At 62.9% G+C, this 56,891-nt stretch carries 53 protein-coding genes, 1 other RNA gene and 3 pseudogenes (1 of these 57 running past the window's edge); 36 read left to right on the top strand and 21 right to left on the bottom strand.

Annotated features, from left to right (window positions below):
* The 3 genes from QP994_RS08090 to QP994_RS08080 form a co-directional block, all read left to right on the top strand.
* On the top strand, nt 1–2,664 hold the 3' portion of the coding sequence (locus QP994_RS08090; protein WP_284866088.1) for an ABC transporter ATP-binding protein/permease. Its footprint begins 42 nt before the window's first position; only the last 2,664 of its 2,706 coding nucleotides appear in the window; its start codon lies off the left edge, out of view; it ends in the stop codon at nt 2,662–2,664.
* Complete coding sequence (locus QP994_RS08085) at nt 2,664–4,385, top strand: ABC transporter ATP-binding protein (protein WP_284866086.1); 1,722 nt, start codon at nt 2,664–2,666, stop codon at nt 4,383–4,385. The genes QP994_RS08090 and QP994_RS08085 overlap by 1 nt, the downstream gene beginning before the upstream one ends.
* A 777-nt stretch (nt 4,386–5,162) precedes the next feature.
* The gene (locus tag QP994_RS08080; protein ID WP_224784025.1) at nt 5,163–5,549 is read left to right on the top strand and encodes a YtoQ family protein; all 387 of its coding nucleotides are present in this window, start codon (nt 5,163–5,165) and stop codon (nt 5,547–5,549) included.
* 44 nt (nt 5,550–5,593) lie between these two features.
* Here the strand turns inward: QP994_RS08080 and QP994_RS08075 are convergent, their stop codons facing one another.
* Nucleotides 5,594–6,442 carry an SMI1/KNR4 family protein gene (locus tag QP994_RS08075; protein ID WP_284866084.1) on the bottom strand — a complete coding sequence of 283 codons (849 nt, stop codon included), beginning with the start codon at nt 6,440–6,442 and terminating at the stop codon, nt 5,594–5,596.
* Here QP994_RS08075 and QP994_RS08070 point away from each other — a divergent pair.
* Nucleotides 6,386–6,874: a DpnI domain-containing protein gene (locus tag QP994_RS08070; protein ID WP_284866082.1), complete on the top strand. Its 489-nt coding sequence runs from the start codon at nt 6,386–6,388 to the stop codon at nt 6,872–6,874. The genes QP994_RS08075 and QP994_RS08070 overlap by 57 nt on opposite strands.
* A 74-nt stretch (nt 6,875–6,948) precedes the next feature.
* On the opposite strand, the gene QP994_RS08065 is transcribed toward QP994_RS08070, so the two are convergent.
* On the bottom strand, nt 6,949–7,851 hold the full coding sequence (locus QP994_RS08065; RefSeq protein WP_256887039.1) for an alpha/beta hydrolase: 903 nt from the start codon (nt 7,849–7,851) through the stop codon (nt 6,949–6,951).
* Nucleotides 7,852–7,988: 137 nt separating this feature from the next.
* Nucleotides 7,989–9,198, bottom strand: a pseudogene (locus QP994_RS08060) (IS110 family RNA-guided transposase).
* 480 nt (nt 9,199–9,678) lie between these two features.
* Between QP994_RS08060 and QP994_RS08055 the strand changes: the two are divergent.
* The 9 genes from QP994_RS08055 to QP994_RS08015 all read left to right on the top strand — a co-directional run bounded on the left by QP994_RS08055 (nt 9,679) and on the right by QP994_RS08015 (nt 20,531).
* On the top strand, nt 9,679–10,182 hold the full coding sequence (locus tag QP994_RS08055) for an ECF transporter S component (RefSeq protein ID WP_224370287.1): 504 nt from the start codon (nt 9,679–9,681) through the stop codon (nt 10,180–10,182).
* 107 nt (nt 10,183–10,289) lie between these two features.
* Nucleotides 10,290–12,491: an ATP-binding cassette domain-containing protein gene (locus QP994_RS08050; protein WP_284866080.1), complete on the top strand. Its 2,202-nt coding sequence runs from the start codon at nt 10,290–10,292 to the stop codon at nt 12,489–12,491.
* 155 nt (nt 12,492–12,646) lie between these two features.
* Nucleotides 12,647–13,528: an AMP-binding protein gene (locus tag QP994_RS08045; protein ID WP_284866077.1), complete on the top strand. Its 882-nt coding sequence runs from the start codon at nt 12,647–12,649 to the stop codon at nt 13,526–13,528.
* Nucleotides 13,529–13,739: 211 nt separating this feature from the next.
* Nucleotides 13,740–14,783, top strand: a complete 1,044-nt coding sequence (locus QP994_RS08040) for an ABC transporter ATP-binding protein (protein WP_034666007.1) — start codon at nt 13,740–13,742, stop codon at nt 14,781–14,783.
* On the top strand, nt 14,780–15,532 hold the full coding sequence (locus QP994_RS08035; RefSeq protein ID WP_034666004.1) for an ABC transporter permease: 753 nt from the start codon (nt 14,780–14,782) through the stop codon (nt 15,530–15,532). The genes QP994_RS08040 and QP994_RS08035 overlap by 4 nt, the downstream gene beginning before the upstream one ends.
* Nucleotides 15,529–16,266: an ABC transporter permease gene (locus tag QP994_RS08030; protein WP_034666002.1), complete on the top strand. Its 738-nt coding sequence runs from the start codon at nt 15,529–15,531 to the stop codon at nt 16,264–16,266. Before QP994_RS08035 ends, QP994_RS08030 begins: the two co-directional genes overlap by 4 nt.
* Nucleotides 16,267–16,339: 73 nt before the next feature.
* Nucleotides 16,340–17,023, top strand: a complete 684-nt coding sequence (locus QP994_RS08025) for a class I SAM-dependent methyltransferase (RefSeq protein WP_034668635.1) — start codon at nt 16,340–16,342, stop codon at nt 17,021–17,023.
* Nucleotides 17,020–18,798, top strand: coding sequence for an ABC transporter ATP-binding protein (locus QP994_RS08020; protein ID WP_284866074.1), 1,779 nt, complete (start codon nt 17,020–17,022; stop codon nt 18,796–18,798). Before QP994_RS08025 ends, QP994_RS08020 begins: the two co-directional genes overlap by 4 nt.
* Complete coding sequence (locus tag QP994_RS08015; RefSeq protein WP_034665995.1) at nt 18,795–20,531, top strand: ABC transporter ATP-binding protein; 1,737 nt, start codon at nt 18,795–18,797, stop codon at nt 20,529–20,531. The genes QP994_RS08020 and QP994_RS08015 overlap by 4 nt, the downstream gene beginning before the upstream one ends.
* Before the next feature lie 5 nt (nt 20,532–20,536).
* Here QP994_RS08015 and QP994_RS08010 read toward each other — a convergent pair whose 3' ends face one another.
* Together QP994_RS08010 and QP994_RS08005 are read right to left on the bottom strand one after the other, a co-directional pair.
* Nucleotides 20,537–21,421 (bottom strand): SLAC1 family transporter, encoded by an 885-nt coding sequence (locus QP994_RS08010; protein ID WP_284866071.1) that lies wholly within the window; start codon nt 21,419–21,421, stop codon nt 20,537–20,539.
* A gap of 60 nt (nt 21,422–21,481) precedes the next feature.
* Nucleotides 21,482–22,849 carry a fibronectin type III domain-containing protein gene (locus tag QP994_RS08005; protein WP_284866070.1) on the bottom strand — a complete coding sequence of 456 codons (1,368 nt, stop codon included), beginning with the start codon at nt 22,847–22,849 and terminating at the stop codon, nt 21,482–21,484.
* Nucleotides 22,850–22,986: 137 nt separating this feature from the next.
* Here QP994_RS08005 and chrA point away from each other — a divergent pair, with 137 nt between their 5' ends.
* The 3 genes from chrA to QP994_RS07990 all read left to right on the top strand — a co-directional run bounded on the left by chrA (nt 22,987) and on the right by QP994_RS07990 (nt 25,446).
* Nucleotides 22,987–24,177, top strand: coding sequence for a chromate efflux transporter (gene chrA, locus QP994_RS08000; protein WP_284866068.1), 1,191 nt, complete (start codon nt 22,987–22,989; stop codon nt 24,175–24,177).
* Nucleotides 24,178–24,270: 93 nt separating this feature from the next.
* Nucleotides 24,271–24,480 (top strand): hypothetical protein, encoded by a 210-nt coding sequence (locus QP994_RS07995; protein WP_284866066.1) that lies wholly within the window; start codon nt 24,271–24,273, stop codon nt 24,478–24,480.
* Nucleotides 24,481–24,489: 9 nt separating this feature from the next.
* Nucleotides 24,490–25,446, top strand: a complete 957-nt coding sequence (locus tag QP994_RS07990; protein WP_284856058.1) for an LLM class oxidoreductase — start codon at nt 24,490–24,492, stop codon at nt 25,444–25,446.
* A 93-nt stretch (nt 25,447–25,539) separates the two neighbouring features.
* Here the strand turns inward: QP994_RS07990 and QP994_RS07985 are convergent, their stop codons facing one another.
* Genes QP994_RS07985 through QP994_RS07975 form a run of 3 tightly spaced genes read right to left on the bottom strand, consistent with a single transcriptional unit; the run spans nt 25,540 to nt 26,885 of the window.
* Nucleotides 25,540–26,127: an anti-sigma factor gene (locus tag QP994_RS07985; RefSeq protein ID WP_284866064.1), complete on the bottom strand. Its 588-nt coding sequence runs from the start codon at nt 26,125–26,127 to the stop codon at nt 25,540–25,542.
* Nucleotides 26,127–26,675: a sigma-70 family RNA polymerase sigma factor gene (locus tag QP994_RS07980; RefSeq protein ID WP_284866062.1), complete on the bottom strand. Its 549-nt coding sequence runs from the start codon at nt 26,673–26,675 to the stop codon at nt 26,127–26,129. Before QP994_RS07980 ends, QP994_RS07985 begins: the two co-directional genes overlap by 1 nt.
* A gap of 30 nt (nt 26,676–26,705) precedes the next feature.
* Complete coding sequence (locus QP994_RS07975; protein ID WP_284866061.1) at nt 26,706–26,885, bottom strand: hypothetical protein; 180 nt, start codon at nt 26,883–26,885, stop codon at nt 26,706–26,708.
* A gap of 159 nt (nt 26,886–27,044) precedes the next feature.
* Here QP994_RS07975 and QP994_RS07970 point away from each other — a divergent pair, with 159 nt between their 5' ends.
* A complete protein-coding gene (locus QP994_RS07970) occupies nt 27,045–28,670 on the top strand; it encodes a cytochrome c biogenesis protein CcdA (RefSeq protein ID WP_284866059.1) in 1,626 nt (541 codons plus the stop codon).
* Here QP994_RS07970 and QP994_RS07965 read toward each other — a convergent pair.
* Both QP994_RS07965 and QP994_RS07960 read right to left on the bottom strand, forming a co-directional pair.
* Nucleotides 28,667–29,797 carry an aminotransferase class V-fold PLP-dependent enzyme gene (locus QP994_RS07965; RefSeq protein ID WP_284866057.1) on the bottom strand — a complete coding sequence of 377 codons (1,131 nt, stop codon included), beginning with the start codon at nt 29,795–29,797 and terminating at the stop codon, nt 28,667–28,669. The genes QP994_RS07970 and QP994_RS07965 overlap by 4 nt on opposite strands.
* Nucleotides 29,798–29,801: 4 nt before the next feature.
* On the bottom strand, nt 29,802–30,920 hold the full coding sequence (locus QP994_RS07960) for a ThiF family adenylyltransferase (protein ID WP_284866055.1): 1,119 nt from the start codon (nt 30,918–30,920) through the stop codon (nt 29,802–29,804).
* Nucleotides 30,921–30,944: 24 nt separating this feature from the next.
* Between QP994_RS07960 and QP994_RS07955 the strand changes: the two genes are divergently transcribed.
* Nucleotides 30,945–32,666, top strand: a complete 1,722-nt coding sequence (locus tag QP994_RS07955; RefSeq protein ID WP_284866053.1) for a BCCT family transporter — start codon at nt 30,945–30,947, stop codon at nt 32,664–32,666.
* On the opposite strand, the gene QP994_RS07950 is transcribed toward QP994_RS07955, so the two are convergent.
* The 5 genes from QP994_RS07950 to QP994_RS07930 form a co-directional block, all read right to left on the bottom strand.
* Complete coding sequence (locus QP994_RS07950) at nt 32,663–33,076, bottom strand: hypothetical protein (RefSeq protein WP_284856049.1); 414 nt, start codon at nt 33,074–33,076, stop codon at nt 32,663–32,665. The genes QP994_RS07955 and QP994_RS07950 overlap by 4 nt on opposite strands.
* A 69-nt stretch (nt 33,077–33,145) precedes the next feature.
* A complete protein-coding gene (locus QP994_RS07945) occupies nt 33,146–33,928 on the bottom strand; it encodes a thiazole synthase (protein ID WP_284866051.1) in 783 nt (260 codons plus the stop codon).
* 2 nt (nt 33,929–33,930) lie between these two features.
* Nucleotides 33,931–34,131 carry a sulfur carrier protein ThiS gene (gene thiS / locus QP994_RS07940; RefSeq protein ID WP_284856047.1) on the bottom strand — a complete coding sequence of 67 codons (201 nt, stop codon included), beginning with the start codon at nt 34,129–34,131 and terminating at the stop codon, nt 33,931–33,933.
* Nucleotides 34,112–35,209: a glycine oxidase ThiO gene (thiO, locus tag QP994_RS07935; protein ID WP_284866050.1), complete on the bottom strand. Its 1,098-nt coding sequence runs from the start codon at nt 35,207–35,209 to the stop codon at nt 34,112–34,114. The genes thiS and thiO overlap by 20 nt, the downstream gene beginning before the upstream one ends.
* Nucleotides 35,206–35,697 carry a hypothetical protein gene (locus QP994_RS07930; protein WP_284856045.1) on the bottom strand — a complete coding sequence of 164 codons (492 nt, stop codon included), beginning with the start codon at nt 35,695–35,697 and terminating at the stop codon, nt 35,206–35,208. The genes thiO and QP994_RS07930 overlap by 4 nt, the downstream gene beginning before the upstream one ends.
* Nucleotides 35,698–35,745: 48 nt before the next feature.
* On the opposite strand from QP994_RS07930, the gene QP994_RS07925 reads away from it, so the two are divergent.
* From QP994_RS07925 to QP994_RS07915, 3 genes are read left to right on the top strand one after another with little or no spacing between them, the layout of a single operon-like run.
* On the top strand, nt 35,746–36,120 hold the full coding sequence (locus QP994_RS07925; protein ID WP_284866048.1) for an ectoine synthase: 375 nt from the start codon (nt 35,746–35,748) through the stop codon (nt 36,118–36,120).
* Nucleotides 36,121–36,122: 2 nt separating this feature from the next.
* Complete coding sequence (locus QP994_RS07920) at nt 36,123–36,257, top strand: hypothetical protein (protein WP_284866046.1); 135 nt, start codon at nt 36,123–36,125, stop codon at nt 36,255–36,257.
* A 15-nt stretch (nt 36,258–36,272) separates the two neighbouring features.
* Entirely contained in the window at nt 36,273–36,728 is a 456-nt protein-coding gene (locus QP994_RS07915; protein WP_284866044.1) for a cation efflux transmembrane domain-containing protein, read from the top strand.
* On the opposite strand, the gene QP994_RS07910 is transcribed toward QP994_RS07915, so the two are convergent.
* Both QP994_RS07910 and QP994_RS07905 read right to left on the bottom strand, forming a co-directional pair.
* On the bottom strand, nt 36,725–38,191 hold the full coding sequence (locus tag QP994_RS07910) for a 3-oxoacid CoA-transferase subunit B (RefSeq protein WP_284866042.1): 1,467 nt from the start codon (nt 38,189–38,191) through the stop codon (nt 36,725–36,727). The two genes, QP994_RS07915 and QP994_RS07910, sit on opposite strands and share 4 nt — an antisense overlap.
* A gap of 32 nt (nt 38,192–38,223) precedes the next feature.
* On the bottom strand, nt 38,224–39,624 hold the full coding sequence (locus QP994_RS07905; protein ID WP_284866040.1) for a short-chain fatty acid transporter: 1,401 nt from the start codon (nt 39,622–39,624) through the stop codon (nt 38,224–38,226).
* Between the two features lie 402 nt (nt 39,625–40,026).
* On the opposite strand from QP994_RS07905, the gene QP994_RS07900 reads away from it, so the two are divergent.
* Nucleotides 40,027–41,286: an HNH endonuclease signature motif containing protein gene (locus QP994_RS07900; protein ID WP_284866039.1), complete on the top strand. Its 1,260-nt coding sequence runs from the start codon at nt 40,027–40,029 to the stop codon at nt 41,284–41,286.
* On the opposite strand, the gene QP994_RS07895 is transcribed toward QP994_RS07900, so the two are convergent.
* Nucleotides 41,283–41,924: a thiamine phosphate synthase gene (locus QP994_RS07895; RefSeq protein ID WP_284866103.1), complete on the bottom strand. Its 642-nt coding sequence runs from the start codon at nt 41,922–41,924 to the stop codon at nt 41,283–41,285. The two genes, QP994_RS07900 and QP994_RS07895, sit on opposite strands and share 4 nt — an antisense overlap.
* Nucleotides 41,908–43,095 carry a DUF418 domain-containing protein gene (locus tag QP994_RS07890; RefSeq protein ID WP_284866038.1) on the bottom strand — a complete coding sequence of 396 codons (1,188 nt, stop codon included), beginning with the start codon at nt 43,093–43,095 and terminating at the stop codon, nt 41,908–41,910. Before QP994_RS07890 ends, QP994_RS07895 begins: the two co-directional genes overlap by 17 nt.
* A gap of 97 nt (nt 43,096–43,192) precedes the next feature.
* Between QP994_RS07890 and QP994_RS07885 the strand changes: the two genes are divergently transcribed.
* Nucleotides 43,193–44,014, top strand: a complete 822-nt coding sequence (locus QP994_RS07885) for a S1 family peptidase (RefSeq protein ID WP_284856039.1) — start codon at nt 43,193–43,195, stop codon at nt 44,012–44,014.
* On the opposite strand, the gene hisN is transcribed toward QP994_RS07885, so the two are convergent.
* Nucleotides 44,001–44,789 carry a histidinol-phosphatase gene (gene hisN, locus QP994_RS07880; protein ID WP_284856038.1) on the bottom strand — a complete coding sequence of 263 codons (789 nt, stop codon included), beginning with the start codon at nt 44,787–44,789 and terminating at the stop codon, nt 44,001–44,003. The genes QP994_RS07885 and hisN overlap by 14 nt on opposite strands.
* Nucleotides 44,782–45,582 carry an inositol monophosphatase family protein gene (locus tag QP994_RS07875; protein WP_284866036.1) on the bottom strand — a complete coding sequence of 267 codons (801 nt, stop codon included), beginning with the start codon at nt 45,580–45,582 and terminating at the stop codon, nt 44,782–44,784. The genes hisN and QP994_RS07875 overlap by 8 nt, the downstream gene beginning before the upstream one ends.
* Before the next feature lie 38 nt (nt 45,583–45,620).
* Here QP994_RS07875 and prfB point away from each other — a divergent pair, with 38 nt between their 5' ends.
* The 13 genes and pseudogenes from prfB (at nt 45,621) to QP994_RS07810 (ending at nt 56,584) form a co-directional block, all read left to right on the top strand.
* On the top strand, nt 45,621–46,718 hold the full coding sequence (gene prfB / locus QP994_RS07870) for a peptide chain release factor 2 (RefSeq protein WP_284866034.1): 1,098 nt from the start codon (nt 45,621–45,623) through the stop codon (nt 46,716–46,718).
* A 23-nt stretch (nt 46,719–46,741) separates the two neighbouring features.
* Nucleotides 46,742–47,434: a cell division ATP-binding protein FtsE gene (gene ftsE, locus QP994_RS07865; protein ID WP_284866033.1), complete on the top strand. Its 693-nt coding sequence runs from the start codon at nt 46,742–46,744 to the stop codon at nt 47,432–47,434.
* 13 nt (nt 47,435–47,447) lie between these two features.
* Nucleotides 47,448–48,350, top strand: coding sequence for a permease-like cell division protein FtsX (gene ftsX / locus QP994_RS07860; RefSeq protein ID WP_269965113.1), 903 nt, complete (start codon nt 47,448–47,450; stop codon nt 48,348–48,350).
* Between the two features lie 3 nt (nt 48,351–48,353).
* On the top strand, nt 48,354–48,842 hold the full coding sequence (gene smpB, locus QP994_RS07855) for an SsrA-binding protein SmpB (protein ID WP_269965114.1): 489 nt from the start codon (nt 48,354–48,356) through the stop codon (nt 48,840–48,842).
* Nucleotides 48,839–49,495 (top strand): SDR family oxidoreductase, encoded by a 657-nt coding sequence (locus QP994_RS07850; RefSeq protein ID WP_284866029.1) that lies wholly within the window; start codon nt 48,839–48,841, stop codon nt 49,493–49,495. The genes smpB and QP994_RS07850 overlap by 4 nt, the downstream gene beginning before the upstream one ends.
* A gap of 51 nt (nt 49,496–49,546) precedes the next feature.
* Nucleotides 49,547–49,929, top strand: a transfer-messenger RNA (tmRNA) gene (ssrA, locus tag QP994_RS07845).
* A gap of 112 nt (nt 49,930–50,041) precedes the next feature.
* A pseudogene (locus QP994_RS11205) lies at nt 50,042–50,491 on the top strand (hypothetical protein); the annotation flags it as partial.
* Between the two features lie 120 nt (nt 50,492–50,611).
* Nucleotides 50,612–51,745 (top strand): annotated as a pseudogene (locus QP994_RS07835) (IS30 family transposase); the annotation flags it as partial.
* A 222-nt stretch (nt 51,746–51,967) separates the two neighbouring features.
* Nucleotides 51,968–52,759, top strand: coding sequence for an ABC transporter substrate-binding protein (locus QP994_RS07830; RefSeq protein WP_284866027.1), 792 nt, complete (start codon nt 51,968–51,970; stop codon nt 52,757–52,759).
* Between the two features lie 75 nt (nt 52,760–52,834).
* Nucleotides 52,835–53,848 (top strand): siderophore ABC transporter substrate-binding protein, encoded by a 1,014-nt coding sequence (locus QP994_RS07825; protein WP_284866025.1) that lies wholly within the window; start codon nt 52,835–52,837, stop codon nt 53,846–53,848.
* Nucleotides 53,848–54,819 carry an ABC transporter permease gene (locus QP994_RS07820; RefSeq protein WP_284866024.1) on the top strand — a complete coding sequence of 324 codons (972 nt, stop codon included), beginning with the start codon at nt 53,848–53,850 and terminating at the stop codon, nt 54,817–54,819. The genes QP994_RS07825 and QP994_RS07820 overlap by 1 nt, the downstream gene beginning before the upstream one ends.
* A complete protein-coding gene (locus tag QP994_RS07815) occupies nt 54,816–55,832 on the top strand; it encodes an iron chelate uptake ABC transporter family permease subunit (protein WP_034665402.1) in 1,017 nt (338 codons plus the stop codon). The genes QP994_RS07820 and QP994_RS07815 overlap by 4 nt, the downstream gene beginning before the upstream one ends.
* Nucleotides 55,829–56,584 carry an iron ABC transporter ATP-binding protein gene (locus QP994_RS07810; protein WP_284866022.1) on the top strand — a complete coding sequence of 252 codons (756 nt, stop codon included), beginning with the start codon at nt 55,829–55,831 and terminating at the stop codon, nt 56,582–56,584. The genes QP994_RS07815 and QP994_RS07810 overlap by 4 nt, the downstream gene beginning before the upstream one ends.
* The last annotated feature ends 307 nt before the right edge of the window (nt 56,585–56,891 follow it).

Genomic DNA, 56,891 nt, shown 5'->3' with positions numbered 1-56,891 from the left:
GCCAAGGAACATGCGGTGACCGTGATCGGGAAACGCCGGCTCGCGCCGCACTTCATCCGGGTCACGTGCCGCTCGGAAGAGCTGCTCGATCCGAAGGGGGAAGCGCCGGCGAACTGGCTGCGCCTCTGGTTCCCCGACCCCGACGGCGGCCCGAAGGAGTTCCAGCGCGGCTACACGCTCGTCGATCCCGATCCGGCGACCGGCGAGTTCTCCATCGATTTCGTCATACACGAGCCCGCCGGGCCCGCCTCGCACTGGGCGGTGAACTGCGAGGAAGGCGACCGGATCGTCGCCATGCGCTACGGCGAGCAACCCTTCGCCCTGCCCGAGCCGCCCCCGGCGGGGTACCTGCTGCTCGGGGACCTCGCCGGCTATCCGGCGATCCGCGCCCTGGTCGCCGCCATCCCCGAGGACAGCCCCGTGGTCGTCTACCTGGAGCGGCACAGCCCCGACGACGACCACATCGCCCTGCCCGAGGGCCCGAACATCACCGCGTCCTGGGTCGACGAGCTTCCCGACGGGCAGGCGCTGGTCCAGGCGATCAGCGACGGGGACTGGGCCGGCTGGTACGCCTGGGTGACCGCGGAAACCGCGTCGACCCGGCACGCGAAGACACTGCTGCAGAAGAAATTCGGACTCAACCGAGCGACCTTGCACGCGCATGCCTACTGGGTCCGCGGACGCCAGATGGGCAAGACGCAGACCATCGATTCGGCGGGTCCGGAGGCAACCGAGGCGAAGGGCGCGTCGGCTGCGCCTGCCGCCGCCGACGCGGACGCCGCCTCCGATGTCAACGTCATGGCGGCTGCCTCCGCTGCCTCCGGCGCCTCGGCCACCGCCGGCACCACCGGCGCTTCGTCCAGCGCCTCCACGTCCGCAAGTGCCGGCGCCGTCGGCTCCACCGACGCTCCCGAACCCCGGCAAACCCCCGGCGCCGACGCCGGCAAGGGGGGTGTGCTCCGGCCGCTCAAGCGTCCGCTCATCGCCGCAGGCATCGTCGAGGGAGCGCTGTCCCTGCTGCAGCTGATCCCCTTCATCCTGTTCGCGGAACTGGCCCGGCTGTTCGTCGAAGGGGCACCTGCGGAGGCTTTCGCCAAACCGGCGATCTGGGCGGTGGTCGCGATGGCCGTCTCGGCGGCGGGGACGACGCTGCTGGTGCTGTGGCTTCACTTCCTGGACGCCAACTTCGCCACGGCGCTGCGGCATCGCCTCTTGGCGAAATTCTCCCGGCTGCCGTTGGGCTGGTTCATGCGCGGCCGGGCGGCCGACGTCAAAAAGATTGCCGGCGATGACGTCAGGGCACTGCATTACCTGGTCACCCACGCGGTGCCCGACATCGTCGGCGCCGTCGTCGCGGCGCTGGGCAGCCTGATCTACCTGTTCGCCGTCCAATGGCGATTGGGCCTGGTACTGCTGCTGCCGATCGTCGCCTATATCTACGTCATCAAGGGAATCCAGCGTCGCGACAAGGACAAGGTGCTGCAGAACCAGCGGTACGAGGTGCTGGCGGCGGGCCAGACCCAGGCCTTCATCGGCTCGCGCGGGACCTCCGCGGTCTTCGGGCCGAAAGCGGTCGTCGACCTCGAGGGCACGCTGCGGGAATCCGGTGATTTCATGGCCGATTGGCAGCAAGACACCGGCCCCCGCAAGATCATCGCGGTGATGACGAACCGCCCCACCACGGTGCTGGGCGTGCTTCTAGTGGCGGGATTCGCGATGGTCGTGGCGGGCTGGATGCCGGCGACGGATCTGATCCCCTTCCTCATCCTGGGCACGTCCTTCGGCGGCCGGCTGCTGAACCTCGGGTTGGGCGTGGCCAGTTTGTCGGGCGGACTTGACGCCAAAGCCAGCGTCGAGCTTTTACTGGCGACGCCGGAGCTCGCGCCCCCGGTGGATCGTCCCGCGCCCCCGGGCCACGTGCGTTTCGACCACGTCGATTTCACCTACGGCGGCGGCCGGAAGGTCATCGACGATCTTTCCCTCACGCTGGAGCCCGGCAGCGTCACCGCGCTGGTGGGCCCCTCGGGGGCGGGCAAGTCGACGGTGGCGGCGTTGCTGGCCCGGCTGTGGGACGTCACCGGCGGTTCCGTGAGCATCGACGGGGTCGACGTGCGCGATCTCACCCAGGAGCAGCTGTATTCCTCGGTGTCGGTGCTGTTGCAGGATGCCCAGCTGGTGCATGCGAGCATCCGCGACAACATCGCGCTGAACCGTCCCGAGGCGACCGACGCCCAGATCCGCGAGGCTGCGGAGGCCGCGGACGTGCACCGGGTCATCGAAGCGCTTCCCGACGGCTACGACACCGTGGTCGAACCGAACCGTCTTTCCGGCGGCGAACGCCAGAGGGTGGCCATCGCCCGCGCGCTGCTGGCGAACACCCCGATCGTCGTGTTGGACGAGGCCACTGCCGCGGCCGACCCGGACTCCGAGGCCGCGATCCACCGTGGGCTCGAACGCCTGCTGGCGGGCAAGACGGTGCTGATGATCGCGCACCGGCTGCACACGATCAAGAATGCCTCGCGGATCCTCGTCCTGGACGAGGGGAAAGTGGTGGAAGAGGGCACGCATTCCCGGCTCGTCGCGGCGGGTGGGGCTTATCGGCGGATGTGGGATGCGCATTGCGGCGCACCCGTGTCCGTCGCCGTTGAATCGGAGGAGAACTGATGTTGCGGGATCTGCACTTCGTCGTCGGGGGAGGTCGTCCCCTGTGGTCCTTCTTCGGCGCGGTTGCCGTGTCGGCACTGCTCCAGGTGGCGGCCGTCGTTACCCTCTACCCGCTGTTGGGCGCGCTGTTCTCGGCGGAACCCGGGGCGGCGTTGCCGTGGCTGGCGCTGTTGCTGCTGTTCGTGGCCTGCAGTTGGGGTGTCGACATCTTCGCCGCCCACAGGGGGCTCGATCTGGGCATCGCCGTCATGCGCGAGATCCACAGCAACGCCCCGGGTGCCGTGCTTTCGTGGCCGGATGCTCGGCTGACTTCCGAAAAGGAAGGTGCCATCCGCGATTTGGTCACCAAGGCCAGCACGGTCACCTCGGCGGTGATCCTGCTGATCGGGCCCGTGATCACCTCGATTGTGTTCATCTTCGGGTTGGGCATCGGGCTGCTGCTCGTCTCTCCCGCGCTTGGCGCGGTGACGTTCCTCGGCGGCATCGCTTGCCTGGGGTCGCTGTGGGCGTCGGCGAAGCTGGAGGACAGGTCCACGGCGGAGTTTGCGGCGGCCAATGCCGGTCTCGATGACAGGCTTTTCGAGTTCGCGCTCGTGCAGCCGACCTTGCGCACCGCGCGCCGGGTGGACGCGAGCACCCGATTGGTTGACCGGGCCATCGCCGAGGCGCGGCGGAAGACCCGCAGGGTCCTGCTTTGGCAGATCCCCGGGCAGCAGGTGTTCACGGTCGTGGTTCAGCTGGTGCTGTTGGCGTTTGGGTTCACGGTGTGGTGGTCCTACGACCGTTCGGCGTTGACCGGAGCCGCGGCTGCCGCGTCGATTGTGGTGTTGCTCCGGGTCGTCGAGCAGGCCAACGTTCAGGCGGGATCGGTGGGGGCCGTCGTCGAGCTGCGGCGCTCCCTGTCCGAAGTGCGCGAGCTGATGGAAGTCGAGCGGGTCCGCGCCGGCGGCCCGGGCGAGGGCCTCGCCACGGTGGAGGTCCGGGGCGTCGATGTCACGTTCCCCGACGGCACGACGGGGCTCGACGGCATCGACGTGGACTTCGCGCCGGGCACGATCACGGCCGTCGTCGGCCCGTCCGGCAGCGGCAAGTCGACGCTGGTGTCGCTGCTGGCCGGGCTGACGGTTCCCGGCGTGGGCACGGTCGACGTTGACGGGAAACCGGCTTCCCCCGGTGACCTGCGCGGCCGCGCCGCGATGGTGTTCCAGCGCACCGTCCTGCACACGGGGTCGATTCGCAACAGCCTGCTCGCCGTGAACCCGGATCTGACGCAGCCGGAATTGGATGCGATCGCCGTCAATTGCGGCCTGGCCGAGGCGATCGAGCGCTTGCCCGATGGCTGGGACACTCCCGTCGGCGAGCTGGGCAATCGGCTGTCCGGGGGCGAGCGGCAGCGGCTGGGCCTGGCCCGCGCCCTCGCCAAGCCGGCATCGATCCTGCTTGTCGACGAAGGCACCTCGGCCCTGGACGGGCGCAATGAGCGGACGGTGACCGATGCCCTGTCTGGGCTGCGCGGCTCGTACACGACCGTGGTCGTCGCCCACCGCCCCGCGATGGTGGAGATCGCCGATCGCGTCATCGTCATGGAATCGGGGCGGGTGGTGGAAGCTGGCCCCATCGATGAGTTGGAGAAGGCCGATGGGCCCTTCGCCCGCATCGCGGAGCAGTGGCGGGAAGCGGCGACGTGGGGGATCGGCGAGGCGCAGAGCGTCAGCGGATAGCGGTCCCGGGCCCCGCCGGTGGCGGTCCAGGGCGCCGGCATGAGCCGGCGGGTGGTGGGCCGGGCCCCGGGGCCGGTGGCCGACCCGGGTGTCGGCCGTTTGCGTGGCGACGGGACGTCGTAAAGCGTCGGGGATGGCACGCCCCCGCATGGCCTGTGCGCGTCGACGATTGCCACCGTCAGCTTCGGCGTACTTGGGCATCGTGCGCGGGAACCGGCGGGCGCACGCGGGCAACATGATCAGCTCGTACGTCGACAAGTTGATCGGATTCGGGTTCGCCGCGCCGAGAAACACCTCCGCCCTCAGTTGCGCGGCAAACGGCGAAGCCGCGATCGGCCCTGATGCCAGTTGCTTCGATCCCAAAGCTGGATGGGCTCGTTGCGCGCCGGGTACCGGAGCGCCGGGTCGACGACTTCGTCGACGTCGTCGAACTCGGCGGCCGACTCGATCATCTCGGCGAAAACGAAGCCCGCCAGATCCGGGGCCAGGCGCAGGTCTTCGGAATCGCCGTCGGACGAAGATCCCGAACTCGGCGAAACGGTCGGCAGCCTCGGAGAGGACCAGATACTCCTCGGGCCACGGCGCGAGTCTCCTCGGCGCTCTCACGTCCCGACTGCGCAACCGCCGCTGAACGCGATCAATGAGGGCCACTCGGGTATGGTGCGCCGATGAACGGGGGAGGTGCGGGGGCACATCCAAGTTTCAGTGAAGGAGTAATCGGCCATGAGCTTCAACGTGTACCTTTCCGGCGAGATCCACACCGATTGACGTGAGGAAATCCAGCGCGGCGCCGAGGCCGCCGGACTGGACGTGGTCTTCACGGCGCCGGTCACCGATCACGACGCCAGCGATGCCGCCGGCGACCACTTGGGAGAGGCGCCCGCCGGGTTCTGGCGCGACCACCAGTCGTCGAAGGTCAACTCCATCCGGACCCGCACGTTGATCGAGAAGGCCGACATGGTCGTCGTGCGCTTCGGCGACCAGTACAAGCAGTGGAACGCCGCCTTCGACGCCGGCTACTGCGCGGCCCTGGACAAGCCGTACGTCACGCTTCACGGCGAGGACATCGTCCACCCGCTCAAGGAAGTCGACGCCGCCGCCCAGGCGTGGTGCACGACCACCGACCAGGTCGTGGAGATCCTGCGCTACGTGCTCGAGGCGTAACGCCACCGTCGGGGAGTCGCACGCACCGGCCGGTGGAGGTGGAGCTACCCGCGCTCCCAGAGCTGAATCGGCTCGTGGCGCTCCGGATACCGCAGAACCGGGTCCACCAGCTCATCCACCTCCGAGAATTCGAGGAACCCCATCGAGTCGTCGTCACGCACGATCAGCGGACGCGCGAAGAGTTCGCGGAGCGCCGCGGCCTGCTCCTGCCCCAGGTAGGGCTCGTGCGACTGGAGCCAGGCTTCCGCGTTACGACGGGGCTCGCCCTCACCCAGGTAATCGTCGTCGTAGAACTCGGCGGAAGCGACGACTATCTCCGCGAAAATGAACCCGGCGAGATCCGGCGCGAGACGCTCATCCTCCTGCTCATCGTTCTGCAGCAGAACCACGGGGACCGGACCCGCGCCGGCGGCCCCGGTGCGGAAGCAATAGAGGTTGCCGCCGGGCTCCATCCCGAAGGGCAACAGGCCCTCGGCGGGATCGATGTTCCGGAAATCGTCCGGCTCCGCAAACATCTCCAATCGGCGGGCGATGTCCTTGGCCCCGAGCAGCTCGAAGTTCGTGCTGAAGTGCAGCAGCGGGACTTCGTCGCCGGTGGGGGACATGTCCACCATGCCGTCGTCGGCGAGCGTCAAGTACTCCTCGGGCCATGTGAGCCCATGTGCGGCCGAGATCTCGCGCAATTCCGCCGAGGTGGTCATGGCACCGTTCCTTCGTTCAAGTGGTCTTGACCCAGAATCTAGCAAGATGGGGGCAGGATGTCCCGGCATCGGAGGCTGGGCCACGGGCCGACGCACGCGCGCAGAAGAGCGCGCACCGTTGAGGAGGAACATGACATGGCCACGACGAAGCAGAAACTCGGCACGGCGGGAGAAGAACTCGTCGCCAAGCATGCCCGTTGCCCGGGGTGCAAGCGCACCGACAAGTCGTTCAAACTCCTGCCCCCGAACTTCAAATGTGCCGATCTCGTCTGCGACTTTTGCGGCTACCTGGCTCAGGTGAAGTCGAAGCGGATCAAGGGGGAACTGCCGGACACCATCACCGGCACGATCCTCGGTGCCGCATGGGGCCCGCAGCGTGAACGCATGGAAGCGGGCATCTACTTCAGCCTCTACGTCGTCCTGGTCAATGAGGTCGGGCAGGCCAGCATCTACTTCCTGCCCCGCGACCTGCAAACCGCGGAAATGTTCGTCCCCCGGAAGTCTCTCGGCCCGGAGGCTCGGCGCGCCGGGTGGCAGGGCTTTATGATCGACATGGACAAGGCCTTGGCCGACGTCGTCCGCATCTCCGACGGCGACGTCGAGGAGTTCGTTCTCCGCGCATGACCCGGGAGTGCGGAGTACACATATTCGTAGATCAGGGGCGTCTGATCCTTGGGGAAGCCAGCCTGCGGTGCGGCTCACCGCTCGTTGACGGCAGTCGGGACGTGCCGTGCGAGAAAGGCCAGCTGTTCGGCGACGTTGTGCTCGAAGGCATCGCCGACGTAGATGTCGAAGTGCCCGCCGGGCTGCATTCGCACTTCGCCCTTTGGGGCCTTCCGCACATGCCGCAGGGTGGGGCCCGGCGGGGCCAGCGTGTCGTTCTCGCAGACCGCGAAGTGCGCCGGGGACTGGATCTTGCGGGCGTGTCGTCCCGGGAAATAGCGCAGAATATCCAACCCGAATCGTGCCGTGATGTCCGAGCGGATGTCATCTCCGGCGGGCACAATTGCTTCGATGCCCGCCACGCAGTCGGGCGCCGTCATCAGGGCGGTCGACCCCGGGTCCCCGTAAGCGGGAACCATCACAGGTTCCTTGCTGCGCCACGCGGCGAGCAGATCGCGCACGGCCAGTAGGCCGATCTTGACCGTGGTCGCAGGCGGCAGCGCCAACGTCGAGGCCAATCCATCGGTGAATGGGCACTGCGCGATGACCGCGGCAAGCCTGGGGTCCCGCGCCGCGGTCCGAACCACGTGGCCGCCACCAAAGGACGTGCCCCAGATGACCACACGGTCAGGGTCGACCCCGTCGAGGCCCCGCGCATGGGTGATCGCGGAGTTCCAGTCCTCGAGCTGACGCCGCACCGACAGGAGCTGACGGGGCTCCCCGGCGCTCGCACCGAAGTGCCTGTAGTCGAACACCAGGCAGCGGTAGCCGGCGGCGCTGAAACGCTCGGCGAAGGCATCGAGGCGCATCTGGCGTACCCCGCCGAGACCGTGGGCCATCACGATGATCGGCCCCGGGGCAGGGGCGTCGTCGGGGACGTACAGCCACGCGGCGCAGGATCCATCTCCAGAGGGGAAGGTCACGTCAGATCTAGTCATGGCGTTAACCCCAGGGGGGGTGTCCCTATGTGGATTGTCAACAGTCAGGCGGGACTTTCACGTACATTGTATGGGGGTGTAGCCATGACTAATCGCCGGGCCGCATCGTGCGGGCCGGCGGTGATCAGCGCAGCGGCCTACGCAGCCGTGGCGATGGTTCTAGCAGGGATTTCTCGGAAGAACTCACGCCGAGTCAACAGGGCATAGATGACGTTGCAGCGGCTCCGGGCAAGCCACATCACCGCGGCATTGTGCTTCTGTCCTTCAGCCCGTTTACGCGGGTAGTAGTCGCGCGATGCGGGATGGCAGTTCGACGCGATCCACGCCGATCGAAACATCGCGTTTTCAACTGTTTATTGCCGGCCCTGGTGGGAAACTCGCCGCGGATCGACGTACCCGACTGCCGGGTGGTCGGCGCGATGCCGGCGTAAGCGGCCAAGTGCGCGGCGTCGGCGAAGTCCTGGCAATCGCCGATGGACAACAAGATGTTAGAGGCGGTCTTGATGCCTACGCCGGGCATCGACATCAAGACCTGGGCAAGAGGGAACGATTCGAGCATCTCCGAGCCATGTCCGGCGATCGTGTCGCGCTGTGCTTGAAGCGCTTCGATGTTCGCCGCCAGCTGGGGAATGACCAATTCTGCTGCCGCAGTGCCGGGTACCGTGACAGTTTGCTCGGCAAGGGCGGCGAAAATTGCGAGGGCAACAGGGTCCTTCTTGGCGCGGTTGCGCATCCACTTCAGGACCCGGCCTCGACCTGCGGCGGCCAGTTTTGTCGGACCTTCGTAGTGGATTAGCGAGTCCAGCACCAGCGTGCGCGAGAGAATCTCGCCTGCAAAGACGCGCTCGAGTGCGGGGTGAATCTGTGTGAGCACGCTGCGAAGGCGGTTTTTCGTTCGGGTGGCGTCTTAGGCGATGTCGTCGTGGAATCCGGCGAGCATCTTCAGCGCTACTAGTGTCTCGTCGTCGCGGTCGACTGCCCGCAGTGTGTGCGGCATGGTGCGGGCGGTGTCGGCGATGATGAATGCATCCCGGCGGCGGTTTTTGATCGTCCAGGGTAGAAATCGGCTGCTTGTCGCATGGCTAGGTCGGGGAGGTCTCCGACCGTGCAACCGCAGTCGCGGGCCACGGCGATGGGCAGGGCGCCGATCGTGTTGGGTTGATTGACGACCATGAGAACGCTGCCGTGGGCTTGCATGGACGCGAAGATTTCGCGCCGTGCGGCTTCGTCTTGGGGCAGTGGTTTGTCGTAAATTCTCTCGCCGGTGTTGGTCAGCGCGCAGGCATGGTGGCCGGTTTTGCCGACGTCGAGGCCGATGATGATTTCGGGTGTTCTGGACGGTTCCATGGTGGTGTCCTTCTGTTGCGGCTGGTCGCCGGTGTCTTGGACATCCGTTGCAGGCACCCACGTTACGACGAGACCTCTGTTTGGTCCGTGTCCCTATTAGCTGTCAGCGGTTATCCCCGGTGCCCGGTGGCAACACCCCCGGATTATGGAAATGTTCACGCAGATAAGCCATGCCGGGCCCGGTGACCGCGCCCCGTGAGGGGGCACCATCACGGTAACGGGGGGGGCGGGGGTAAGGTCAGTAAATTGAGCCTGGCGTAAGTCGATAAGCATTGCCTAACCTAATACTGTTTCAGGTGGTGTTCCCGATTGGGAATCGGCAACGGAAGCGAGGCGGCGACGATGAACGGAAAACGTGGATCGACCGGAGAACCCCTCTCCGGAGGGGAAGCCGGGAACGCGGGCCCAGACGGGACGGGTGACGGGCGGTTGGTGCACGTCGCACCGGTCGCAGCGGGTGGCCGACCATCCACCCGCGACATGCTCGTCGCCGCCGCGATCGGCGTCGCGGGGTCTCTCATCGTCGTGCCCCTGACTTACCTGCAGGTGTTCGCTGGCATCGCCCACGTTTATCTCGTCGCGGCGACGCTCGGGTTGTGGTTCCTGCCGTGCGTTGTTCCCCTCATCGTCGTCCGCAAGCCTGGCGCGAGCCTTATCGCGTGCCTTGCCATGGGCGTCGTGTCCGCAGCGACCACCCCGTTCGGCGTCGCCGCAATCGGGGCGCTGATTATGGAAGGATTACTCATCGAGCTTCCGTTCATGATCACCCTGTACCGGCGGTGGACGCGTCCCCAGTTCGTAGCATCGGCGATATTGTTCTCCGCGCTGATGGGAACGATGGCCCCGCGCGCAGTCGGCGTCGACTCGCCGACCACGCCCATGACCCTGATCAGCTTCGCCGTAGCCTTGGCATCGAGCCTGGTGTTTTTGGTCCTGGGCTTTGCCGTCGCAAAGGGGCTTCGCAGCCGCGGGGTCACCCGGTGACCGGCGGAGCACCCGCGTGTGCCGGTGCGACACGCGGGACGGCCCCGGCCCGGTTACGGGTTAGTGGTGCGGGCGTGCGGCACGCCGATGGGCGATGGGCACCCGACATGGTGGATCTCTCCTTCGATTTCGGCACGATTAACGCCATCACGGGACCCGTGGGATGCGGAAAGACGAGCCTGGCCCACCTTATCGCTGGACTGATCCCCTCGCACATCCCCATCGACTATGCCGGATTCGTGCACATCGTCGATGCCGACGGCACCGAACGCCCCGTGGACGGGGACCGGGTCACCTTCGTCGGGCAAGATCCGGCGACGCAGGTGCTCACGCTCCGAGTCGTCGATGACGTGTCCATGGCCCTCGAGTTTTCCCTCGTGGAAGCCGGCATCGTCGCCAAGCGATCAGCCGAGGCCCTATCGGAGCTCGGGCTGTCAGAGCTCGCGGAGAAGGATCCGTGGGCTTTGTCGGGCGGGCAACGCCAGCGGATGGCCATCGCCGGTGCGGTGGCCAGGGCGCCGGAGGTCATGATCTTCGACGAGCCCGCGGCCCACGTCGACGAGGACGGTCGCCGGGCGCTGTTCGCCGCCATCCGTGATTTGCGGGCCCCGGGGCGCGTCATCCTGCTCATCGAGCACGACCTCCGCCCGTTCGACGGGTGGGTCGACACGGTGACGATTCTCGATGCGGACGGGAGCGTCGCCGCCCACGGAGCGCCGGATGGCATCGCGGTGAAGGGCATTGCGACGTCTGCCGCGACCGCCGGAACGCCGGACGCCAGTACGCCGGGCACGGGGGCGCCGGACCGTCCCGATCCGGAATCAGAGGCGGATGCCGTTCCACTGCTGGCCTTGACCGGAACCCACGTGGCCCGAGGCGGGGAGAGGATCCTGAACGGGGCCGATCTGACACTGGAACGGGGCGAGATCCATGCCCTGGTCGGCACCAACGGAGCTGGTAAGTCCACCTTGCTGGCGGTGCTGTCGGGCCAGATGAAGGCGGGAGCGGACATCCGGATCGACGGCGAGCCAGCCCGGCGCGCTCCCGACGCCTTCGCGTCGTGGGCGTTCCAGAACCCCGAGCACCAGTTCACCCGTGCGACCGTCGCCGCGGAAATCGACTCCGCGCTGGCCGGCACGGACCCGCACGGGCCACTCGGCACCGATGAGCTGCGGAAACTGCGGGAAGCCCTGTGCCCCCGGGCACTTGACCCCGTCTCGCCGTTCGTCCTGTCGGGCGGACAGAAAAGACGGTTGGGCATCTTCCTGGCGGTGGCGGCCAATCGCCGTTTGCTGCTTCTCGACGAGCCGTTGGCGCACCTGGATTCGCCGAGCTCGCGCATCGTGCTGGATGCGCTGGCGGAATACGCCGGGGCCGGCGGAACCGTTGTGTTCACGTGCCACGACCGCCGTGTCGCGCGAACGTGGGCGGATCGGGCGAGCATCGTCGCCGAAGGGAAGGTCGCCTGGTCCGGTCCCGCGGCCGCCGTGCCGGCTGCCCCGGAGTCGTCCCGGCGGGATCGCGCACTGCCCGCCGCCGGCGCACGGACGTCCGGGGACGAAAGCCCCTGGACCAGTGGATCCGCCGCTCGAAGGCGCGCGGGGTTGAACGCCATCACGATCGTCGCGGCGGTGATGCTCGTCCTCGTCGCCGGGCTGCTCTCCGGCGGAGACGCCGTTCTCGCGCTGACGGGGGGCGCGTTCCTCGCACTCGCTGCGATCGCGGAACGCGACGTTCGGGCGACGGCGGGGAAGGTCCTTCTCGTCCTGTTAATCGGGGTGTTCTTCGGCCTGCTCGGGTGGCGCTCCGAGTTCTACGGCGGTGGGGATCCGGCGGAGGCCGTCCGCCACGGCATCCATCACGGACTCCTGCTGACGGCCGTGTTCGCGGGGACGGTCCTGGTCTCCGCGTGCATGCGCGTCGAGGAGCTTTTCGACGCCATGGTGCAACGCTTCCGGGTGCCCTACACATGGTGCACCATAGCGATTTCCGGGGTGAGCATCGCGGCGTTCCTGCGCAGCGAAATCCCCCATCTGACATGGGCGATTAGATTGCGCTCGATGCGACCGGAGCAGTCTTTCCGCTCCGGTTTCATTCGCGCGACGACGCCCGCGCGCATCGCCTTTCCCTTGTTCGTTAGCGCCGTGCGCTGCGCCGAAAAGCTGTCCCTGACCCTGGCGATGCGCAACTTCGGCCGCCATCCGCGGCGCACCTTCCGCACCAATCACCCCTGGCGAGTGCGTGACGGGTTCGCGGCCGCAGCGTCCGCCGCGGCCTTCGTCGCCGCCCTGGTGTCCGCAGTGACTTGACGGGCACCCGGAACCGGCGGGTCCGAGCTTGTGCGGAGACGCGCCCCACCCAGTTGCTTCACCCTTTCAACCCTTCAGACACATCCTCCGGGCCACGCCATGCGGGCCCGGTCCGCCCGGCACCGGCATGGCGCCGACAACCGAAAGAGGTACCAATGAACACGATCCGGACCATCAGCGACGTGCTTCGGGACAAGGCCGATGAGACGAAAAAGGGGATCACCTTCGTCAAGAATCGGCGGGACGTCTTCGTCCCGTATGGCCAGGTCCATGCGGAGGCGGTGGCGGCTGCGACTCGGTTGGCCGAAGCCGGCATCGGCCCCGGCGATCGCGTGATCTTCCAAGTTTCGGAGAACCGCGGGCTCATCCGGGCGTTCTGGGGCTGCGTCTTCGCCGGCGCAGTTCCGGCGCTTGCGCCGCCGGTGTCAGGCCCGGTTGACGTCTACAGGGTGCGGACGCTCTCGGACATGATGTCCGGGGCCCCGATTCTGGTCGACGAACGCAGTCACACGCTGCTCACCGGCGCAAACGGTGCCGTGGTCGTGGGCGAGGACCGGCTGCTCGACGTGTCCATCGTCAATGACGCTGCCGTGGAACCGGGTGCGGCGATGCCGGGTGATGCTGAATCGGACTTCTCTCAGGCGGGGGAGGTGGATTCCGGGGATGGCGCCGGGATGGTCCCCGCGTTCCCGGTGCGAGGTGGGACGGCCGGCGAAGCCCTCATCCAGTTTTCGTCCGGCTCCACGGGATCGCCAAAGGGCGTCATCGTAACCAACGAGTCCGTGCTGAACGGTCTGCGCGCGACGATCCCACGCCACGCGCACCGGTACGAGAACAAGATGCTCACGTGGCTGCCTTTGACCCACAACCTTTCGCTGATCGGCTTCCACGTCTACGCCCTTTTTCGTGGGTACGACCAGGTGTTGCTGCCGGTTTCCGAGGTGGTCGCCGATCCCCCGAGGTGGTTCGAGGCCGTGACCAGGCACCGGCCGAGACAACCGTCGTCCGGGCGACTGGCCCGGGTTCCTACAAAATGACCGCGGCGATTGCTGCCGCCACCGTTGTGGCGGTCGCGGGGAAGCCGGTCGCGCCGGGGTGCCGGGATCTCGTCGGCCACCCCCGGCTCCTCGAACCGGTCCTCGCCTTCGCCCGCGATGCGGGCATCCATATCGAGGTGCCACATGACAACCCGACCACGGGGCCGCTGCCGACAGCGGCCCACTGTGATACCAAAGAAAAGGGGAAACGATGACGGATCAAGCTGAACGAGGTGCGGCGATCGTCGTCCGCGACCTCACGAAGAGCTACCCGATTGCGGGCAAAGCGGGCACCCCGCCCGAAGGCGGGGCAGGTGCCCCGCCGGACGGCGGGCGCAAGGGAAAGCGCGGTGCCCGGATGCGCAAGCATGTGCTCGACGGCGTGAGTTTCACCGTGCCCACCGGGGCGATCGTGTCGTTCCTCGGCCACAACGGTGCAGGCAAGACCACCCTCATCCGAATCCTGTCGACGCTCATCACCGCCGACTCCGGCGAGGTGAGCATCTTCTCGCGCGACGTGAAAGAGGACCCGGCGGGCGTGCGCGCTGACATTGCCACCACCGGCCAATTCGCGGCGATCGACGAGAACCTCACCGGCCGGGAGAACCTGGAGTTCTTCGGGCGGCTGCGCGGACTCGACCGCGCCGCCGCGGCCGCCCGCGCGACGGAACTGCTCGCGCAATTCTCGCTCGCAGACAGTGCCTCGACGCTGGCGTCGGCCTATTCGGGTGGCATGCGGCGCCGCCTCGACATCGCCGCGTCGCTGTGCGTCGTGCCCAGGCTGCTGTTCCTCGACGAACCCACGACGGGGCTGGACCCGGTCAGCCGCGAAGAGCTGTGGGGCTTCATCCGGCAACTGCGGGACGACGGAATGACCCTGGTGCTGACCACCCAGTACCTGGAAGAGGCGGAGGCGCTGGCAGACCACGTCCATCTGCTCAAGGATCGCCGCATCGTCGCCAGCGGAACGCCGGAGGAATTGCGCCGCGCCTTCGGGTCGCACGTGCTCCGCGTGTCCTTCGCCACCGCCGCCGAGGCGGAGGCGTTCGCCCGCTGCCTCGGGGGAACGTGCCTGGACGGCGCCCGCGTCGCGGGGAAGTCGGTGTCCCTCGACGTCGACCCCGGGCCGCGGGTCCTCGAGGCGGTGGCGCAGGCGATGGAGGCCTCGGAAGCGTTGCCGGATTCGCTGAGCGTGTCGCCGCCCACCCTCAACGAGGTGTTCATATCGATGAACGCAGGGGGTGCGGCGCGATGAGTGCGACGTCGGTCGCGGCGTTTCTCCGTCGGGATCTGCTGCTGTTGCGACGCAACACCGCGTCGCTGATCTCCATGTTCGTGGTTCCGCCCCTCTTCCTGCTGTGCCTGTACGCGGTGTTCGGGTACTCGGCGGAGCAATCCGGCTTCGGGTACCTGCGTTTCGTGCTCGGCGGCTGCCTGTTCCAGGCGGCGATGTTCACCGCCGCGGCGTCGGCGATGGCGGTGGGACAGGACGTCGAATCCGGGCTCGTTGACCGCGTGCGCGTGTTGCCCGGGGCCACAGGCGGCTATGTCGCCGGCAGGCTCGTCACCGATGTGCTGCGGATGTCCGCGTCGATCGCGGCGCTGCTGGTCGTCGCGTGGGCCTGCGGCCTCGACATGGCTGTCGGTGACGTCGCGTGGACTGTCCTGTGGTCGCTGCTCGCCGCGGCGGTCCTGTCCCTGGTCACGGACGGGGTGATCCTGATGGTGCCCGCCCCGGTGTCGACGGCCTCATCGATCCAGGCGCTGGAAATGCTGCTGCTCATGTTCTCCACCGCGTTCATTCCGGCGACCGCTTTGGACGGCTCCCTTCGCGACGTCGTGCGCCACATGCCTTTTTCGCCGGTGATCGAGGTGATTAGGGCGGCGTCCCCGGACGCCTTCCCGGATCGCGCCGGGGAAGAGGCCGCCCTGTGGCTCGGTGTCGCGGCGGTCGCCGGAATCGTCCTGTTCATCCGCCGGTTCACCTCGAGGAGCGAATCATGATTGGCGCCATCTTCGTGCATCTGCGGCGCATCGCCCACATTTGGCTGCGGCGCCCCGACTTCTGGTTCATGACGTTGATTGCTCCGCTCGTGTACCTGTTCATCGTCAACCGCATGTTCGGTGGCCTGGTCAGGCAGCTCACCGGAGAGTTCGAACTCCGGAACGCGGTCATCCTGGTCGTGACGGCGTGGGCGTTCATCCTGGCCATCACGGGATCATCCACCGTGTTCGTTGAACGCAGCAATGGCTTCCACGAGCGGTTGATCACCATGCCGGCGCCGTACGCGGCCGTGCCGGCCGCACGGATCATTGCCGAGTTCATCCGGATCATGGCGATGACGGCCGTCGTCGCGGCGGTGGCCGCCTTGCTTTCCGACGGCCCACCGGAAGTGTCCTGGTGGTGGAGGATCGCGGTGACCGGCGCGATGGTTGCCGCGGCGGCCGCATGCACCGGCACGTACATCGCGTTCTCCATCACCAGCCCCCAGGGTTCCGTGGCCCTCATCCCGTTAATCATCGTTGCGATGTTCGTCAACACGGTGCTCATGCCCGCCGACCACTTCCGTCCCCTCCTGCGCGGAATCGCCGGGCACACCCCCGTATCCGCGGCCGGCGAGGCCGTCAACGGCACCGGGGCTGCGGGTCTGGTGGTCTGCGCGGCCTGGTTCTTAGGCATCGCCGTGCTCGCGGCGTGGGGCATCGCCGTGAAAACGAGGCCGGGGGAGTCTGCATGACGGCCCGCGAATCCGAGCATCTAACCCGAAACCGCCGCGTGGACGCGGCCCACACACCCGGAGACAGAACCAGATGAAGTCGATCGCCCAGATCGTCCAGAACAACCGCAGGCTCCTCGCGGCCTACGAGGACAAGGTCCAGCCGAGGTTCCTAAGCCGCTATGCGCGCGAACCGATGGACGCCGCCGCCGTGTACCGGAAGCTCCGTGCGCTGGATCCCGGGCCGGATGCGCCGGCCCGGGTCCTCGACCTCGGTTGCGGAACCGGGTGGCTCGCCCGCACGCTCGCCGCTGAGTCTCGCTATCGCAGGGCGAACATCGTCGGCTACGACCTGTCGCCCAATGCGATCCGCATCGCCCGCGAACGCGCCGCCGCCGACGGGCTTGGGGCCCGGACGGAATTCCACGTTGCCGACATCCTCACGCCGCTCGCGGGAGAGCCCGGCGGGGCCTGTGAAATCTGGGTGTGTGGCGCGCTCCACCAAATGAAGGATGCGGGAGCCGCGCTCGGCAGGGTCTCCGGGCTGCTCGCCGACGGCGGCATCGCTTACGTGCAGACGTTCGTCGAGGATCCCGACGTGAACGAGCGGGTCGACATGGCCGTCATGGCAAAGATGGGCCACCGGGTGTTCCGGGGCAGCGAGCTCGAGGACCTCGCCGAAGCCAACGGGCTGAAGCTGGACGGAGCCTCACGCGCCGGCATGGTGTATTTCTGCACTCTCGCGAAGAAAAGCGCGATCGGGGAGGCGGGGAAGTGAGCGCCGTGGACGGGACCGTAGGCCCGTGGTCGCTGCTCGCCCCGATTCGGACCCGGATGCGTGCGGTGGTCGCGTTATCCGTCCTGTCGTCGGTGGCTACCGTCGCTTCGCTGGTCGGCATCATCGACATCGCGATGACGTACCCGGAGGCCCCGGTGCATCGGACGTGGTTGGCCGTGGTTGTCATCGTCGTCGCCGCGACGGTGCGCATGGCTGCGGACGGCGCTGCCGGCATTCTTTCGCACCGGGCGGATAACGACCTGCAGCTCCACCTCCGGCGCCGGTTGGTTGCCCATATCCGGAAGCTGCCGCTGGGTTGGCTGGACGCCCGGCGCTCGTCGGGGATCATCGGGTCGGTTGAGAAGGACGTCGCGGCCGTCCACCAGCTCATGGGCCACACCGTCGGCGAGACCGTGGTGGCGGTGCTGGTTCCCCTGCTTTCCCTCATCGCGCTCGTCGCGGTCGATTGGCGGATCGCGGCGGTGGCGGTCGTCCCGGTGCTGGTCACCTTCGCCCTGATGGGCGTGATGATTTCGCGCGGAGCCGGTCTTCAGCGCGACTACGAGCGAGCCTCTGAAAAAGTGACGGCTGCGGTCATCGAGTTGGTGCGCGGCATCCCGGTGATGAAGTCCTTCGGACGCGCCAGCCAGGGCGCGGGCCGCTACGATGCCGCGGCGTCGTCGTTCGTCCGCGCGTGGTCCGCCTGGTCCCGGCAGTCGAACATCTATCTCGGGCTCATCGACGTGGTGACGTCCCCGATCACGGTCCTCGCAGTGGTGTGCGGCGCCGGCCTCGCTTTGAGGGACACCGCGGGCGGCAAACCGGAGGGTCTCGTCGCCGGGCTGGTTCTCGGCCTTGGACTCTCCGCGGCGATCGTGAGGGTGGCTATGAACTCCGAACCCATCATCGCGGGGATCGCCGCCCTGAAGTCCATCGCGGAGGTGCTGGGCACGCCGCCGATCGCCGAGCCCGCCGATCCGGTGCCCGCGCGCGGAGGCGCGCTCGAGGTCCGGAACCTGGTCTTCTCCTACGGCGATGGGCCGCGGGTCCTCGACGGGATGTGCGCGACGTTCGAACCAGGGACCCTCACTGCGCTGGTGGGGTCCTCCGGTTCCGGAAAGTCCACCGTCGCCCGGCTGTTGGCGCGTTTCCACGACCCCGTTGAAGGCTCGGTGCTGCTGGGCGGCGTCGATCTTCGCGACATCGCCGTGCGCGACGTGCACCGCTCGGTGTCGGTGGTGTTCCAAGATCCGCAGTTATTCACGCTACCGTTGCGGGAGAACATCCGGCTGGCCAGGAGAGACGCCACCGACGACGAAATCATGGCGGCCGCGAAGCTCGCGAACCTCGATGCGGTCATCGCGGCGCTGCCGAAGCGCCTGGATTCGGTGGTCAACGTCGACGTGACCTTTTCCGGTGGTGAGGCGCAGCGCGTAGCCATCGCGAGGTCGATTGTTACGGACGCGCCGGTGCTCATCTTCGACGAGGCAACCGCTTACGCGGATCCGGCTTCCGAGGCCCTCATCCAGTCCGCAATCGAGCGTTTGGCCCGTTCGCGGACGGTGATTGTGATCGCGCACAGGTTGAGCACGATCCGCAACGCCGACCGCATCCTCGTTCTCGATGGGGGAGCGGTCGCGGAGGCGGGTACCCACGACGAGTTGCTTGCGCGCGGTGGCCGCTACCGGGATTTGTGGCGCGCGTTCGCGCTCGACGACGAACCATCCGCCCCGCGGGGCACTGAATCAGACGATGAAAAGGCGGCAAACCGATGATTCGGGACTTGTGGTCGATGACGGATCGGCGCTCGAGAATGACGCTGGTGTGGCTCATTGCGTTGGCCACGCTTGCCGCGCTGGCCCAGGGAGCGGCGTTCGTCGCGCTGCTGCCGCTGCTGTCGGCTCTGGCCGAGGGAGATGATGCGACGGCGTGGCGTTTCACCGGCGTCATCGCCGGCCTCGCGGCCGCCCATGCGGTGTTGTCCCTCGCCGCGGGGACAGTTGGCAGGGCGAATTCCGCAGCGGTGCTGTCGTCCCTGTTGCGTTCCCTGGGCGAACGCGTGCTGACGTTGCCACTCGGGTACGTCACCAAGTCCACGGCCGGCCGCTTCTCGGAGATGGCGTCGTCGGGCATGGCGTTCGCGGCGTCCGTGCCACACGTGATCCTGCGGCCCGTCATCGCCGCTGTGGTTACGCCGACCGTCATCGCTCTCGGAATTCTGGCGATGGATTGGCGCGTCGGGTTGGTTCTCGTCGCGTCGGCGCCGGTGATCTTCTTCGCCTACCGGGCCATTGGCCGGGTCGGCGGGGAGTCGGACGAAGCGCATGCTGACGCCGTCGCTGCCGTCTCCGGCAGGCTGATCGAGTTCACCCGCGGCCAGCAGGTGATTCGCGCCGCGGGCGACGGTTCGGCGGCGGACGCGATGGTGGATGAGGCGATCCGGGCCCAACACGATGCGTTCGCGAAGGCGACGTCGACGCAGGGGGCGGCCATCGGACGGTTGGGTTCGGTCGTCCATGCGGTGTTCACGGCGGCGGTGGTCGTCGCCGTGGCGGTCGCCGCGACGGGCGGGATGGCGCCGGCGCATTTGGCGCCGATACTCATCGTGGTCGTCCAGTTCACCGAACCGATCACCACGGCGGGAGCGTTGTCCGGCGGTTTCGGCGCGGGCCGCAACACGTTGGCTGCGTTGCGTGACCTGCGGGCGATCCCCGCCCTTCCTGAACCTGCCGCACCGGAGCTGCCCGACGGGCATGACGTGGAGTTCCGCGGCGTGAGCTTCGGGTACGGGGATAAGAAGGTTCTCGACGGCGTCAGCTTCCGTGCACCTCAGGGAGCGCTGGTCGCCATAGTGGGACCTTCGGGGGCGGGCAAGACGACGGTCATGCGGCTGCTGTCGCGGTTTCATGATCCGGACTCGGGGGAGATCCTCATCGGCGGGGTGCCCTTGCCTCGGATCGGCACCGACGGCGTGAACTCGCTGGTGACCCCGGTGTTCCAGGAGACGTTCCTTTTCGACGCGTCCGTGCGGGACAACGTGGTCTTCGCCGACCCCGGATTCGGTTCCGGGCCCGGTGACGGGGACCGCTTGCGCGAGGCCGCCCGGCGTTCCGGGGTGGACCGCATCGTGGAGCTGCTGCCTTCCGGGTGGGATACCCCGGTGGGGGAGGAGGGGACGCTGCTGTCGGGAGGCGAGCGGCAGCGCGTCGCCATCGCCCGGGCGCTTCTGAAGGATTCCCCGGTGGTGCTTTTCGACGAGCCGACGTCCTCGCTGGATGCGGCCACTGAGCGGGCGATTGTCGGCACGATGGAAGCGTTGCGCGGCGATCACACTGTGATCGTCGTCGCCCATCGCCTGCACACCATCCGCGATGCCGACCTCATCGTCGTGCTTTCGGAGGACGGGACGGTCGCAGAACGGGGCACGCACGATGAATTGCTGGCGAAGGGCGGCCGCTACGCCGAGTCGTGGACCACCACGACGACGGCATCGGAGAAGCGCGGATAGCTAGTTCATCTCGCACCAGATTGGCTTAGTTCCCAGGAGCCAAAGCGCACCGCGCAGACACCCCAATGGAGGAGCAAGAGCACGAGGAGCGCCAAGGAAAGTGTGTGCCAGCCTTCGTCCCAAGCACCCAAGCACAGGGTGCCCACGGGGAAGGTAGAGCCCCACCAGCCGGGGCCGTAGGGTGCCCAGTGGAGGGCAGCTTCGTAGAAGCAGTACATGGCGTAGAGGGCACACGGTGCGCCGAGGGTGAACATGATGAGGCCGTACAGGTGGGCGTCGAAAAGCAATGTCGATGCTGCCGTCGACTGGCCGACAACACCGAGGGGAATCCACGCTGTACCCGCGGCGGCGCCACGTGGGCGCGTGCGGGACCAGTAGCAGTAGAGGAAGAGTGGGATCGCGGTGAAGAACGTGAGGAAGAAGCACAGCTCACCCGCGTAGTGATAAAACTCGCCGTGATGGGTGGCCAGCTGCCCGCCGGATGTCGCAGCGACCATCGGGGACACGAGCGCCAAGCCCCACGGGAACGCAGGCTCGGTGTAGTGCGCGGACTGCTTCCACAAACCCCAGAGTTGCCACAAGCACACGATGATGGCTAGTGGCGCGCCGATCCACCAGCTGATCAGCTGGAACACATCGTTGCCCGTGAGTGCCGTCCACGCCGAGCCGCACGCGAGCAGGCCCATCGAATACATGCCCCACGCCGCCATGTTCTGGTGCCGCGGCGGCTCATTGCGCACGCCGACCGTGAACACAACAAGGAGTCCCGCCGCGATGAGCGCAAAAACGACCTGGGCTACATGAAATCCATGTAACCCAGTCAAACTCGACGCAATCGAGGTTCCCATTAAAGCGCCGGCCCAAGCGGGACCGAACTTTGGCAACGTCATAGCACTAACGCTAGGCCTGCCACCTCGTTAAATCCACTTTGGGTCGGGGCTTTGTGGTTTTTAGAACGGGAAGAGATCTTTCAGCTCCTTCGGCAGCAGACCAGACTGCGACGCGAAGAGGAGGCCACCGCCGATCAGTGCCAGGAGGCCAGCGAGGATGCCGAAGGCGATGCCAGCCTTGGAGGAGCCAGACGGCTGTGTGCCCTCAACAGCGCGCGTGAGAGTGAAGGAGTCCACATTGCCGCCTTGGCCGTCAGAGGTGGAGACCTTCAGGCTTTCCGGGCTGACTTCAACAGAGGTCCAGTCCGGGGTGGGCCCAACCGTCACGTATTGCACCTCGCCTTCTTGCTTTTCGACGCCCCCCGCCTTATTCCCCTCCGGCACCTTCGTTCGGCTGTAGGCATCACCACTACCGGACAACACCAGGTCCACATCTGCCTCGGCAAACACCTGGGTCATACGTTCACGCCACTGCGTGAACTGCTGATCTTCCTGCCTATGGTGGAAGGTGACTATCACCCAGTCCTTGCCTTTCGCTTGCTGAGCAATGGTGTTGCGCACGAACACCGCGTCATCCTCGATGTCCTGCACATCGTTCGAGTCGAGGGAGACGATGAGTGCGTTGTTGTATGCGAACCAGTAGTTCTCATCCCCCTGAGTCGGGTGGTTGTACATCGCGTTATAGGTCGGTTTGTGGATGTTGTCGTTGCTGCCGTTGTTCACCGCCAAGCGGTACTTGCGCATCTGCTCCGGGGAGAGAAACTTGGAGTGCTCGATGTACGCGGAGTGGCCTGACTGATTGCCGGCGGACAGCAGGAAGGCGGATTTCGGGTACTTCGTGGTGGCCTGGTTCACGGAGTTGGCCCACGCATCGGTCTTCCCGTCGAGGTCCTGCGTGTTGTACAGCTTCGGGTCGCCGAAGAACAGGAAATTCCAGCTATCTCCGTATGAGCCGGTGGTGAAGGCGTACTCCTTGGACCAGCCGTCCGCTTTCGACCCCACGGTGTAGACGTACTTCGTGTTCTCCTTCAAACCGGTCACGGTGGCCTTGTGGTGCGCGATCGGCGCGAAAAACTGCTGAAGATCCGGCTCATCCAAGGGGCCTTCAGTCAGGTTCACCTCCGCGTCTGCGGACGTGGCGGCGACCTCCTTGGCGGTGCTGGCATCCGTCCCAGCCTCGTAGATGCGCACCGACTGGCCGGTGATGCCAAACGTAGTCACCCAGTTCAACCGGACGCTGTCCTGGGTTTCGCCTACCTGCAGCACAACGTCGTGTGGCTCACGGTTGGGCAGATCGAATTTGTACTGAAATGCGTCTTTGCCCACAACTGGATTCTCGGGTTGAACCTGAGACGCGGCAGACGGAGCAAGCACGCTGGTGGTTGCTACAGCTGCCACAGTGGCGATGGCGAGGAAGCGGTTACGCATGGCGGGATAGTCCTTCCCAGTCTGGCCAGTGGACGGCTCACCGAATGTTTCTGCGTATACTACCTTGTTTTGCCTGTGTTCAGGCATGGTTTTCTTCGCAGCGCGCAGTCGATTCGGGTCTGGTAGATGTTGACCCCGTGAAACCCACCGAACCAGCCACATCGTCCCCCTGGGAAGTCCTCCGCATTTTCACCCGCCTCGGCTGCACCTCCTTCGGCGGCCCGACGGCGCATTTGGGGTATTTCAGGGACGAGTTCGTCGATAAGCGCAAGTGGTTCACTGACAAGGACTATGCGGACCTCGTTGCGCTGTGCCAGTTTCTGCCCGGGCCGGCATCGAGCCAGGTGGGCATGGCGATCGGGCTGCAGCGCGCCGGGTATCTGGGCATGTTTTTCGCGTGGGTGGGCTTCACTCTGCCGTCGGTGCTGCTCATGGTGGCATTCGCCCTCGGAGTCGCGCAGCTGGGTGATATCAGCGAGGCAGGCTGGCTGCTCGGCCTGAAAGCGGCGGCCGTCGCCGTGGTGGCGCAGGCGGTGTACGGGATGACCAAGAGTCTGGTCACCGGCAAGATCCACGCGGCCATTGCGGTGGCGGCGCTTACGGTGGTGCTGCTGGTCCCGCACCCATTCATCCAAGTTGGGGCCATCGTGCTTGGCATCGTGGCGGGCCTGCTCTTCTTGCGGTCGGAGAAGACGCCGGAAGAGACACCGCAGGAGAGTGGTTCGCGCACGCTGGGCATTGTGTGTCTCGCGCTGTTCTTCATCCTGCTCTTTGCCCTGCCTGTTATTGCGCGGCTCATGGGGACAACCGGTGCGGGCATCTTTGACACGTTCTACCGCGCCGGGGCTCTCGTCTTCGGCGGTGGTCACGTGGTGTTGCCGCTGCTTGAGTCCGTCACCGTCGGGCCAGGCCTGGTGGGGCAGGACTCGTTCCTCGCTGGCTACGGTGCCGCCCAGGCGATGCCGGGACCATTGTTCACCTTAGCGTCGTTCCTTGGCGCGAGTGCGGAAGGCATGAACTGGGCAGTTGGTGCTGCGATTGCCACCGTCGCGATCTTCCTTCCCGCGGCCCTGCTCGTCCTCGGTGCGATGCCGTTCTGGGCGCGCATCCGCCACGCCCCTCCCGCTGGCGCCGCCTTGGCTGGGGCGAATGCCGCTGTCGTGGGCATTCTCGGCGCGGCGCTGTACACCCCGGTCTTCACTGCCGGCATCACGGGTGCGGCCACGCTGTGCATCGCTGTGGTTTGCTACGCCGCGCTGACCTCCTGGAAGGTGCCGCCGTGGGCAGTGGTGATCGGCGCTGCGCTCGTTGGCTGGGTGGTGCTCTAGCGCAAGTTTTCCGTTTCCTGCCCCAAACCTTCACTGGCGCTGTAATCTCTGAACATCACAGATATGTTGGCTTACAAAAGGAGTGGGGTAGTAGTGAATCTGGACAAGCTTCTCGGCGGTGTGCCGGACGGTGTCGTGGACATCATCAAAGACCTGATCGACCTCAACGTCGCCTCCGTCAAACTGTCGGAGCTGACCAAGCCCGAGGAGGAGAAGCGCGACATGGCCCGCGAGATCTTCGGCGAGTACAGCTCGGATGCGATCGTGAGCGATCTCTTCGGGGTGGTCTCCCAGTTCTTCTAAGCTGGGGGCATGTTTGAGCTTTCGGACCTCCCATACACCGACCTCCCCGGCTTCAAGCGCACTTTCCAGCAAGGTGAGCTCACTGTGGGCCTGTCCTTGCCTATCGAGGAGGATGCGGAGGCCAACCCCCAGGACAGCCTGGAGAACCAGCTGCGCCTCATCCGCAAGGCAGAGGCCGGGGGAGTGGCCGCCATTTGGGTCCGCGATATCCCGCTGCGCGTCGAAACGTTCGGTGACGTCGGCCAGGTCTACGACCCTTGGATGTACTTGAGCTACATCGCGGCGCAGACCACTGATATCGCGCTCGGCACTGCTGCGATCGTCGTGCCCTTCCAGCACCCGTTGCTGCTGGCCAAGCGCGCCGCCACGCTTGATCGGCTTTCCGGCGGCCGCTTCCTCATGGGGGTGGCTACCGGCGATCGCCCGGAGGAGTTCCCCGCCTTCGGCCAGGACAAAGGCAACCGCGACGAAGAGTTCCGCGAAAGAATTGCTGCTTATCGACGCGCCACCCTCACCACCGCCACCCCCATCCGCTGGTCCGGCGGCAAAATGGGCGGCGCTGATGTCGTGCCCAAACCCATCGCCCGCGAAGTCCCTCTGTTGGCCACCGGCTCCTGCCAGCAGACCCTGGAGTGGCGCGCGGAGCACACCCACGGCTGGCTGATGTACCACAAGGGCCTGGAGATCCAGCGCCAGAACGTGCGCAATTGGCAGACAGCTGTTGGCCCGGACCAGTTCAAACCGTTTGCCGAGTCACTCTGGCTGGACCTCCACGAAGACCCAGACGCGCCTGCTTCCGGCGGCACCTTCGGCTACCGCCTGGGCCGCAATGCCCTCATCGAATTGCTGCACACCCAGCGCGAGGTGGGGATCAATCACGTGATGGTGAACTTTAGGTCGTCGAAACGCTCTGCGGAGGAGCAGATCGACGAGTTGATCGAGTACGTGCTCCCCGCCCTGCGCTAACAGTCGTCTAAACCCCGAACATTAGACCCCGAAAGTCACCACTTTTTACGCGAAGTTCGGGGTCTAAGGTTCGGGTTCTGCGGCGGGCGGGGGCTAGAGCTGCACCTCGGCCAGCACTGTGCCGGAGGGCTGCTCGGCGCCGGCGGCCACTTCCTCGGTGACCAGGACGGAGGCGGTGCCGCCGGGCAGAGGCATCCACACGTCGTCGTGGGGTTCCTGGCCGATGACGCCAGCGGATTCCATCGCACCGTCGTCCATGACGGCCCAGACTTGGGCACCCATGCCGTCCGCAAGCGCGGGCTGGCCATTGACCATGGCGCCGCCTTTGCCCATGTCGGAGCTGAGCACGATGTCCAGCGTTGCTCCCATGGCATCCGCCTGCCCCTGGCGAGCATCCTCAGCACCCATGACCGCATGCATCTCCTCGATGCCCTGGGCAGTTACGGATTCCGTGGCGCCATTGTCGTTGAACTGGGTGACCACGACGCCACCGCCGACAAACAGCACGACCGCGGCAGCAGCGGCCATGAGGCGGCGGCTGAGGCGATTGTTCCGGGCGGTGGTGAGGTCGGTGGGTTGCTCGGTGGCGTCGATACGCTGCATGATCGCGTCTTTGAGCTCTGGCGGTGGCGTGACTGGTGAGGCCGCGGAATTGAACAGGTCCTCAAAATCCTTATCCATCACAGGCCTCCTTTCACTGTCACTGCCTTGCGCAACTTCTGCAGGCCGTCGCGCACACGCGTCTTTGCGGTGCCCAGCGCAACACCCGTTGCATCGGCGATTTCTTGGTGGGTGTACTCCCCGAAGTACGCCAACATGAGCGCGCTGCGGTGGGGCTCCCCAATCGAATCAATGAGTTCTTGCAGCTCCTGCGATTCTAGCCGCTGCTCGGCTTCCTCTTCAGCGGGAGCGACCCACGTGGTGAGCTGCAGGTTGAAGTCTTCCGTATCGCGGGCCTGCGCACTGCGCCAACTCCGCAGCCTGTCAATAGACCGCGACTTGGCCAGGCGGAGTACCCACGACTTTGCGCTGCCCCGAGCCGGATCGAAAGTGTGGGCTTTCTGCCACACCTCCACGAACACCTCTTGGGTGACCTCTTCGGCTTGGGCCTGGTCGCGCAGAATGTGAGTGGCTAGACCAAGAACTTGTGGCGCGATGGCGTCATACAGCGCACTGAACGCGGCTTTATCACCTGCGCGCACGCCGTCTAACAGACTATCCAGATCCACAAGTTCCAAATCTAACACCCGGGTCATGGATTACTTGGATTCTTCCATCATCATGGAGTCGCTCATCATGGCGCTGGAGCTCGGGGTCATGGAGCCGTCCATCTTGTCGTCCATCTTGTCCATCTTGTCTGCGGAGTCGTTGCAGGCAACGAGGCTGACTGCGGCGATGGCGATGGTGCTGGCGGTGGCGATGGTGCGCTTGATAGACATGGTGTCTCCTTCATTGGGTTGGTGTCGCGGGCGCAGTTTTCTGGCCCGTCATGAAGTACTACGGAGCACCCCGCCACAGCGGATTGGACCAATCCGAAAAAGTGGGTGGCTCCGTAGTTCCGGGTGTCAGGAAAACGCAATGAAGTAAGGACGTTTGAGATGTTCAGTGTTGTTCTCGTCGGCTTTATCGGAGGGGCGATCACAGCGCTCTCGCCGTGCATTTTGCCAGTGTTGCCGGTGGTGCTCGGTGTGAGTGTGGGCCGCAAACCATCGCACGTGGTGGCGGGTTTGACCATTAGTTTTGCGGTGATTGCGTTGCTGGGTTCGTTGTTGCTCAGCGCGTTGCATTTGCCGCCGTCGGTGCTGCGGTGGACGGGCATTGTCCTGCTGTGCCTGGTCGGGTTGAGCATGATTTTCCCGAAGATCGGTGCGATCGTGCAGAAGCCCTTTGATGCCATTCCGCGCCCGTACCAGCTCCAGCAGAATGCCAAGGACAAGGGTGGTTTTGTTATCGGGTTGGCGCTCGGTGCGGTGTACGTGCCGTGTGCAGGGCCAGTGCTCGCCGCGGTGACGGTGGCGGGTAGTACGGGTGAGATCGGCTGGAATACGGTGCTGCTCACCGTGGCTTTCGCGCTGGGTTCCGCGCTGCCGCTGTTCATCTTCGCGCTCGCGGGCAACAAGATCGGGGAGAAGGTCGACGTGGTGCAACGTCACCGCCGCGCGATTGGTGCGATCGTGCTCGTGTTCACGCTCGCGCTCGCGCTCAATGCGCCGGCCGCTATTCAGCGCTCGCTGCCGAACTGGACGGTGGGCCTGTCGCAGCGTTTTGAGAACTCGGACTTCGCCACCAATGCGTTGGGTACGGGTGAGCTGAATGCTTGTCGACGTTCCGACCCCTCCACCCTCCACGACTGCGGCCCCGCCCCCGAATTCGCCGGCCTGGAGAACTGGATTAACACCGACCAGCCGCCAAGCCCGCACGATGGCGGCGTCATGCTCGTGGACTTCTGGGCCTATGCCTGCATTAACTGCCAGCGGGCAGGGGAGCACATCACCAAGCTTTACGACGCCTACCGCGACGCCGGCCTCACCGTCGTCGGCGTCCACTCCCCGGAGTACGGCTTCGAACACGACCTGGACAACGTGAAGGCCGCCGTGGAGAAAGAAGGCATCCACTATCCAGTGGCGCAGGACAATTCCTTTGCTACCTGGAAGAACTTCAACAACCGCTACTGGCCGGCGCGCTACCTCATCGACAAGGACGGCAATGTCCGCCAGATCGTGGAAGGGGAGGGCTCGTATGCCGAGACGGAGCAGCTCATCCGTCAACTGCTGCGGGAGGCGAATCCGGGGGTGGAGTTGCCGGAGGTCGTCGAAAAGCAAGAAGGGACGAGAGGCACGAAAGACCGTAACCCGGAGACCTACCTGGGTACCGCGCGTGCGAAGTACACAGCGCAGCGGGACTACATCGATGGCCCGCGCGACTTCGGCGAGCAGCCCGCGCCGGGGACCTACATGTTCGCGCTGTCCGGGAAGTGGACGCTGGGGCCAGAATCCGTGGAGGCTGATGGCGGTCACATGGACATCAACGTGCACGCCGCGTGGGTGCAGCTGGTGGTGTCCGGGCAAGGGTCGGTGGACGTTGAGTACCCAGACGGCTCCACTAAGACCTTCGAGGTCACCGACGGCACCCTGGACCTGGTGAAAGGCGACACGCCCACCGACGGGGTGCTGCGAATCCGGCCATCGGCAGGCGTGAAGTTGTATTCGCTGACGTTTGGTTAGCGCTCGACCTTGTCCAGTGCCTCCGTGAAGCGGGCAACGGCCGCGTCGACGTCGGCCCACTTGTCCAGGCCGAAGAGGCCGATGCGGAAAGTGGAGAAGTTCTCCGGCTCGCCCACGTGCAGCGGCACACCGGAAGCGATCTGGATGCCGGCCTGCTTGAAGGCAGCGCCGCTAGCCTGCTCCGGGGTGGTGGCGTGCATGACCACGATGGAGGAGGCCTCATAACCCGGAGCGGCAACGGAGACGAAGCCGCGGTCAGCCAGAACCTGGCGGATCTTGGTGCCCAGCTCCACCTGACGTTCGGTGAGCGTGTCCAGCCCGACTTCCTTGGCTTCCTTCATCAGGGCCAGGTTGTGCTGGATCGTATCGGTGGGCAGGGTGGCGTGGTAGGCAGCGGAGCCGGAGGCGTAGCCCTCGGAGATCGCGGTCCACTTCTTCAGGTCCATGGCAAAGCTATCGGAGGTGGTGTTGTTCAGCTCCGCGCGGGCTGCCTCGGAGAACATGATGTAGCCGGTGGACGGGGAGCCGGACCAGCCCTTCTGCGGGGCGGTGATGAGAATGTCCACGCCGCACTCCTTCATGTCCACCCACTTGGTGCCGGCGGCAACACAGTCGAGGACGAACAGCCCACCAGCGTCGTGGGTGGCCTGGGCCAGTTCGGTGATGTACTCCTTCGGCAGCTCCAGGCCAGCGGCGGTTTCCACGTGGGCGGCGATGACCACGGCGGGGCGCTCCTCGCGGATGCGTGCCGTAGCAGCTGGCGGGACGTAGGACGGGCGCTGCGCGTCACCGGTCGGCTCCGCGTTGAGCACGATGGCGGAGTCGGTGATATTGCCGGTGTCGAAGATCTGGGTCCAGCGGTAGGAGAAGTTACCGGTACGGATCACCAGTGCCTTCTTGCCGCGGGCGAACTGACGGGCCACAGCCTCCATGGCAAAGGTGCCACCACCGGGGACAACGGCCATGGTAGAGGCGTTGTAGGTCTCGCGGAGGATGGACTGCAGTTCCTGCATGACGCCGATGAAGCGGGCAGACATGTGGTTCAGGGAGCGGTCGCTGAACACTGCGGAGTATTCCAGCAGGCCATCCGGATCGATGTTGGACAGGGGGAGTTTGGTGTTAGTCATGCTCCTACGCTAGCAGCTTGACTCCGCCGGGAAAGTTCACCAGCTCGATGCCTCGCGCTTTGGCCAATGGTTCGAAGGTGTCCACGAACCATTGGGAGCGAATGCCGGAGGCGCAATAGACAAGCACGCGGGAGCCTGCTTCGACGCTGTCCAAGAAGTCGGCGGCTAGTCGAGGCTGGATCTCCAGATCAGAAGTGGGCAGCAGGTGGCCAGGAACAGGCATGTCCGCGATGGCTTTTTCGTGCGGTTCGCGCACATCCAGCGGAATGAGCTTGCCAGCTTCCAGTTGTGCGAGCAGCTCAGGCGCACCGTCGGGCACTGCGCAGACCTCGCCATAGCTCGTGCGCAGAGAGGTCGTCAGCGCACGCGCCGGGTCGCGGGTCACGTGGAACTCGCTAATCGACGCCCCCAGCGCGTCATACATCATCAACGTGCCCACCTCGGACTGTCCGATGCCGGTGAGGAACTTGATTACCTCCGTGGCCATGAGTCCGCCAACAACCGAGGTGGTCACGCCCAGTACACCGGCGGTGGCGCAGTCGGGGACAGAATCCGCATCGGGCTGGTCGGGGTAGAGGTCACGCAGGCCCACGCCATCTTCCGGGGCGCCTGGGCCGGACCACCACAGGGCCATGTCGCCGCGGTAGCGCAGCACGGAGCCCCACACCAGGGGAGTGCCGGTGATCTCCGCGGCGTCGGCGGCGAGGAATTTGGTGGCGAAGGTATCGGAGCCGTCGATAAGCACATCGATGCCCTCGAGGAGTTCCACGGCGTTGTCTGTGGTCATGCGGCCGTCGATGATAGTGACCTCAATGTCGGGCTGCAGCGCCTTGAGTCGCTCGGCCGCCACTTCTGTCTTTTTCCGGCCGACGTCGTCTGCACCGAAGAGGATTTGGCGGTGGATGTTGGTGAGGTCGACGGTGTCATCGTCGATAAGCAAAATTTTTCCCACGCCCGTCGCGGCGAGCGTTTGCATGATGGGGCAGCCGAGGCCGCCCGCCCCGATGACCAGCACATGAGCGGCATGAAGCGCTGCTTGTTGCTCGGGGCCGAAGCCCGGCAAATTCATCTGGCGCGCGGTGCGTTGAAGTTCGCTTTGTGGAATCTGATGAGCGTTAGTCACGCTTTTAACTTAAGCTTGATCGTCATGCCTAGGAAACCTAGATTTCACTCAGACCCTCTGATCTTCGGCGCCGCGGCCGGGTTCATCACCCTCTTCGTGGCCGCCACCATCATTTTCGGCGAGCGTGCCCGTGAGACATACTCGCAGGTCTCCGGCTGGATGATGGACAACTTCGCGTGGCTGTACATCGGCGGTGTGTCCACGGTGTTCGTCTTCCTCATTGTTGTTTTCGTATCTAAATACGGCAACTTCAAACTCGGCGATGATGACGATGACCCGGAGTACTCCCTCCCCGTCTGGTTCTCCATGCTGTTTGCCGCGGGCATGGGCGCAACGCTCATGTTCTGGGGTGCCGCTGAGCCGCTGCACCACGCGTTCAACCCGCCGCGCGGTGACTTTGAGTCCATGAGCTCGGACGCCATCCGCCAAGCTTTTGAGTTCACCTACTACCACTTCGGTATTCACATGTGGGTGATCTTCACCCTGCCTGGCCTGGCTATGGGTTACTTCATTTACAAGCGCAAGATGCCGGCGCGCTACTCCTCGATGTTCTCCCCGCTGCTCGGATCCAAGGTGTACGAGTGGCCCGGCAAGCTTCTCGACGCAGTGGGCATCATCGGCACCGTCTTCGGCCTCGCCGTCTCCGTGGGCCTTGGTGTGCTGCAGATCAGTGCCGGCCTGAACATCATGTTCGACGTCCCGCTGGTGACGTGGGTGCAGCTGGTGATCATCATTGCCATCACCCTGGTCGCCTCCATCTCCGTGGCTACCGGCCTGGACAAGGGCGTGAAGCTGCTGTCCAATCTGAACATCATCGGCTCCATCCTGTTGCTGGTGTTCCTGTTCATCGCGGGCCCGACCTTGAAGATCATTGGGCACATCACCGAGTCCTTTGGCATCTACGCCAATTCGCTGCCAGAGCTGATGTTCTGGGTGGATTCAAACGGTGAGAACCCCGGCTGGCATGCCACCTGGACTGCGTTCTACTGGGCGTGGACCATTTGTTGGTCGCCCTACGTGGGCATGTTCTTCGCCCGCATTTCCCGTGGCCGCAGTGTCCGCGAGTTCATCGCTGGCACGATCATGCTGCCCACTCTCTTTGACATCATCTGGTTTGCTACCTTCGGTCGCGCTGCCCTTGAAGTGGAAAGCGAGAACCCGGGTGTGCTCACCGGCCCTGTCGTGGAAGATGGTGAGACACCGCAGGCACTGTTTACCTTGCTTGCGCAGTACCCGCTGTACACGATCACCGGCACGGTCGCCCTGGCTGTGATCGTCTTCTACTTCGTCACATCCATTGACTCCGCCGCGATGGTCATGGACATGTTTGCCACTGGCGAGGAAGAAAAATCACCGGGCTACTACCGCGTCGCCTGGGCATGTTCCGTCGGTGTGGTTACGGCTGCGCTGCTGTTCATCAACGACTCCGGCATTCAAGCTCTGCAAGAAGTGGTGATCATCATCGCCCTGCCATTCTTCTTCGTGTACTTCATCATGATGTACGCGCTGATCAAGGCAATGAGCGATGACGCCTCCGCTGACCGCCGCTTCCGTTCCCGTAAGTGGGAGAAGACCGACACGGCCGAGAAGTATGAGGAAGCTGAAGCCAAGCCCGCGCCGGGCTATGACGCGGAGGGCAATGAGATCGACCGCCCTGAGCTCGAGTACGACTTTGAGAACGAAACATGGCGCCTCACCGAAGCACTGGTGGTGGACGGTGAGACGCCAGAGTCCAAGCAGGATTAGAGGGCAAACAACACTGCATTGTGCGTGCCGGCGCGAACCAGCGCCGGCTTTGCCACGTCAAGGACGTACAACTCACCGGCCAAACCTGGGATGACAACCCTGCTGCCGTTGACGTGAATCTGCAGCGGGTTGAGGCGCATTGGCTGGCCATCAAAACCCTGGTTCCAGCACTTGGTGCCCACCCAGTTGCGCTGGATGGACACGGCCGGGATGAGATGGTTCGGCGGGTTGCACTCCGGCTGCGCGTCGCGGCCGATGTCGCTGACACAGAGTGTTTCACCCTCGACCATGTAGCAGCGGACGGTGTTGTTGGCGTTGGATACGTAGTTGGGGTTGGCTGCCGCATTCGGAGTGAACGCGGCGGTGACAAGACCAGCGGCGAGAACCGTGGCGCCAAGTGTGCGTTTCATGGTGGAACTCCTTGAGGTAGCGCGGGGGCCCATGTGGCCTCCGTCACGTACAGTCTACGGAGTTTTCGGTTACAAAACCTGATCTGCCCAGCTGACCAGGCCATCAAAACTTGAGGACGCCACCGCGTGCTCCCTCTTTGGAATCCTTCCCGCCCCGCGCGCAAGCAGGCCGGCTTCCACAGCCAGACGCATCGCCTTAGCCATAGCTACAGGGTCCTGACAGCGGTTCACGGCGCTGGCCAGAAGCACACCATCGCAGCCAAGCTCCATCGCCAAAGCCGCATCGGAGGCAGTGCCCACACCGGCATCGATGAGGATGGGTACTTCCGCCCGCGAACAAATCAGCTCAATGTTGTGCGGGTTCAAAATGCCCAGGCCAGTCCCAATCGGTGCGCCCAGCGGCATGACCGCAGCCGCACCGAGGTCCTCCAGCCGCTTCGCTGCCACAGGGTCATCGGAGGTGTAGGCGAGGACGGTGAAGCCCTCGCTAACAAGCATCTCGCACGCATCCACGGTCTCCACAACATCGGGCAGCAGAGTGCGATCATCGGCGATAACCTCGAGTTTCACCCAGTCTGTGCCCAGCGCCTCGCGCGCCAGCTTCGCCGTGATCACCGCATCGCGCGCGGTACGGCAGCCAGCGGTGTTTGGCAGCGGCGCGATATTCAGCCGGTTGAGCAGGTCAAAGACCGACTCGCCCGTGGGAGCGGTAGCAGCGAACCTCCGCATCGCCACCGTGGTCATCTGCGTCCCCGACGCGATCAGCGCGCGCTCGAGCATGTCCTGCGAGCTCGCCCCGCCCGTGCCCATGATTAGGTGGGAATCGAACTGCTTGCCGGCAATTTCCAGCACGTTTAGCCTCCCTGAACAGCGGTAAGAATATCTACGCGGGCGTCTTCGCTCAGCGAGTGCGTCTCCCACTGCGACTTCGGCACCACATCGCCGTCCACGGCGACGGCGGTGCCAGCGGGGACCTTCCCAAGCAACTCCTCAAGCAGCCCCTTCACGGTTGTCGCCTCCGTGGTGACCGCCTCATTATTCACTGTCAGCTTCATGGTTCTCCTTGTGCCTCAGCGGGTTACAGGTCTCCAAGTCTACGGAGGGCTTAAGCTTCTCGACGATCTCCGCCCCACACCTAGCCCCCACCCCCGTCAACAGGATCCCGTGGCGGAAATAGCCAGTGGACACCACCACCCGGTCATTCACCCGGCCAAGGTACGGCAGATCATCCGGGGAGCCTGGACGGGCTCCAACGTGGGTTTCGATGATGTCGCATTCCTCAATTCCCGGCACAATCTCACTGGCGTCGCGCAGCAGCTGCAGCACCCCGCCTGCCTGTGGCTCGGGGCGGTCGTCCTCGCGGGTGGTGGCGCCGATGGTGAGCGTTCCGTCTTCGCGCGGGATGAGGTAGATCGGCCGGTCCTCCACGAACCCGCGAATCACCCGCTTAACCAGTGGCTGCTGGTGTTCCGGAACGCGCAGCTCTACCATGTCGCCGTATACCGGGCGCAGCTTCAACGGGGTCGTGCCCTCGAACCAGCCCGTCGTTTCGCGGGCGCCCAAACCGTTGGCCAGCAGCACCTGATCAGCTGCGACATCGTTGACATCTTTCACCGTCTCCGCCACGAACGTCACCCCGGCATTGTGGCACGCATCTTGCAGCGCTGCCGCGATGAGACGCGGCCGCACTTGGTGGTCACCGGGGATATGCACGGCACCGCTGATGGCGGGAGCGAGCGCCGGCTCGAGCTTCCGCGCCTCCCGCGTAGTGATGCGCTCCGTGGTCATCCCATGCAGCTGCTGGTATTCCTGCAGCTCTTCCAAGTGGGTCTTGTCCGCGTGGTCCTTAGCCACCACCAGTGTTCCCTCCGTGCGGTAGCCGGTGGGGGAGTCCGTGTACTTCTGAATCAGCGCGATGAGCTCCGGATACCACTTCCCAGCCGCGATCATCAGTGGGAACAGCGGATCCTGCTGGTAGACCACCTCTGCAGCCGGGGCGAGCATCCCGCCCGCATGCCACGTGGCACCACTGGCCGGTGCTGGGTCGTACACGGTGACCTGGTGGCCGTGGTCGGCGAGGGTAAGGCTCGTCGATAAGCCAATAATTCCTGCGCCTACTACTGCGACCTTCATGCTTTCCTTCTTTCCACCCATTTATCGATTGCCCACCAGCAGGCCGGCAGAAACGCCATAGCAATGATCCAATAGAACAACCAAAAACTACCGGCGATGCCTGTAACAAAGACCATGGCTACGAGGATGAGGATGGTGATCCCGGAGGCAATGACCGCGCGGATCAGATTGTCGCGGATCGAGCGGCTGAAGCCCTCACCACTGATCTCTGTTTCACCACGCCACTTCTTGTCCAGTGCGAGAACCAGATCTTTGCCGAAAACAATGGAAAAAACGACGTAGAAAGCGCCGAATGCGTGGAAAAAATTTGCGCGGTGCGTATCGGCCAGACTCCAAAACGTGTAAACGAGTAAAGCAAGGTCAATGAGGGGGGTTGCCGCTAGCAGCACAATTCCTGCTTTAGGCAACTTAAGGGCATAGCGCAGGAACATTCCGCCAAACAAACAGAGCCAGAACGCAACTTCTGCGGTGATGATGGCAAGAATCATGCCCACGAGCTTACGCGTACCGTGGAACGGGTAACTGGAAGGAGAATCATGTTCATTCGTTCCCGAGAAGATGTCGAAACTGTTGAGTGGGGTGGCGGCACCTCCGAGCGCATGCTCACCGCGAAAGACAACATGGGCTTCGCTGTCGCGCACACCGTCGTGCGCGCCGGCACCGAGTCCAAACTGCAGTACCGCAACCACCTCGAAGCCTGCTACTGCATCGCTGGCTCCGGCGAGGTCGAGGACACCGAGGGCAACGTGTACCCGATCACCCCGGGCACGATTTACGTCCTCGACGAGCACGACGCGCACTACCTGCGTGGCGGCAAAGACGAGGATCTGATCCTGGTCTCTATCTTCAACCCGGCGATAACTGGCGACGAAAAGCACACGCTTTCCGACGACGGATTCAGCAGCTACTAACTATGACTGAACAACATATTCGACGCGCCGTTCTGATCGTGGCGCTGCTGAATTTTGGCTACTTCTTTGTCGAGTTCGCAGCCGCCATCGCGATTGGCTCAGCTTCCCTCTTCGCGGATTCCGCGGACTTCCTCTAAGACACCGCCATCAACATGCTGGTGTTCTTCGCGGTGGCGTGGCCGGCGGCGCGCCGTCGTAAAGCGGGCTCTGTGCTCGCTGCTTTGATCTTGATTCCCGCGGTCGCCGCGCTGGTGACCGTAGTTCTGAAGATCATCAACCCGGAGCCGCCGTCGCCGTCGGGTCTAACTGGCATCGCGCTCGGCGCTCTCGTGGTCAATCTGATCTGCGCCGTGATCCTGTTGCGCCTGCGCAACCAGGGGTCGTCGCTAGCAACGGGTGCCTGGCTGGCTGCGCGTAACGATGCATTGGCCAACCTCCTCATCATCCTCGCTGGACTGCTCACCTTCGTGTGGGCCACCGCCTGGTTCGACATCATCGTCGCTGCGATCATCATCTTCGTGAATCTCTCCGCCGCAAAGGAAGTGTGGGAGGAATCCCGCGAGGAGCATGACTCGGTGGAGGAGGCCTTCGCGGAGATGGAGGACTAGGCAACCGTATAGCTCGCTTCGGTCGCTGCAGCGATGTCCTCCTCGGTGACTCCCGGTGCGAGCTCGACGAGGACTAGGCCTTGGTCGGTCACGTCGAAAACGCAGAGATTTGTAATGATTTTGTCTACTGCTCCCTTGGCTGTGAGTGGCAGAGCACACTCCTTCAGCACACGTGGGGCGCCGTCTTTCCTGGAAACGTGGTCCATGACGGCAATGACTTTGCGCGCTCCCTTCACCAAATCCATGGCCCCGCCCATACCGGTCATTTTCTTGCCCGGGATGCTCCAGTTGGCGATATCGCCTTTTTCAGACACTTCCAGCGCGCCAAGGATGGCGGTGTCTACATGCCCGCCACGGATCATTGCGAAGGACAGAGAAGAACTGAACGTCGCGCCCCCGGGAAGAATAGTGACAGTCTCCTTACCAGCATTGATGATGTCTGGGTCGAGCTCTTCCTCGTAAGGGAAGGGGCCCGTTTTGAGGATGCCGTTTTCGGATTGCAGGGTCACCGAGATTCCGTCTGGAATGTAGTTAGCAACCGCTGTGGGCATTCCGATGCCCAGATTGACGTATTCGCCATCCTGCAATTCAAGTGCGGCGCGTTCAGCAATCTGGAGGCGACTCCATCCTTTTTCAGGAGAGTCATTCGCTGTGCTCTTTGTGTCGTGCTCTTCTTCGTGAGACCGCACCGTTGCGCGTTCCACATACTTGTCTTCAGCCTGCTCTGGTGTCAGCGGCAGGATGCGATCAACGAAGATGCCGGGAACATCAATTTCATCGGGGTCGAGATCACCCGTTTCAACGAGGTTCTCCACTTCGACGACTGTGATCTTTCCGCATGTCGCCGCATCAGCATTGAAGTTGTTGGCCGTGCGACGGAAAACCAAGTTGCCTTCCGGATCAGCCTTCCACGCGCGGAGAAGAGAGAAATCAGTTACGACGCCCTCTTCCAGAACATAAGTCTGAGTCGTGCCCTTGAAAGTGAACTCACGTGTTTCTAACGGTTGCGACTCGCGGGCCAAGTTGCCATCGCTGCCGTAAAGCACAGGGAGTCCACCGTCTGCGCGGGCAGTATCCACACCGGTGGCGGTATAAAAAGCCGGAATACCTGCGCCGCCAGCGCGGAGCTTTTCGGCCAGGGTGCCTTGGGGGATGAGATCTACTTCGATCTCGCCGTTGAAATACTGGCGTTCAAATTCTTTGTTGAATCCAAAATAGGAACCACAGAACTTCTTCACTTGTTTAGCTTGGAACAACAGTGACAAGCCGAGGTGCTGATCATCAATCATCGTGCCCGGATTGTTCGAGTACACGGTGAGATCTCTGAGTTCTGTTTGAACGATATTCCTGAGTAGGACTAGCGGATTACCGCAAATACCGAAACCGCCAACAGCAAGTGTCATGCCGTTAGAGAGACCGGCTAGGGCTTCTTCTGCGTTCTGAACGATTTTCGAGTGAGACATTACAGCTCCAATACGGGTTGAAGTAGCAGGGTTTACACGGTGTATCCGACGATGAGCATCATGATTGCCATTGGGATTCCGGCAGCAACAAGTGTTGCTGTGGTGTAGCCCAGGACATCACGAATCTTCATGCCGGCGACAGCGAGCATTGGCAATGCCCAAAATGGCTGGATCATGTTTGTCCACTGGTCGCCGTAAGCAATCGCCATGACAACCATTTCGGGTGAGGCGCCCATTTGCTGGGCGGCATCCAACAGGATGGGCCCTTGGACAGCGAGCTGGCCACCGCCTGACGGCACGAAGAAATTCACGATTCCGGCGGAAATGAAGCCAAGGACGCCCAGCGTTTCCGGGGTAGCAACGGCAACAATGGAGTTGGACAAGATTGCCGCAAGACCCGTCGAGGTCATGATGCCCATAATGCCTGCATAGAGAGGGAACTGGAGCAGGATGTCGCCGACGTTCGAAGCCGCTTCCTTAGTTAGCTGGCCAAGCTCGTGGGGGCTGCGGACCAAGAGGAAGATGAGGGTCAGGAACGTCCAGTTGACGATGTTGAGAGTAACGCTGCCACCATTAATGAAGTGCAGCACGAGATAGGTCACAAGTGCCAGGCCAACGACTAGTGTGAGGATCCGCGAGGCGTCGACACGGTCTGCCATCGTATCCTTCGGCGCAGCGACATCTTCTGCATCGACGAGCTGGGCTACCGTCTCGTCCTTAATTAGATGAGAGTCTTGCACTTCTCGTGGTGCGAGGATGAAAAGGACAAGTGCGACACACGCAAGAGTAAAAACGATGGTGACCAGGTTCCACCATGCGAAAAGCGTGTCGGACAAGGGGATGGTGTGGCCGAGCTGCTCAGCAATGAAAGACCCTTCCGTTGCTGCAGTGAGCTGTGAAGAGCCCGAGTAGCCCATGTGCCACACAACCATGGATGAGTATGCGGAGGCAATGAGCATGGGGAAACTGATTCGCTCGCCACGCTGGTGGAATTGAACGGCCACTTTCTTGGCCAGAATGGCGCCCAGAATCAGTCCAAGACCCCAGGAAAAGAGCATGGCCATAGCGGTAATGCCAAAGATGAATAGGTACGCGGAAAGCGGATTCTTGGGAACCGTGGCAAGTTTGCTCAGCAAAGTGCGCACCGCTTTGGTGCCAGCGAGGATCGACCCCAGGAGGAGCACGAGGGCCATTTGCGTCATGAACTCCAGCAGGCCGGAAAGCCCGTCGCCCCAACCAAGAGCAATGTCAGCTGGACCAGCATCGGTGAAGAGGAGCGCCATGATTGCCACTACAGCGGTGAGCGCAAGCGCAAAGGTAAGGGCAGAAGGCGTGTACTCCTCAATTAGTCGATTGATTGGCCGCATGGCTCGGGCGAAGAATGGGTCACGCGGTGGCTTTTGTGACTCGCGCTGGTCGATAGCTGTTGCCATGTGATTCCTCCGTTCATCAGAGCTAGATGGTGGGACAGGTCACATCATGCCGAAAAAATGGTGCCTTCGAGTGGGTTTGAGGGAAAAACTATAAATAAAAATGGCTTACCCATAATCTTTATGAGTTTGGGCGGGTTCCCGCGGGAGGCCATCTATTGGGCCTATGAAACCCCAGGGAGTCCGCAATGCGGACTCTTTTTCTTAGGTTAGTTTCGAATAGGTGCTCGATGCGTTTTGTGGCGCGTCTGGAGTCTACGTTTTGGCATGAATGCAAATTCCCAGGGAGTCCGCAATGCGGACTCATTCTCTTAGGTTGCGTTCGAATTGATGTGCGAATGATGTCGCGCTCGTTTTGTATGGTGTTCCCACAACACATTTACAACGAACAATTAAGAGGACATCATGACAGCAATACTTGCGGAACCTAACCTTCTAGCTGCACATATAGGGGCAGGCATCATTGATACTTATGCCACGATGATGCGCTCCAAAGCTTCGCTTCTGGCGCAGATTGCGGAGTTTGATTACCTCGGGTTAGCCCAAGACCTCGGTGCGACGAGCACGAGCGCGTGGTTGATCCGAAGATTGGGGATCTCTCATTCCACCGCCTACGAATACGTGGCGGTCGCCCGCCAGCTAGAGAATTTCCCGTACCTCAAGCTGATGTTTGGGGAAGGCAAGCTGAGCTATTCCGCGGTGCGCCTTCTACTCAAATATCTCACCCCAGATAATGAGGTTGAGCTGGTCAATCGCGCGATAGAGCTTGGCTATCACGGGCTGGAGCACGCGCTCGCCGGCAAGCCGAAAACGGGTGCGGGCGAGGACTATCCGGAGCATTACCTCCGCATGAGCCAGGACGAGAACGGCGACGTGAACGTGTGGGGCAAGCTCAACGCCGTCGACGGGGAAGCGCTGGCAGCAGCTCTCAAGATCGGTCACCTCGCGTTTTGTGCGGGGGAAGAAGAGCTCGCGGAGCTTAACGACGATGCCAGCATCGACAACCTCTACGACCAGAAAATCGACGAGGAAAAGGAGCTAGCGAAGCGGGACAAGTCCAGTTTCGGGCTCCCCACCGGGCGGGCGATGCTCTACGCGCTCATGGGCATGGTGAATATTGTGCGCACAAACCCGAAGAACGCGCTGCGTGCACCGGCTGCGCAGGTGAATGTGATGATGACGGTGAGCGGCGAGGCCTACCTGCCCAACAATGCTGGTGCACCATCCACGGCACTAGCGAACATCGTGTCCAACGCGATGATGAAGCTGAACATCGTGGACAAACACGGGCTGGTGCTCAACGTCGGCCGAGGTGCGCGTCTGGCCACGGACAAGCAGGTGAAGGCGTTGATGGCGATGTGGGGAGGCCAGTGCGCAATGCCGGGTTGTATCCATCGGCGCTTCATGGAAATCCACCACATACGGGAGTGGGCAGATGGCGGAATGACAAACCTGGATAACCTCTTGCCGCTCTGCTCTGGCTGCCACTCCCTTGTCACGGACGGTTATGTGAAGATCCAGCGGGACCGCCACAATATCGTCTTCGATTTCCGGGATGGCGCCCGGTACGTCTCCTATGACTTCGCTCTGCCGGTCAGGGATGACGATTATGTGTGCCTGCCAATCGCAGAGGACGGAGGTGATTCAGACTCGTTCGCCGACTAGCGGAAGTTCTGCAGTACCTGCTCAACATAGGCGCGTGGGTCCGCAGCGTTCATGATGCCGCGGACGATAGCAACACCGTCCACGCCGGTGGCAGCCAGGTCAGCGACATCATCCACGGTGACATCACCGATAGCGACGACAGGCAGCTTGGAGGCGGCGACGAGCTCAGGGTAGCCAGCAAGCCTCAATGGTTCGCGGCCGGAATCCTTGGTCGGCGTGGCACGGAAGGGGCCGGCCCCGATGTAGTCGATGATATCGGCGTACTGGTTCGCATCCTCAACGAGCGAAAGCGTGCCCGTGGTCAGCCCGATGATCGCATCAGGGCCCAGCAGCTCCCGTGCCACGCGCGGGTCTAGGTCATCTTGGCCGATGTGCACGCCGGCGACGCCGTGGGGGCGGAGGGCGAGGGCGATGTCGACGCGATCGTCGATAAGTACGTGCGTGGAGGGGTTGACTGACCGAACAGCGGTGACCACAGCGAGGCCCAGGTCGTAGAGCGCGCGGGCACTGATGGGTTTGCTGCGCACCTGGATCATGCCGGCGCCGCCGAGAGCGGCTTGGCGGGCGGTCGCCACGATCTGCTCGTGCGAGCCGTGGCCGGTGATGAAGTAACAGCGCAGATCAAGCATGAGCAACAGTGCATGGCTCCAGACGGCCAGTCTTGCCGTACGAGAGGTGGCGGTGCGCCCACTCGAAGGGCCCCTGAGTGTTGGTGATCTCGAGGATGGTGGCCAACACCAGAGTGACAGCCCAGATACCGGTGGCGATGAGGAGCTTCATGGCAACGCCGTCTTCGAGGCCCAACCCGAGACCGAAGGGCATGACCGTGACGATAAAGAGGAGGGACTGCATGATGTAGCCGGACATGGAACGCTTGCCCAGTGCGACGAAGGGGTAAAACACCACGGGGACCTTGTTGTGCAGGCGCTGGGTGGCTAACGCGAGCATGGCCAGGATGCCGGGACCGGTGATCATGCCCAAACCCTGGTTGAGGGCAATGAAGATGGCTTCAACGCGCCCGCTGAACACGCCGATGGAGGCCAGGCCCAAGGGGATGCCAATGAGAAGGATGACGGCCACGGTCAAGGCAGACCAGACGAGCAGGGTGCGGTGGTGTGCGTTGACGTCAGCTAGCACGCCTTCGCGAGCCCAGATGAAACCGATGAGCATCACGCCGAGGAGGAAACCGTTAGCCATCACCGCATTGATGAGCATGATGAAGCCCCAGGTGGCGTTATCGATGAAGTAGTCAGCGGGAGTGGTGAAGTTGTCTGTTGTATCTAGCGGAAGCATCAGGTCCTGACCGAATGCAGCGCCAACGGCGCCGAGGAAGGCCATGAAGATGGAGAATCCAATGAAGCAGTAGGCAATGATCCGTAAGATTTTTGTGCGCACGGCGATGAGCAGGCCCAGAACCATGCCGCACAGACCGTAGGAGACCATGATGTCACCGTTGAAGATGAAGAACATGTGCACAAGGCCGAAGAGAGCCAGGATGCCGTACCGTTTCACCAGCACGAGTCGGGCCTTCTTTACCGGGTAGTTCTTCCGCGACAGGCTCATGGTGATCAGGCCGACACCGAAGCCAAGCAGCGTGGAGAACATGGGTAGGCCACGCACGTGGACAAACATGGCGGCAAACATCGCCGCGATTTGGTCGGCCACATTGCCGGGCTGGACCCAGCCGACATATTCGCCAGTCGCGCCAGGCATGTCAGCGATGATCCAGGCAGTGGAAATATTTGCCATGGCGATGCCCAGCAATGCAAGGCCACGGGCAAGGTCAGGAACGATGAGTCGTTGATTCACCCGCACCACAGTAACAGTACTGGGGGTGGGCTCACCGGGAAAGGACAAGAGGTGTGACAAGATTAGTGCGAAATTACCAGGCAGGAAGGGGCCGAGGATGAAACGTGCCGGAAGAATTGTGGCGGCAGCGCTGCTGCTCAGCATGGTGCCCGCGGTGGCCAATGCGCAGGTGGATCCGAACTACCACTGGAAGACGGACCCGGTGTCCAAGGTGATGGCGGGCAAGCCGTTTGCGGACCGGGTGCTCAACCGTGTGCCGGGGTCGTTCTTTGACGCCAACCCAGTAAACCCCGCGGCCCGCGCGGCGGTGGGCAGGGGCACATCGCTATACGGGCCCGGCACGCCGATTTACGTGGGACAGTTCGGCATGTGCACCGTCACTGCAGCTGGCTGGGATGCGGCCGGCAGGAAGATCGCGCTGACGGCCGGCCACTGCGGCAACGTGGGGGAGCTGGTGGCCGCGGCGGATTCGCTGGAGGCTGGCTACTCGGGCCGCATCGTGCGCAAGAATGGCGCGCTGGACTACGCCGTGATTGAGCTTGGCCCCAATGCGGAAGTGACGGGCAGCTACAACGGCACGACGATCCGCTCGCTCGGTGGCTGGGCTAAGACCGGTGACACGCTGTGCAAGAACGGCTATGCCACGGGCGTGACCTGTGGTGTGACCTGGGCATCTGAGCCTGCCCGCCACATCACGCAGGTCTGTGCGATGGAAGGGGATTCCGGTGCGCCGGTGTATGCGGGGGGCCGGCTGGTCGGCATGATCAACGGCGGGATTCTGCCGCAACAGGTCAACCTGTCCTGCCACACGCCGTTGCAGGGTGGCTTCCACGCGCCGACGGTGTCGCGCAACATCGACGCGGTGATGCGGGACCTCAACGCCACGCCGGGGCCGGGCCAGGGCTTTAGGCTCGCGTAAGGCGGGCGCGGACGTCCTCGTGAAGCGGGCCGTTCGTGGCAAGGGCATCGCCGCCGTGCGGGCCGTCCTCACCAGCCAAGGAAGTGAAACGACCGCCGGCCTCCGTCACCAGGATGGCCAGCGGTGCCAGGTCCCACAGGGAGACTTCCGGCTCCGCAGCAATATCCACAGCACCTTCCGCGACCAGGCAGTACGAGAAGAAATCGCCGTAGCCGCGCAGACGCCATGTCGCATCCGTCAGCGCGATGAGATTCTCACGCAAGCCGCGATCGTGCCATCCGCTTAACGACGAAATCGCCAACGACGCATCCTCCACCCGGTCCACCCCGGACACGGACAACTTCCGCACAGCACCGTCGCCGAACGTGCGCCAAGCACCGCTTCCTTCGCTGGCGTACCAGCGGCGGGCAAGGGCGGGGGCGCTGATGACGCCGACGACCGGTTTGCCGTCTTCCAGCAGCGCGATCAGGGTGGCCCACACAGGAACGCCACGAACGAAGTTCTTGGTGCCATCGATCGGGTCAATGACCCACTGGCGGCCGGAGAAGGTGACGTTGCCGCCGTATTCCTCGCCGAGGACGGCATCGGCGGGGCGGGCGTCCTCCAAGCGACTGCGCAGGGCAGCCTCAACGGCGAGGTCCGCGTCCGTCACCGGAGTCATATCCGGCTTTGAATCCACGGAGAGATCCGTGGACTCAAAGCGGTCAAGGGTGATGCCGTCAGCGATATCCGCCAGTTCAAGGGCGAGTGCCAGATCGTCGGAGTAGTTAGACATGGCTCTCAAGTTTAGCCAGAACATCGGCCACCAGCTGGGGATTGCCGGCAACACTCCAGGTCACTCCACCCGCGGTGATCTGCTCGGCGCGTCCGCCGACTGCCTCCACCAGTGCTTTTCCGGGCAGCCAGTCCCAGGCGGGCACGGAATGTTGGAGCCACCCGCCCACGCCACCGCTGGCCACGGTGGCCAAGTCGATGGAACCAGCACCAAACATGCGCACCGTGGCGGCACTGTTGACAGCATGAAGCCAGGAATCGCGGATGGCAGCGTTGTTCATATCGCGCGGGTGCAGGTAGGTAGCCAGCGCGAGGGCTTCCAGCGGGGCAGACTCCAAAGCGGGCAAGGGAGTGCCGTTGATAGAAGCAGCGAGGCCATCAGCCACCCACGTGGTGTCCAGGGCCGGACGGTGGACCGCGCTGGCCAGGACTTGCTCACCCTCCACCAATGCCAGTGCGGAGCAGAAGTAGTCGGAGCCACACGAGAAGTTGTAGGTGCCGTCCACCGGATCAATCACCCAGGTACGGCCACTGGAGGATTCCTTGGCAGCACCCTCCTCACCAAGCAGGCCATCCTCAGGGCGCAGGGCAGCCAGCGCCTCAACAACGAACTGCTCAGCAGCCGTATCCGCCTGCGTCACCACGTCAGACACGGACGTCTTCTGGGCGGTTTCCAGCCCGTCGGCGCGCATGCGCAGGGCAAGGCGGCCTGCGGTGCGGGTGAGGGCGGCGGCGAGCGCGGCGTCGTCGATAAGCAAATGCTCTTCGATGAAAGAGGAGGTCAATGTGCTCATGGCTGCCATTATGGCGGTGTCCACTAGACTTCGCACCTATGCAGCCCGAGACTTCCGCACGCATTGACTCCTTGAACTCCACGCTGACCACGATTGAGAAGGTCATGGACCTCGAGGAGATGGAATCACGCGCGCGCGAACTCGAAGACCAAGCCGCCGACCCGAGCTTGTGGGACGACCCGGATCACGCGCAGAAAACCACCACCGAACTCTCCGCTGTGCAGGCACGCTTGCGGAAGGTGCGTGATCTGCGCCAGCGTATCGACGACCTCCCGGTCATGTACGAACTCGCCGAAGAAGAAGGCGACGCATCGCTTGCGGACGATGAACTGGAGCAGCTCTCTGCCGCCATCGACAGCCTGGAAGTGACCACCATGCTTTCGGGCGAATACGACGAGCGCGAGGCCGTGGTGCACATCCGCTCCGGCGCGGGTGGCGTGGATGCGGCTGATTGGGCGGAGATGCTCATGCGCATGTACACGCGCTGGGCGGACAAGCACGGGCACAAGGTCGATCTCTACGACATTTCTTATGCCGAGGAAGCAGGCATTAAATCCGCGACCTTCGTCGTCCATGGCGATTACATGTACGGCCAGCTTTCCGTCGAACAGGGCGCACACCGCCTCGTGCGTATCTCTCCCTTTGATAACCAGGGGCGCCGCCAAACATCCTTCGCTGAGGTGGAAGTCCTGCCCGTGGTGGAGCAGGTGGACCACATTGATATTCCGGATTCAGACATCCGCGTTGATGTGTACCGCTCCTCCGGCCCCGGCGGCCAGTCCGTGAACACCACCGATTCCGCCGTGCGCATCACACACATCCCCACCGGCATCGTGGTGACCTGCCAGAACGAGAAATCCCAGATCCAGAACAAGGCCTCCGCACTCAACGTCCTGCAGTCCAAACTGCTGGAAAAGAAACGCCAGGAAGAAAAGGCCGAAATGGATGCCCTTGGCGCCGGTGGCAACGCCAGCTGGGGCAACCAGATGCGCTCTTATGTCCTGCACCCGTACCAAATGGTGAAGGATCTGCGCACGAGCTACGAGGTCAACGACCCGCAGAAGGTGCTCGATGGCGATCTGGACGGGTTCTTGGAGGCTGGCATCCGCTGGAGGTCGACGCTTGAAAAGGCCTAACTTGAGTGACTAGTGTGACTCAAGTGATCACTTTTTCTCATGTAACCAAGACATATCCGACGTCAACGCGTCCGGCTTTGGATGATGTGTCGCTGACCATTGAGGACGGCGAATTCGTCTTCCTGATCGGCCCGTCTGGCTCGGGCAAATCCTCGTTTTTGCAGTTGATGATCCGTGAGGAAAACGTGACAAGCGGAGATATCCACTTCAACGACTTCCATGTGAATGCGTTGAAGGGCAAGGAAGTGAACAAGCTCCGTCAGTCCATCGGCTACGTGTTCCAGGATTTCCGTCTGCTGCCCAAGCTGAACGTGTATGACAACGTGGCGTTTGCGCTGGAAGTGATTGGTAAACCGAAGTCCAAGATCAAGAAGCTCGTGCCGGAAGCGCTCGAGATCGTGGGCTTGGACGCGAAGGCGAACCGCATGCCTCATGAGCTCTCCGGTGGTGAGCAACAGCGCGTCGCCGTCGCCCGCGCCTTCGTGGACCGTCCGCCGCTCTTGCTTGCCGACGAGCCCACCGGCAACCTCGACCCCTCCACCGCTGACGACATCATGGCGCTGCTCGCCCGCATCAACCGCATGGGCACCACCGTGGTGATGTCCACCCACAATGCCCGCGCCGTCAATGACATGCGCAAGCGCGTGATTGAGCTGCACCTGGGCAAGCTCGTGCGCGATGACCACAACGGCGTCTACGGCGTCCACGGAAGCTAGGGGAGCGATAACTATGAACTGGAATTTCATTTTCCGCGAAGGATTCCGTGGTCTTGGGCGCAACCTGACCATGACCATCGCGCTGATCATCACCACCACGTTGTCCCTGGCGCTCGTCGGCGCCGGCATCCTGATCTCCCAAGTGACCAGCGAGACCAAGGCGCTGTACTTGGACCGTGTTGAGGTGATGGTGGAGCTGGATGAGGAGATCTCTGCGTCTGACAAGGACTGCACGTCGGAAGGCTGCTCCGAGATCCGCGACGCACTGCAGGCCGATGATCGCGTGGAATCGGTGACCTTCCGTAACCGCGAGCAGTCCTACGAGCGCTTCGCCGAACTGTTCAGCAAGTCTGACCCGGTGCTTGTGCAGGAGACCTCCCGCGATTCCATGCCGGCGGCGCTTCACGTGCGACTGACGGATCCCACGGATACCGCGCCGATTGACAAGATCCGCGACAAACCACAGGTCACCTTCATCGCAGACCAGGCAAGCGATGTGCGCGGCCTGGCCGATTCCATGGACTCTTTCCGCAACGCCACCTTCATCGTGGCAGCAGCCCAGGCACTGGCGGCGATCTTCCTCATCTCCAACATGGTGCAGCTCGCGGCCTACAACCGCCGCGAAGAGATCTCGATTATGCGCATGGTCGGCGCCACCCGCTGGTTCACCCAGGCACCGTTCATCGTGGAGGCAGTGATCTCCGTGTTCATCGGTGCCGTGGTGGCTACGCTCGGCGTGTGGCTGGCCAAGTCCCAGCTGGTAGACCCGATGCTGAGTACGGTGTATGAGAACCTGCTCGTGGCCAAGCTGCCGGATTCCGCGGTGTGGACTGTCATGCCGTTGGTGGGCCTGGGCGCGCTGGTGGTGTCTGGTCTGGTTGCGCAGGTGGCGCTGCGCTCCTACGTTCGTAAGTAACTTATGGCTAAGAAGAAGAAAAACCCCGGCGCAGGCGTCATCGCCGCAAACCGCAAGGCGCGGCATGATTACACGATCCTGGACACGTACGAGACCGGGATCGTCCTCCAAGGCACGGAGATCAAGTCCCTGCGCGACGGCAAGGCCTCACTCGTCGAGGCCTACGCGACTATCGACGACGGTGAGGTCTGGCTCCGCAACCTCCACATCCCCGAGTACTCGATGGGTTCGTGGACAAACCACTCGCCGCGTCGCACCCGCAAGCTGCTCATGCACCGCCGCGAGATCGACTCGCTGGAGGGCAAGATCCGCGACGGCAACAAGACCCTCGTGCCGCTGAAGCTCTACCTCAAGGATGGTTTAGCCAAGGTTGAGCTGGGGCTTGCCCAAGGTAAGCAGGACTACGACAAGCGTCAAGCCATCAAGCGCCGCACGGAAGACCGTGAGATCGCGCGTGATCTTGGCCGGAAGTTTAAAGGGATCAAGGCATGAAAAAGGCACTCATCACCGGTGCCACCCGCGGTATCGGCCGCGCGATCGCGGAAGAGCTGGGCAAGGACCACCATGTGATTGCGGGGGCGTCGCGGGATGCGGCGGGGGTCGTGGATAAGCTGCCCAGCGCTGAGCCCTTCGAGGTTGACCTGCGCGATCCGGCCGCGATCCGTGAGGCCACGCGCGGTATCGAGGAGCTCGATGTCCTCGTGCTCAATGCGGGTGTGCTGCACAAGGGGCCTTTTGAGAAGCTTAACGACGACATCTGGCGCGAAACCCTTGACCTCAACGTGATTGCCCCTGTTATTTTGACCCGGGAGCTGCTGCCGGCGCTGCGCCGCTCAAATGGCCTGATCATCGCGATCAACTCTGGTGCCGGCTTCCATGGCGTGCCCGAGCACTCCGCATACTGTGCCTCGAAGTTCGCGCTGAAGGGCTTCACCGACACGTTGGCATTGGAGGAGAAGGGGAGAGTGCGCGTCACCTCCATCCACCCAGGCCGAACCGATACTGACATGCTGGCTGGCCCGCAGTTCGGCGACCGCCCGAAGATGGACGCCACCAACGTCGCGCGCGCCGTCCGCCTTGCCGTCGATGCTGGCCCCGGCGCAACCGTCGAATTCCTGCGCGTTGCCCCATCCGGCCTGGCGTAGTAACCTTGATCTTCCTGCACGGTTTCTTACCGCGCAGGACGTCTAAATCAAGGGGATGACTTGGTTTCGACTTCGCTGACCAATCCAGGGGAAGCGTGCCGGTGCAGGCTGGAGACCACCGACTTAAGCGTCGCAGCACTTCATAAACGCAGAGAAGAACTCTCAGCGTGACTACGCCCTCGCTGCCTAAGTAGCGACCGCGTGTCTGTCAGGCCGGGCTTGCTCCCGCCCCGGATCCTGGCATCGACTAGGGAGCTTGCCCTCTCACCGTGTCAGTGAGGTGCTTGGAGGGGACTTCTTTTACTGACTGGGCCCATCATCCGGACATGTTCGTCTGATCCGGAGGGTCGAGTAGAGATCCTGTGCGAACTGCGCACGGAGAAGCCCTGGTGCAGTGGCGAAGGACCCGGGTTCAATTCCCGGCATCTCCACTATTCGGATAATCCCCCGGTTTCGTGACCGGGGGTTTTTCCATGTCTGGCCTGGCCTCAGCCGCAGAACCCGAACCCTAGAACCCGAACTTCGCATCGTGTTGTCAGGGGGTGAATGCGCCACTTCGACCGGGAGGTAGTTGTGACGCGTTGGACTCCGAAGGAGATTAAGGATGCCGCTGTTGAGCGGGTAGCTGCAGGTGAGGCGGTGAGGGTGGTTGCGCGTGATGTCGGTGTTGGTGTCGATGCGGTTTATAGCTGGGTGAAGGCTCAAGGGTTGGTGCCTCCTTGGGAACGTTTGAGTCGCCAGCGTGACCCCCTCGTCCAGAACGCTACGGAGTTAGTACGTGCAGGGATGTCGATCACACGCGCAGCAGAAACGGTTGGGATTTCTCCTGGATTGCTGCATGGCAGGTTGAAGAAAGCTGGTGTCATCACGGTGCGTCCCGGCCGTCCTCCTGTGCCAGCTGATGAGCGTAAACAGGCTGTGGCACGCGTTCTGGCCGGCGAAAGTGCCCTGAGTGTGGCTCGTACTGTCGGTGTGCATCCTTCCACTGTGTATGAGTGGATAAAGCAGGCGCGGATTGCAACAGGCGGTGATAATTCAGGCCAACTGCAGTGCAGTGAATCCACTGATCAGATGGTGACGGTGTCGCAGTCGGCCCAGTGGAACAAACCGGGTGAAGATACCTTTGTGCCAGCACCAATGAAAACTCAAGCCGCTGTTGAGCCTACCGGCGGTGTACCTAGTAAACAGGCCTTAGTAGGGCGTGGGCGCAGGCTGACTATTGAAGACCGCGTCGCTATTGAAGCAGGGTGTCGAGCTGGCGATTCGGCACGAGCTATCGCGCAGAAGATCGGGCGGCATCACAGCGTCGTCGCTCGTGAGATCACTCGTAATGGTTGGAAGATTATCGGCGACAGGGGTGTAGAGCAGATGCTGTATAACGCCCACAGCGCTGCAACTTCCAGCGCTAGTAAGATGGCGCGCCCAAAACTGCGCAAGCTTGATGAAAACCTCGCATTGCGTGGTGTGGTGATCAATGGTCTTGCCCGTAGATGGTCGCCAGGGCGTATCAGTACTTGGCTTGAGCATGCTTTCGTCAATGATGAAAGCATGCGCATTTCCCACGAAGCGATCTACAGTGCCTTGTACATCCAAGGCAAAGGCAGCCTGCGTGCCGAGCTTGAAACAGTGATGAAGACCCAAAACGTCCTTATCCGCGGCGGCACAACACGCAAACGCCGCTCCCGAAACGCCGGTGTATTAACAGGTCGCCCCTGGATCAAAGGCGCCGAGATTACCCGCCGCAGCCCTGAAGTCGATGACCGGGCTGTCCCTGGACACTGGGAAGGTGACCTTGTGATCGGCAAAGGTGGTAAAAGTGCGCTTATTACCCTGGTAGAGCGCACAAGTCGCTACACCTTGCTGGGACACCTGCCCGATGAACACAGCTCGAAAACAGTGGTTGAAACCCTGCAGGAAATGGTCAAAGACCTCAACGCTGAGCAGCTAAAGACCATCACCTGGGATCAAGGCAAAGAAATGGCCCTAACAGCACAAGTGCAAATCAAAAACGGATGCAAAGTGTACTTCTGTGACCCTCACTCGCCGTGGCAAAGACCCACCAACGAAAACACTAACGGCGAAATCAGACGAAGGTTCTACAAAAAGGGCACAGACTTCGCCACCATCACACCCGAACACGTGGCTTGGGTCCAAGATGAACTCAACGAAACACCCCGACAAATCCTCGGTGGCGCAACGCCCCGTGAAATACTCAACGAACTATTCAAGCGTGGCGCATCCACCGCTTGATCCCGCCCATGAAAAGCGCCAACTTTCGGGGTCTAGAGTTCGGGTTTTAGCTCACCTATGACCCGGCCAGGGGAGAAAGCCTCGGTTACCTATGTGCTAAGACATTAGGGTGACCGCGCCGATTCGTGCGCTTGGAATTAGGAGAAAGAAGGCTCCCCGGTGCAGATGATCTGGCGCAAGAGGTTGGTCTGTGTCACGCTGTGTGCGGTGAGTCTGCCAGCGATGAGCGCGTGTGATGGAGCCCAAGAAGCGGTGGAGCAGCCAATAGCCAAGCCAGCCTGGCTGGGCGGCACGGTGGAGATCACCGATAACTCGGGGACGAAGACGGTGCCGTTCCAGCCGAAGAGAGTCGTGGCCTTAGACCCCGGGATCGCGGTGCTGCTGGAGGACCTGGGGGTGGACGCGGATTATGGGTCGACGCCGGCGGAGGTTGCGCGCCTGGAGCCGGACTTGGTGGTGATCGGGGCGAAGACGTCCCACTCGCCGGCCGATTTCGGCGAGGTAGCGGTGGTAGATCTTGCCCCGCGGAAGGAACAGCCGCTGGATTGGGAAGTGGTGCGCCAGGCGCAGGTGCTGGGGAAGATCTTCGGTAAGGAAGAAGAGGCCAAGCAGCTTGACGACGACTTCTCGGCCGCCCTCAAACGCGCCCGTAACGCCGCGAAGAAAAGCTGGACAGCCGCAGCGGTTCAGGTCGTGGACGGCAAAATCTTGCCTTTAGACAAGGATGGCGGAAAGCTCTTCGGTCCAGTGATGGAGATGGTGGGACTTGAACCGGTGACGTTGGCGGAGAAGCCGGATGTGATCTTGGTCAGTGAGCCGTCGCCGCTGCACACCGCGGAGAGTTACCAGTCAACGATCAGGCAGCTGGATAAGGACCCCACGATGAAGAATGTGCCGGCGGTGAAGAAGGGCAATGTCTACGTCGCGCCGTATTCCACGCCGCCAGAAGGGACGCTGACTGCGTACACGCAAATGTTCAACGAGTTGGCTAACCACTGGTCAGCAATTTATTAGGACGGGTATTGACTCTCAGTGGTCATATGGTAGGTTAGGCAACGCTTACCAAACTTTCGTTGGACAAGGAGTGTTATGTCCCGTAATTCTTGGCTCGCAGGCCGCCGTCCGGTGCGCGCTGCTGTTGCCCTTTTCGCCGCTGCTTCGCTCGCCCTCGTTGGCTGTGCACAGACCGACAACAACACAGCGCAGGAGACCACGGCTGTAGCCGAGGCGAAGACCGTCACCATTGAAGACAATGAGGGCACCAAGGAGGTTCCGGTAAACCCGACGTCCGTCGTCGCGCTGGATAACCGCAGCTTCGAAATCCTGGATGAGTGGGGCGTGAAGCCGGTTGCGGCTGCTCGTGCACTCGTGCCGGAGACCATTCCGGGAATTGCGGATGATGAGGACATCGTGGACATCGGCAACCACCGCGAGCCGAACCTGGAGGCCATCGTCGCGGCTGACCCGCAGGTGATCGTTTCTGGCCAGCGCTTCACCAAGTACAACGAGGAGATTGAGAAGCTCGTTCCGGACGCAGTTCTCGTGGACTTGGAGCCGCGCAAGGATCAGCCACTGGATGAGGAGTTCCTCCGTCAGGTCAACGCGCTGGGCAGGATCTTTGACAAGGAGGAAGAGGCCAAGAAGATGGCCGATAACTTCAGCAAGGCTCTTGAGCGCGCCCGCGAGGCATACAACAAGGACTGGAAGGTCATGGCGGTAAACGTCTCCGGTGGTGAGATCGGCTACGTTGCACCGAAGGTTGGCCGTACCTGGGGCCCGCTGTTTGACTTGCTTGGTCTGACTCCGGCGCTGGAGGTTGCAAATGCCAGCGATGACCACAAGGGTGATGATATTTCGGTAGAGGCCATTGCTGAGGCTAATCCGGACTGGATGCTCGTTCTGGACCGCGATGCTGCTATCCGCAAGGAGGATTCCGCGCCGGCGAAGCAGGTTCTGGATGACAGTGAGGCGCTGAAGAACGTGACCGCCATCAAGGAGGGCCACATCTACATCGCTCCGGCAGACACGTACACTAATGAGTCGATCATTACGTACACCGAGATTCTCAATGCTCTTGCAGATCAGTGGGAGGCTGGCGCTTAGTGCCGCATCGCTTATCGACGACCCGCCCGCGGCTTCTTGATACGAAGCTGCTGGCGGGTATCGCCGTTGTCGGAGCCTTACTGACAGTGTCTTTGATGGTGGGGCAGTACGACATCCTGGGCAGCGAAGAAGGAACTGAAATGTTCTGGATCACGCGCGTGCCACGCACCATCGCGCTGGTCTTGTCCGGCATGGCCATGGCTATGAGTGGCATGGTGATGCAGCTGCTCACTCAGAACAAATTCGTGGAACCCACCACCACCGGCACGACTGAATGGGCGGGCCTTGGCCTGCTGGTGGCGCTGTACTTCATTCCTAATTCATCGCTAACCGTGCGCATGATCGTGGCAGTGATCTTTGCCTTCATAGGAACAATGGTCTTCTTCTTCTTCTTGAGGAAGGTGACTCTGAAGTCTTCCCTGGTGGTGCCCATCATCGGCATCATGCTGGGTGCTGTGATTAGTTCCATTTCTACGTTCTTTGCCATGAAGACGGATATGCTCCAGTCCCTCGGTATTTGGTTTGCGGGCTCGTACACCTCGATCATCCGTGGGCAGTATGAAGTGCTGTGGACCGTGGGCATCGTGGTGGTGGCGGTGTTCATCTTTGCGGACCGGCTCACTATCGCCGGCCTGGGTAAAGACATTGCCGTGAACGTTGGCCTGAACTATGAGCGCATCGTGCTGCTCGGCGTGGGTCTCGTGGCCATTGCCTCCGGTGTGGTCACCGTGGTCGTGGGCATGCTGCCCTTCCTGGGGCTCATCGTGCCCAACCTCGTCTCCATGGTGCGCGGGGATGACCTACGCTCAAACCTTCCATGGGTGTGCCTCGTTGGCGTGGCCGTGGTGACCATCTGCGACATCATCGGTCGCACCATTATCGCCCCGTTTGAAATGCCAGTTTCGGTGATCCTTGGCATCGTCGGCGCGTTCGTTTTTGTGGCCCTGATTGCTAAGAAGGTGCGCGCATGATCGAGACGGATAGTGGAAGGAATGTGGGGGCGTTCCAGACGTCGACAAGCAAAAAGCGCTATTGGATGATCCTTGCGGTGCTTGCGGTGATTGCTGCGGCGAGTGCGTGGGGCCTGCTGGCGTACCAGAATCCGATGGAATTTGGCACACGTGGCTACTGGCTGATTGCTGAAAGGCGAGCAAACTCCGTGCTAGTCATGGCCATCGTTGCGCTGTGTCAGGGCATGGCTACGGTGGCGTTTCACACGGTGACCGGCAACCGCATCATCACTCCTTCCATCATGGGGTTTGAGGCGCTGTATGTGGCGATTCACACCTCGACCGTGTACTTCTTTGGCGCAGCTGGGTTGATTAATGCGCGCACGCTGGACATGTTCATCCTCCAGCTTGTTGTCATGGTGGGCTTTACACTGCTGCTGTATTCATGGCTGCTGACTGGCGAGAACAACATGCACGCGATGCTGCTTATCGGCGTGGTGATCGGCGGGGGACTAGCTAGCCTTTCGACGTTCATGCAGCGCATGCTCGCTCCGAGTGAATTCGACGTGCTCACAGCGCGCCTTTTCGGCTCCGTGAACAACGCTGACCCGCAGTATTTCCCTGTGGCCATTCCGCTCGCGCTTGGCGCTGCGCTGTTGCTTTACGTGCATTCGCGCACGCTCAATGTTCTTGCGCTAGGCCGTGAACCGGCCGTGAACCTGGGTGTCAACCACCGCGCGCATGCGATCTACGTGCTCGTCCTGGTGAGCGTGCTCATGGCCATTTCCACGGCTCTCGTTGGGCCGATGACGTTCCTCGGCTTCCTGGTAGCCACTTTGGCTTACCAGTTCGCCGACACCTACGATCACCGGTATATCTTCCCGATGGCCACGTTGATCGGATTCGTTGTGCTCACCGGGTCCTACTTCGTCATGAACCACATTTTCTACGCTCAAGGCATCGTGTCCATCATCATCGAGTTGGTGGGTGGTCTTGTCTTCCTTGCCGTCATTCTGAGAAAGGGGACGCTGTGATCAAGCTGTCATCTATCGCGAAGGGGTACGGCGAAGAAGTCTCCATCGGTCCTATTGATCTGGAGATTCCCGCCGGTGGCATGACCGCTCTCATTGGCCCCAATGGTGCCGGTAAGTCAACGCTGCTCACCATCATTGGCCGCTTGCTGTCCCAGGATGCGGGGACCGTTGCTATTGGTAACCGCGATATTTCCTCTATGAAGGGCAAAGACCTGGCCAAGGAGCTCTCTATCTTGCGTCAGGAGAATAACTTTGTGACGAAGTTGACCGTGCGTCAGCTCGTCGGCTTCGGCCGATACCCGTACAGCAGGGGACGGTTGACCGCGGAAGATGAGGAAATCATCTCCCGCTACATCGACTTCCTTGGCCTCACGGGGCTTGAGGGCCGCTACCTGGACCAGCTCTCTGGTGGTCAGCGTCAGCGCGCATACGTTGCGATGGTTCTCGCGCAAGAGACTGACTATGTGCTTCTCGACGAACCCCTCAACAACCTCGACATCTCCCACTCCGTGGACATGATGCGTCACCTGCATGATGCTGCCGAGAAGATGGGTCGAACCGTCATTGTTGTGCTGCACGACATCAACTTTGCTGCGCGCTACGCCGACTATATCTGCGCGGTAAAGGACGGCAAGATCGTCCAATTCGGTACGCCTGAACAGGTCGTTCGTGCAGATCTCCTGTCTGAGATCTTCGGCACGGACATCGACGTGATCAACACGTCCCGTGGCCCCATTGCGGCGTACTTCTAAGTTGTTCATGAAGTCGTCATAGTCACGATGACATGCAGTTTTAACCCGAGTTTGCATTCTTTAAACGAATGGGGTTAATGTATGAATCCGTCCTTGAGGCGGTTACCGAAAGGTAAACGCAACGTAAGGACGACAATAAAACGATATTGCAAGCGAGTTGACACAGAGTGTCGGTTCAAAGTAATGTCGAGCAAGCCGCTTCAAACGGAGCCGATACGGTTTCGCGGAGAGTGTGCGTGTGTTGTGTGAGAACTCGATAGTGTGCCAATGATTTTTTGTTTGGTTGGTTTGTGACTGTTTACTCCGT

It is taken from the genome of Corynebacterium sp. MSK044 (assembly GCF_030232825.1).
In the GTDB taxonomy this organism is placed as follows: domain Bacteria; phylum Actinomycetota; class Actinomycetes; order Mycobacteriales; family Mycobacteriaceae; genus Corynebacterium.
Note: the sequence above shows the minus strand (reverse complement) of the source record. Positions and strands in the feature narration are given on the sequence as shown.

Coding starts and splice junctions, on each gene's coding strand:
- ftsX (WP_269965113.1), top strand. CDS start 47,448: ATGAACTGGAATTTCATTTTCCGCGAAGGATTCCGTGGTCTTGGGCGC.
- QP994_RS07825 (WP_284866025.1), top strand. CDS start 52,835: ATGTCCCGTAATTCTTGGCTCGCAGGCCGCCGTCCGGTGCGCGCTGCT.
- thiO (WP_284866050.1), bottom strand. CDS start 35,209: ATGAAGGTCGCAGTAGTAGGCGCAGGAATTATTGGCTTATCGACGAGC.
- QP994_RS07850 (WP_284866029.1), top strand. CDS start 48,839: ATGAAAAAGGCACTCATCACCGGTGCCACCCGCGGTATCGGCCGCGCG.
- QP994_RS07970 (WP_284866059.1), top strand. CDS start 27,045: ATGTTCAGTGTTGTTCTCGTCGGCTTTATCGGAGGGGCGATCACAGCG.
- QP994_RS07990 (WP_284856058.1), top strand. CDS start 24,490: ATGTTTGAGCTTTCGGACCTCCCATACACCGACCTCCCCGGCTTCAAG.
- QP994_RS07885 (WP_284856039.1), top strand. CDS start 43,193: ATGAAACGTGCCGGAAGAATTGTGGCGGCAGCGCTGCTGCTCAGCATG.
- QP994_RS07920 (WP_284866046.1), top strand. CDS start 36,123: ATGACTGAACAACATATTCGACGCGCCGTTCTGATCGTGGCGCTGCTG.
- QP994_RS08035 (WP_034666004.1), top strand. CDS start 14,780: ATGAGTGCGACGTCGGTCGCGGCGTTTCTCCGTCGGGATCTGCTGCTG.
- QP994_RS08025 (WP_034668635.1), top strand. CDS start 16,340: ATGAAGTCGATCGCCCAGATCGTCCAGAACAACCGCAGGCTCCTCGCG.
- QP994_RS08055 (WP_224370287.1), top strand. CDS start 9,679: ATGCTCGTCGCCGCCGCGATCGGCGTCGCGGGGTCTCTCATCGTCGTG.
- QP994_RS07815 (WP_034665402.1), top strand. CDS start 54,816: ATGATCGAGACGGATAGTGGAAGGAATGTGGGGGCGTTCCAGACGTCG.
- QP994_RS07955 (WP_284866053.1), top strand. CDS start 30,945: ATGCCTAGGAAACCTAGATTTCACTCAGACCCTCTGATCTTCGGCGCC.
- QP994_RS08070 (WP_284866082.1), top strand. CDS start 6,386: ATGGCCACGACGAAGCAGAAACTCGGCACGGCGGGAGAAGAACTCGTC.
- QP994_RS08040 (WP_034666007.1), top strand. CDS start 13,740: ATGACGGATCAAGCTGAACGAGGTGCGGCGATCGTCGTCCGCGACCTC.
- QP994_RS07965 (WP_284866057.1), bottom strand. CDS start 29,797: ATGACTAACACCAAACTCCCCCTGTCCAACATCGATCCGGATGGCCTG.
- QP994_RS08085 (WP_284866086.1), top strand. CDS start 2,664: ATGTTGCGGGATCTGCACTTCGTCGTCGGGGGAGGTCGTCCCCTGTGG.
- QP994_RS08010 (WP_284866071.1), bottom strand. CDS start 21,421: ATGACGTTGCCAAAGTTCGGTCCCGCTTGGGCCGGCGCTTTAATGGGA.
- QP994_RS07925 (WP_284866048.1), top strand. CDS start 35,746: ATGTTCATTCGTTCCCGAGAAGATGTCGAAACTGTTGAGTGGGGTGGC.
- QP994_RS08065 (WP_256887039.1), bottom strand. CDS start 7,851: ATGACTAGATCTGACGTGACCTTCCCCTCTGGAGATGGATCCTGCGCC.
- QP994_RS07950 (WP_284856049.1), bottom strand. CDS start 33,076: ATGAAACGCACACTTGGCGCCACGGTTCTCGCCGCTGGTCTTGTCACC.
- QP994_RS08045 (WP_284866077.1), top strand. CDS start 12,647: ATGAACACGATCCGGACCATCAGCGACGTGCTTCGGGACAAGGCCGAT.
- prfB (WP_284866034.1), top strand. CDS start 45,621: ATGCAGCCCGAGACTTCCGCACGCATTGACTCCTTGAACTCCACGCTG.
- QP994_RS07875 (WP_284866036.1), bottom strand. CDS start 45,582: ATGAGCACATTGACCTCCTCTTTCATCGAAGAGCATTTGCTTATCGAC.
- QP994_RS07985 (WP_284866064.1), bottom strand. CDS start 26,127: ATGGATAAGGATTTTGAGGACCTGTTCAATTCCGCGGCCTCACCAGTC.
- QP994_RS07830 (WP_284866027.1), top strand. CDS start 51,968: ATGAGCGCGTGTGATGGAGCCCAAGAAGCGGTGGAGCAGCCAATAGCC.
- QP994_RS07900 (WP_284866039.1), top strand. CDS start 40,027: ATGACAGCAATACTTGCGGAACCTAACCTTCTAGCTGCACATATAGGG.
- QP994_RS08030 (WP_034666002.1), top strand. CDS start 15,529: ATGATTGGCGCCATCTTCGTGCATCTGCGGCGCATCGCCCACATTTGG.
- smpB (WP_269965114.1), top strand. CDS start 48,354: ATGGCTAAGAAGAAGAAAAACCCCGGCGCAGGCGTCATCGCCGCAAAC.
- thiS (WP_284856047.1), bottom strand. CDS start 34,131: ATGAAGCTGACAGTGAATAATGAGGCGGTCACCACGGAGGCGACAACC.
- QP994_RS07930 (WP_284856045.1), bottom strand. CDS start 35,697: ATGATTCTTGCCATCATCACCGCAGAAGTTGCGTTCTGGCTCTGTTTG.
- QP994_RS08050 (WP_284866080.1), top strand. CDS start 10,290: ATGGTGGATCTCTCCTTCGATTTCGGCACGATTAACGCCATCACGGGA.
- QP994_RS07915 (WP_284866044.1), top strand. CDS start 36,273: ATGCTGGTGTTCTTCGCGGTGGCGTGGCCGGCGGCGCGCCGTCGTAAA.
- hisN (WP_284856038.1), bottom strand. CDS start 44,789: ATGTCTAACTACTCCGACGATCTGGCACTCGCCCTTGAACTGGCGGAT.
- QP994_RS07910 (WP_284866042.1), bottom strand. CDS start 38,191: ATGTCTCACTCGAAAATCGTTCAGAACGCAGAAGAAGCCCTAGCCGGT.
- QP994_RS07905 (WP_284866040.1), bottom strand. CDS start 39,624: ATGGCAACAGCTATCGACCAGCGCGAGTCACAAAAGCCACCGCGTGAC.
- QP994_RS07975 (WP_284866061.1), bottom strand. CDS start 26,885: ATGTCTATCAAGCGCACCATCGCCACCGCCAGCACCATCGCCATCGCC.
- QP994_RS08015 (WP_034665995.1), top strand. CDS start 18,795: ATGATTCGGGACTTGTGGTCGATGACGGATCGGCGCTCGAGAATGACG.
- QP994_RS08075 (WP_284866084.1), bottom strand. CDS start 6,442: ATGCTTGGCGACGAGTTCTTCTCCCGCCGTGCCGAGTTTCTGCTTCGT.
- QP994_RS08005 (WP_284866070.1), bottom strand. CDS start 22,849: ATGCGTAACCGCTTCCTCGCCATCGCCACTGTGGCAGCTGTAGCAACC.